Raw genomic sequence first — 57,671 nt, 5'->3', positions numbered from 1 at the left:
TTTTATTGTCCGTTGTTAGCTCTCTCCAAATAAATACTGCAATACCTACTACACCAATGATAAGTGATATCACAACCTCTGCACTAGTCCAGCTATTATTTCCCGCTTCACTAAATCCATACAATAAGCTACCTAGTCCAATACTTGAACTAATAACACCGAATACATCTAGCTTTGTGTTAGATACCGGCTGAGCTAGTGTAAAGAATTTTAAAGATAGGAAAGTAATAATTAAACCAATCACAAACATTCCGTAGAACATTAAGTTCCAGCTATAGTTTTCAATTACCCATCCTGTTACAGTTGGTCCGATAGCTGGTGCTAAAATCATCGCTACCCCTAGTAATCCCATAGCTGCTCCTCGCTTATGAGGCGGGAATAATGTCATGAAAATATTCATACCAACCGGCATTAAAATACCCGCTCCAACCGCTTGAATCACTCGGCCCGTCATCATCATTGTAAAGTTTCCTGAAGTAGCACAAATGATAGATCCTACCGTGAAGAATAACATTGCCGCTACGAACAATTTACGATACGTAAATCGTGAAACTAAAAAGGCACTAATCGGTACTAAAATACCATTTACAAGCATGAAGCCTGTAATTAACCATTGTGCTGTTGAAGTTGATACATTAAATTCATTCATTAACGGAGGCAATGCAACGTTAATGATCGTTTGGTTTAAAATAGAAACGAACATCCCGAGAATTAATACTGTCACAACTGCTTTTACGTTCACATTCTCTATAGGCATAGACGTTTGTTTTTTCGGCATTTCTTTTTCTTGTTTTACTTCTTCTTGCTTACCTGTTTCTAACTCAACTACATTAGAAATTTCTGTTTCTTGCTTTCGTTCAATTTCTTTTTCTTCTGTTTCTACCTTACTTACTTCTATTTTACTTACGGCTGGGACTTGTTCTTCTCCCACGTTCGTTTTTTTCTTTCGTAAAAGACGATTTACAAGGAAGAAGACGATTATACAAAATAGTGCATATCCTGCAATTGCAATTGAGGACATCTCATCTCCCCCTTACTTATGAATACGAACTGTCACATTCATGCCAGGAACAATATTTACTGATTTACTATGATCTAAAGAAATTTTAACTGGTACCACTTGTGTTACTTTCGTATAGTTCGCTGTTGCGTTGCTTGATGGTAACATAGAGAATGTATTCGCTGTTGTTAATCCAACTTGCTCTACTTTTCCTGATAACGTCGTGTCTGGGTATGCATCTACATACACGTCTACATCTTGACCTTTTTGCACATCGTCAACATCTGTTTCTTCAATGTTTGCTGTTACCCATAAATTGTTCATATCAAATGCATAAGCAATTGGGCTACCAGCTCCAACGAAAGCATTTGTCGTTGCGTTTGATTGTACAACTGTCGCGTTTTGCGGAATTGTTACGTCTACTGTTTGCTCCCCATTTGCTCCAGCTACAGTGACAGCACCTAATTTATCGTTCTCATTGTAGTTTTTTCCTACTTCAGCTTTCCAGTCAGTCAATTTACCTGCTGCTGGTGAAGCAATTGGAATTACCTTTCCATCAATTTTTGCATTTTCTGTTTTTAAATAGTTTTCCGCTTGATTGTAATAGTAATAACCGCCAATGCCGCCGCCAACTAGTACAATTAATGTGATAATGTTGATAATCACCATTCTTCGAAACTGATTCATTGCATTCCTCTCCTTATATCGCATATAATTTTTTTCTAAACTATTTACATCCTTATTGTTTATACTGTTTAATTGTTAATTATATTAACCTTTAAACAAAAAAAGCACACCTTCAGCAGCATAAACCGGATTTCGTCTACCTGCGAGTGGTGCTGATTTCTAAAGGACTATCGTTTATAATTATAAATAATTATTTCGAATCTACAACCGACAATTTAAGTATGAAATGTCGCTTAAACAACAATATAATACCGATTTGTTGTTTAAGTGTATAAAATGAAACGAGGAGAAGTAAAATGTCTATTAAAAATACAAATGATCCACGTGTAAAGCGGACGAGACAACTCATACAGGATGCTTTTGTCGCTTTAGTAGGCGAAAAAGGGTTTGAAAATGTAACTGTTCAACATATCGCAGAACGCGCTCCTGTAAATCGCGCTACATTTTATAGCCATTACCATGATAAATACGACTTATTAGACAAAAGCATTGAAGAAATGTTAGAGAAGCTAGCAGAAGTAATCAAACCGAAAAATAAAAATAAAGAGGATTTTCAACTTACATTCGATTCACCACATCCAACATTTTTGGCTCTGTTCGAACACATCGCAGAAAACGTGAACTTCTATAATGTTATGCTCGGGGATAAAGCTGCAGGAAACTACTCTTATAACATGATGAAAACAATACAAACGCATTTAACATTAAGCTTATCAATTTCACAACCAGATGATAAAGATCTTATGGTTCCTCGTGATATTCTAATTAGTTATGTGACAGGGGCTCACATCGGGATGATTATGTCATGGTTAAAAAGAGGGATGATATATACCCCGCATTTTATGGCCATGCAATTAACTCGTTTAATTATTTTAGGGGCCCATACTGCCGCAGGATTAGAAAGACCTTTTTAACACATAAAAAAGCGAAGGAGATCCTCCTTCGCTTTTTTCTATTAATTAAATGTAATGTTATGTACAGCCTCTTTATCAAGACGTTTAATAACTTCTACAATTAACTTCACTGCATTTTCATAATCATCACGGTGTAACATTGCCGCATGCGAATGGATGTAGCGTGTCGCAATCGTAATTGCCATAGACGGAATACCATTTACAGAAATGTGAATCGCACCTGCATCTGTTCCCCCGCCAGCTACTGAATCATATTGGTATGGAATTTGTAGTTCGTCAGCAACATCAACTACGAAATCACGTAAACCTGTATGTCCAATAACAGAAGCATCATATAAAATAATCTGCGGTCCATCGCCCATTTTACTTTGCGCTTCTTTTGACGTTACACCCGGTGTATCTCCAGCGATACCAACATCTACTGCGAACGCGATATCTGGTTTGATATAATTCGCAGATGTTTTTGCACCACGAAGACCAACCTCTTCTTGTACAGTTCCAACGCCGTATACAACGTTTGGATGTTTTTCATCTTTTAATTGTTTTAATACGTCAATTGCAATCGCACAACCGATTCGGTTATCCCATGCTTTTGCAAGTAACATTTTTTCATTCTTCATCACTTGGAATTCAAAGTAAGGTACAACTTGATCTCCTGGTCGTACGCCCCACTCCATTGCCTCTTCTTGGCTAGAAGCACCAATATCGATAAACATGTCTTTAATATCAACTGGCTTTTTACGAGCTTCTGGAGGTAAAATGTGTGGTGGTTTTGAACCAATTACACCTGTTACATCTCCTTTACGCGTTACAATTGTCACGCGCTGTGCAAGCATAACTTGTGACCACCAGCCACCAACTGTTTGAAAACGAAGGAAGCCTTTGTCATCAATTTGCGTAATCATAAAGCCAACTTCATCTAAATGACCTGCAACCATAATTTTCGGGCCGTTTTCTTCCCCAACTTTTTTCGCGACTAAACTTCCTAAATTATCAGTAGAAAGTTCGTCCGCAAACGGCTCAATATATTTCTTCATTACTTCACGTGGTTCACGCTCGTTACCAGCAATACCACGTGCATCTGTTAACTCTTTTAGCATTGTCAATGTCGCGTCTAATTTTGTCATTGCCAACACCCTCCTTTTTCTTCAGTCACCTTATTATACAAAAGGAAATTGAAATATTCAAAAATTAAATTAGTATCCTTGTGTTTGACGCTGATGATTTACTTCATTTTTATCTAAATACGCTTTTTCAATTTCTTCTTGTCCAAATTCAAGTGCTTGTCCAAGTCGAAGATAGCTTGTAAATAATTCAATATAGTTCGTGATAGATGGTTGATCTGTAAAACGAATTACTTTCGCATATGTGTCTAAGAAAATTTCCACTTGTGTTTTATTCGTTTGTGCACATTTATAGAATAGGAAGTTTTTATCAATACCTAAATCGATTCCGATTGATAAAATAAAATGCAAACCATCTACGTATTCTTCTAATATTACTTCACGTTCTGATGCTGGTTTATTGCTCCAATATTTAAAACAGCGTGTTTCATTTGCAAGTTCTCCAATTTCTACAAGAAGAGCTAGCATTTTTTCTTTTAACAACTTTTTCGGTTGTAAGTCATGTTCTTTTGCAATACGGTCATCTAATTCTTTTTGTAATTTAAATAGTTGTAGTAAGTCCATTCTATTGTCCTCCTCCAACATCGCATTTTATGCAACAATGTTGTTTCATCTCAAAGTTCATTATTATGTTTCAGTTCTTATGAATAAGTCAGCTATCTACCTCTTTATAAAATAGCTTGTCCTTAATTTACAAATACGTTTCAGTCATCGCTCGTATATTGTTCATCTGATGAAAGTTCCATATCATCTTTCCATTATAGCAGTGTCGTTTCGGCTAGGAAAGATACTCTTCTTTCCAAACGAGCATAATTGAAAAAAGCCAGGAGAATTCTCCTGACTTCATATGCATATTCTTCTATATCGCTATAGTTTTTATGTTGATTTTGTCATATCGATAACGATGCGTCCATAAATCTTTAGAGCTTCATTCACTTCAAACTTCTCTTTGAAAACAAACAAAAAACCTTAGAAGAAAATTCTTCTAAGGTTTCAACTAATTAATTAGTTAATGTTGTTTTTTGCAACTGTTGCTAATTCAGCGAAAGCTTTTTCGTCATGAACAGCTAAGTCAGCAAGCATCTTGCGGTTAACTTCGATGCCAGCATTTTTTAAACCGTGCATTAAGCGGCTGTAAGAAAGACCATTCATACGAGCTGCTGCGTTGATACGTGTGATCCATAATTTACGGAAGTCACGTTTCTTTTGACGACGGTCACGGAATGCATACATTAAAGATTTCATAACCTGTTGGTTAGCAACCTTGAATAATGTATTTTTAGAACCGTAGTAACCTTTTGCTAATTTTATAACTTTTTTACGACGTTGACGAGTAACTGTACCACCTTTTACTCTTGGCATAATATTACCTCCTAATTGTTCTATATATCAGCCGAACTTATTTTAAGTTGTCAAGCATTTGACGAATGCGTTTGAAGTCACCAGCGCTTACTACACCAGCTTTACGTAGTTTACGTTTAGCTTTTGTAGATTTGTTAGCGAATAAATGGCTTGTGTAAGCGTGAGAACGTTTCAGTTTACCTGATCCAGTCTTTTTGAAACGCTTTGCAGCGCCGCGATGAGTTTTTTGTTTAGGCATAGGTATTTCCTCCTCTATCTATTACTTATCGTTTTTCGGTGCTAAAACTAAGAACATACTACGTCCTTCCATTTTAGGCTTAGATTCAATTGTACTAACTTCAGCACAAGCTTCTGAGAAGCGATCTAAAACACGTTGACCGATTTCTTTATGAGTAATGGCACGTCCTTTAAAGCGAATTGACGCTTTAACCTTGTCGCCTTTCTCTAAAAACTTGATAGCATTACGAAGTTTTGTGTTAAAGTCGTGTTCATCAATTGTTGGACTTAAACGAACTTCCTTCATGCTAATTACTTTTTGATTTTTGCGCTGTTCTTTTTCTTTCTTCTGTTGCTCAAAGCGGAATTTACCGTAGTCCATAATGCGGCATACTGGCGGTTTCGCATTTGGAGCAACTAATACTAAATCAAGATTAAGATTTGCAGCTAAGTCTAAAGCGTCATTACGAGACTTGATTCCAAGTTGATCGCCATTTGCGCCAACTAAACGTACTTCACGTGCACGAATTTGCTCGTTAATCATCATATCCTTGCTAATAGTAAGCCACCTCCAAGGTTTTCTCAGAACATATTTTGTAGTCATAGAACCCGACAAAAAAAGTGCGGGCATACGACACCCACACTTGTAAAATCTTAAGTAAGAAATACATTTACCTGCTAACTGCGAATGCGTCCATCAGGTGAGAAGCGGGTGCTTCTACTTGTTCCACAAAACAATATTCTATTATCCTTGATGAGTTTATCATAGGACATGACGTCTGTCAAGAAGACGCGATGTGTTTTACTAACAACAAGAAATATTGTAACAAACAACTAGCATACATGCAATACTTTTTTATGATAAGAGTTACATGGTTATTTTTTCTAGTTTTTCTCTTTTATATTAAAAAGAAAAGCCGCGATATACCGCGGCTCTTTCTTATCGTTTTCCTTCTACTTTAATCATGTCAACAAAAGCATCTAATGCGATTGTTTCTGATTTTTGTTCACCATATTTACGTACGTTTACGCCATTTTCAGTTACTTCATTGTCACCTACTACAAGCATGTACGGAATTTTTTGCATTTGTGCTTCACGAATTTTGTAACCAATTTTCTCTTCGCGAGTATCTAATTCAACACGAATACCAGCACGGCGCAATTCATCTTGTACTTTCTTCGCATAGTCTAAATGCACTTGCGGAGAAACTGGAATTACTTGCGCTTGAACTGGAGCTAACCAAGTTGGGAATGCACCTTTGTATTCTTCAATTAAGAATGCTACGAAACGTTCCATAGTTGATACAACACCACGGTGAATTACAACTGGACGATGTTGTTTTCCATCTTCACCAACGTAAGCTAATTCAAAGCGTTCTGGAAGTAAGAAGTCTAATTGTACAGTTGAAAGTGTTTCGTCTTTTCCAAGAGCAGTACGAACTTGAACGTCAAGTTTTGGACCGTAGAACGCCGCTTCACCTTCAGCTTCGTAGTAATCAAGACCCATTTCATCCATAGCTTCTTTTAACATACCTTGTGCTTTTTCCCACATCTCATCATCAGCATAGTACTTTTTAGTATCTGCTGGGTCACGATAAGATAGACGGAATGAATAGTTCTCTAAACCGAAATCTTTGTACACTTCTAGAGTTAAGTTTACAACACGTTTTAACTCTTCTTTAATTTGATCTGGGCGTACGAAAATGTGCGCATCGTTTAAAGTCATTCCGCGTACACGTTGTAATCCAGATAACGCACCTGACATTTCATAGCGGTGCATTGTTCCAAGTTCCGCAATACGGATTGGTAATTCACGGTAGCTGTGAATATCGTTTTTATAAACCATCATGTGGTGAGGGCAGTTCATTGGACGAAGAACTAACTCTTCATTATCCATTTCCATTGATGGGAACATACCATCACGGTAGTGATTCCAGTGACCAGAAGTTTCATATAGCTCTCTGCTTCCTAGTACTGGAGTGTATACGTGATCATAGCCTAAGCTTGCTTCTTTATCAACAATGTAACGCTCGATAATACGACGGATCGTTGCACCTTTTGGTAACCAAAGTGGTAAACCTTGTCCTACTTTTTGGCTATTAGTAAATAATTTTAATTCTTTACCTAATTTACGGTGATCGCGCTCTTTCGCTTCTTCAAGCATACGTAAATGCTCATCTAATTCTGCTTTCTTAACAAATGCAGTACCGTAAATACGTTGTAGCATTTTATTATTGCTATCGCCGCGCCAGTAAGCACCTGCAACGCTTAATAATTTAAACACTTTAATTTTTCCTGTAGATGGAAGGTGAACACCGCGGCAAAGGTCGAAGAATTCGCCTTGCTCATAGATTGAAATAACTGCATCTTCTGGAAGATCGTTAATTAAATCTAATTTTAACTCATCGCCGATTTCTTCAAAACGACGAAGTGCTTCTGCACGTGGTACTTCATGACGAACGATTTCTAAGTTCTCGTTCACAATTTTTTGCATTTCTTTTTCGATTTTCTTGAAGTCTTCAACTGTAATTGCTTCTTCCATATCAATATCGTAGTAGAAGCCATTTTCAATTACTGGACCAATGCCAAGCTCAAGCTTAGCATCTTTATATAAACGTTTTAACGCTTGTGCTAAAAGGTGGGCTGTTGAATGGCGTAAAATGTATAAGCCATCTTCTGAATCTAATGTAATAATAGAAACTGCACCATCTTCTTCGATTGGTGTAACAAGATCGATCATCTCATCGTTTAATTTTCCAGCTACAGCTTTTTTCTTTAAGCCTGGGCTAATAGAAGCTGCGATTTCTTCAGTTGTTACGCCTTTTGGAAACTCCTTCACAGCTCCATCAGGGAAAGTAATTTTAACTACATCTGCCATCACTGGTCACTCCTCTTTTTCTCAAAATAAAAAACACTCATCCCGTAAAAAGGGACGAGTGTTGAATTCGTGGTTCCACCCTTGTTCCAATTAACATGATTGTTAATTGCTCAAGTTCAACATAACGGTGTTGTCCGTTAGCAATTACTAAAAAAATCGTTCACTGCTAAAGTTTAGAGGTGGTAAGTAATAATCCCGTACTAGGAAGCTCACACCCTAAGGCTTCCCTCTCTGAAAATCGTAGAAAACTACTCATGTCCTCATCATGACATTTCAATATATTTCATTTATGTAGGTAATTATATGCTCAAAAACTTAGAAAATCAAGGGCGTTACCTTTATTTTTTAAATTTTTCACATTGCGTTCAAACTCATGTAATCCGTGTATTTGTATCCGTTCTTGAAATACGTTTCGCAAAGTAATAATCATATTATGGTCTTGTTCTTTCGTATACAAATAGATTTTTTTCGGTGAAATAGAAAGAAGTGGTGCAATTACTTTTGTATCAATATATACATCTTTTTGCTTTAGCAAATCTTCATCTATATATTGGACCAATTTCTCCTGTTTTAAACGCCTACCTTTATCATCATAGAAAATAAAACTTTCATCAAAAATAAGATGCATACAGGACAAACGTGACTTTCGATTACTAACTTGTTGCCGGAGCGTCTCAATGAACATTTGATATTCTTGTTCCATCTTATACTCATCAATTGCCACTTCAGTAAGCTTAGCTACCATTTCCCTATATGTACGAAGACGAAAACGAACATATGATGAAAACGAGAATGAGAGCGGATCACAAAGCCAATTATTTAAAGAAGACTTAATATACGATTCAAATGTGTAACGTGTTAACTCACGAGCAACCCCATTTCTTCTTCCCTTTAAAACTTCTTGTGCTATATGCAATATTTGATGACACTCTTCTTGTTCTTCATAAAAAAACTTTTCTTTTAAAATTGTATAAATCCACTCATTTTGTTTCACATTCACAATGAAATATACCATGACTGGCAATAAAATCTTTTCAATATAGTGTGATTCACATACTGGTATGTGAATTACAACTTTTTGTTCCTGTAAATACACACTCGTTTCTTTATATAACACTTCCGCCCTTTTCAGTAGTTGTTTATATACGTACATAGCATCATTTTTTTCTTCGAAGCAAATTTCAATCACTTTTGTCCCCCCTTTTATCCCCGCTCTAAAGGATTGTATCTATACGTTACAAATCCTATAAGAGTTTGGCCCGTGGAAGTTCACTCTTAGTAGAATTGCATTTCCTTTCGTTAGAAAATCCACTCGATATGGCTTGCTAATTTTATATATATTAAGGGAGGGAGAAAAAAATGATACAAGCTACTATGAATTTTCAATAAGAACTGTTCGTTTTACAATTCGACTACGCTGAAAAGCATTCAAAACAAAAAAAGAACAAGCTTCTCAGCTTGCTCTTTACTTATGACGGCGGTTTTTCCCACCGATTGTAATTGGTTTCGCTAAATATTTAATTCGTTCCATAATACGGGCCGCTTTCATTTCTTCTGCTTCACCGCGCTGTGTATACGTTAAGTGATGTTCCAACTGTTTGAAATCAAAATTAGACGTAAAGAACGTTGGTAAGTTTTCTAGCATACGGAATTGTAAGATTGCACCGAGTACATCGTCACGTACGAAACTAGACATCGCTTCCGCTCCGATATCATCTAACATTAAAACTTGTACCCGTTTAACCGCATCAATCTTTTCTCCAATTGAATTATCTTGAATCGAACTTTTAATTTCACGTAAAAATTCTGGGAAGTATACGAGCATGGAACTTATTTTCTTTCGAGCAAGCTCATTCGCAATCGCCCCTAAAAGATATGTTTTCCCTACACCAAATTTACCGTAAAGATATAGTCCCTGTACTTTTTTACCCGGTTCATATGTGCTTAAAAATTCATTCGCTGCACCAATTGCATCAATACGTGCATTTAACTCTGAAGGGTCTAAATTTTCCATAGTCGCCTGTAAAATATCCGTTGGCATATATACACTTTGAACGAGTTTTTCATATTTTTTTCTCTCATCATATGCTACTTTTCTAATGCAACGATCGTATTGAATATCAATCATCTTACCTTGGATAACGAGCTTCGGCTCATATCCTTGCAGCATATTTTTACATGTCCCTAGATCCGGACAATCTGAACAACCTACACATTGTCCAATATATTCATATAACTTCACAAGACTGCGCTCAATCATAGAAGTTGTTACTTCGCCTTTATGCTCGTCTATAAATTCTTTCACACGCGGATGTGCCATCACTTCCGCCTTTAATACTTCATATCTGTTTTTAAAATTTTCATTTTCCATTAATTTTGTAAATGAATTTTGAATATGCTCCATTTTCTCACCTCAAAGAGCGTTCATTCTCTTCTATTAATCACGCTTATATTTTTTCAACACTTCTTCTAGTCGTTTTCGTTCATCTTCTAACGTACTTGTATCTTTTTCCGCACCTACATCATTTTTCACAGTTTCTTTTTCTTTCGGCTCTTCTTTCAACCAATCTGGTACCATTTCTTTTCGTACTGTTTTCTTCGCTGTACGACCTTTTTTCTTCGTCTCAGCCCATTCTTGGTATTGACGGTTTTCTTCTTTTGCTAGCGCCATTGCTTCAGCTACTGTACCGACCTTTTTACGAGCCCAATGCCCAGCAATCTTCTCCACATACGTTTTCGCAAGCTTCATATCTGAGCGTAGCATAACGTAATAAATAAGTACATTCACAACTCCTGGCGTTAATTTTTGATTGATCATAACATCCTCAACAATTTGCAAGTCCGCTTTCGTCGCCTCTGCACCACCAGAAATCTCTTTCAATAGTTGTTTTGGTGAGATTTCTTCTAATTGTTTTATAAGCATCTCTTCTTGCGATGAAGGCTCTTTCTCTTTCATCGTACGTGCAGCGTGTGGCTGTACTCTTTCACTTAATATTGGTAACGCTTGACCATTTTCGAATTGGTACCAATCGCGCGCTCCTTTTCTAAGCCTTTCCATATCAATTGTTTGCATCTCTGTCACCGCACCAAGAACGATATTTTGCATCGATAACACATCCACACCATACACGTAAGCAAGTGTAATGACACATTCTCGCACTTGATCTGTAATCGCCTTTTTAGGAACAAGAGCGGACAATCCGTCTACAAATAAGGAGAAATCAAAGAAATCGTTCCAAACTTTAGGAGCATCTCCCTTTTCATTATTTGGCATCATTGTCGCTTTTGGAATACGGAGTTCTTCTTGCGCATGCTCAAGCTGTCCTGGATTAAACGAATCAAACACCTCATTAAAAGAACGTGTAATATTTTCATAAGAAGCAAAATCAAATTCTTCTTCTAAGAAATATTGTTTTACTTGATTATATTTTGTCCGACTCAATCGATTGTATAAAAAGATACTTAAAACAATATCATCAAAAAACTGCTTTGGAGATAAAGGTGGTTGCAATTCGTATATAAACATTCGAATATCTTTTTCTTTCTTAATATATACCTTTAAAAGCCCAATTGCCTCTAGCTTTACTCGTTCCTCATATATTTCGGGAAGTTGCATTTGCATGGTCACCATAAGGGAATGATGTGTATTCTCTTTTCCAAATACACGATCTTGCTCTAACGCCCCCCATAGCGTCATGTACAAGCTAAAAGCTCTACTACCTATTAACGGCTGATACAACATCGTTAACACTTTTCGGTCGTAATTATGTAGTAGTCCTTTCGTACTTACTTTATAACGATCAATCGGCAATAGCTCCATCCATGACTGTTTTTGCATTCTTGCTTTTCCTTTCTCTCATCCAATCTATCCTCTAATTCATTCGTTCTATCTTCATTATATATTTTATCCCGCTATTTGCGGGCAGTAAGACTCCCACATCAAAATTCGGCGAATGCACGGAAGTTTGGTAGGAGATACCTTCTCGTAAATGCCCGATTGGTGAAGGCTAATAATCATTTCGGGATGAACAAAATCCCCAATGGTTATTAGCGAAAAAGAGCTATTAGCTTACGCTTCTAGCTCTTTTACCTCATTACTTACAGTATGTAAAGAGAATTGAATACAGCTTCTATTCTCTTTCTTTTTGCAGTATATCTTTTAATTCTTCAATAAATACATTTAAATCTTTAAATTGACGATATACAGAAGCAAAGCGTACGTAAGCAACATCATCGATATCACGAAGTTCTTCCATAACAATTTCACCAATCATATCACTTTTCACTTCTGATATACCTAAATTACGAAGTTCACGTTCCACACTTTGTGTTACTTCCTCTAATTGTCTTAAAGATACTGGTCTTTTCTCACATGCTTTAATTAAACCGCGTAAAATCTTTTCTTTATTAAACTCTTCTCGTGTGCCTTCTTTTTTAACAACGATAAGAGGTGACTCTTCTACTCTTTCAAATGTCGTAAAGCGACTTAAACAACTTTCACACTCTCTCCTTCTTCGAATAGAGCGCCCTTCGTCTACCGGACGCGAATCTAACACTCTTGTGCCATTATGAGAACAGGATGGACAACGCAATTCATTCACTCCCTTACAATTTAATTTTTATTTTTCTCTACTTCATTCACGTAAAAATATATATACAATATTATATAACTCATTCTAATGCTCTTACCACTCTAAGTTTAAATACATGATTTCATCATCTATTTTCCCAACAAAATAAGATGGTAGATGTAGCACTAACTTATGTGTGAGAGCTCCATTTAACTAACTAATGAACACGTTATGTTTTTCCTTTTTTATAAACTAAAAAAGAGGTGCATTATACACCTCTTTACATTTTAAATCAATTATGTTCTTTTTTAAAGAGCTTTTGTTTCTCTCTGCTTAATTTCGAAGCTACCAGTGCCTCGAGGAAGCTCGATGCTCTCACGCGTTTTCGCGTTTAAACCTTCTGCAATATATTCTGCAGCAACATTTGGATCAATACGATCCCCACAAGTATAAACATCAATACTTGCGTAACCGTGCTCCGGAAAGCTATGAATTGTTAAATGTGATTCCGAGATAATTACTACTCCACTTACACCTTGTGGTGCAAATTTATGGAAAGCAACCTCACGCACTTCAGCACCAGCTCTTAGTGCTGCATCCACAAATAATTGTTCAATATACGGCATGTCATTAAGCTTGTCGAAATCGCAATCCCAAAGTTCAGCAATCACGTGACGACCCATCGTATCCATAGTATCCATTCTACAGTTCCCCCTTGTAAATTTATTCTAACTGTTCGAATTGAAAACTAATTTGCAATTTGGCTTGCTCCACTACCACGGGGGAAAGTTAGTCCAGAGAGGTCCTAACCCTTTAAGTAGTGACTACGTACCTCAGCTCTTAAGTTTACGAGTGTTAGTATACTTTGTTTATTTTCATTTTGCAACAACAGTTTTTTCGATTTTCTGTCATATTTTCCTCTTTACTTTTCCCTAAAAAAAAGAAATGATTCACAAATACAGTAATAACAACGCTTCGTGGTATGTCCACTTTCCAAAATATACTCATATAATTTTTTTCCTTTTCAGAAAAAAATAAAAAAAGAGAGGGCAATATTCACTTGCCCTCTCCCTTATTCGCTTAAATATGTTGCACATTTTTTTGTTTCGCTAATTCGTCAACAACTAACGTTACAAGATCTACAACACGACGAGAGTAGCCCCACTCGTTATCATACCAAGCAAGTACTTTTACTTTACGATCACCCATTACCATTGTAGATAAGCCATCAATGATAGCTGAGTGTGTATTTGTATTAAAGTCAATAGATACTAAAGGCTCTTCGCTAAATTCTACAATACCTTTTAACGCACCGTTTGCAACCGTTTTGAATGCATCGTTAATAGCTTCAACTGTCACATCACGTTTTACATCTACTACTAAGTCAACAAGGGACACGTTTGGTGTTGGTACACGAAGTGCCATACCATGAAGTTTTCCGTTTAAATGCGGAAGAACTTTTGCTAGCGCTTTCGCAGCACCTGTCGTTGTCGGAATGATTGATTGTCCGCAAGCACGTGCTCTTCTTAAATCTTTATGTGGGTTATCAATATTTTTTTGGTCATTTGTATAAGCGTGAACAGTCGTCATTAAACCGTTTTCAATTCCAAACTGCTCATCTAACACCTTCACAACAGGCGCTAAACAGTTTGTTGTACAAGATGCATTTGAAATAACGGTATGTTTTGTAATATCTAATTGGTCTTCGTTCACACCAACTACAATTGTTACATCTTCATTTTTACCAGGCGCTGTTAAAATAACTTTTTTCGCTCCAGCTTCAACGTGAAGAATTGCTTTTTCTTTTGAATTAAATTTACCAGTTGCTTCAATTACAACTTCAACACCTAGATCTGTCCAAGGCAATTCCTTTGGATCGCGGTTGTTTAAAAGGCGAATCATTTTCCCATCAACTAATAAGTGATCTTCAAATGCTTCTACTGTTCCGTCAAACTTGCCGTGAACTGTATCATATTTAATTAAATGTGCTAACGTTTCAGATGGATAGCTTGCATTGATTGCTACAATTTCGAATGCGCTTTCTTTTATTGCCTGACGAAATACCATTCTCCCAATACGTCCAAATCCATTAATTGCCACACGAGTCATAATATGTTATCCCCCTTGAATGCGTTATACTATTTATCTCCAATCCCAATAATAGTATAACACAAAAAGGGGATATGTCACTAAGCATTTTCATTAATTTCACAATTTTTTAGTCAATAATGTTCCATTTCTTTAAAATTCCCTGTAATTGTGTTTTCGTTCCTATAATTGTGCCATCATTATTTATTACTTCATCCGCATGCTTCACTTTTTCTTCTAACGGCATTTGCGATTGTATACGTGCTTTTGCTTCTTCTTCCGAAAAATTATTTCGCTCCATTAAACGTTTTAATTGCGTATCAGGCGTGACAGCTACAACTAAAACGCGGTCAACGAGACTTGTTAATTTACTTTCAAACAAAAGAGGGATATCTAACACAACCGCTTGCATACTTTCTTTTATGTACATTTCCTTTTGTGCATTCATTTCCTCACGTACTGCAGGATGAACAATTTTATTTAACTGCAATCGTTTTTCTTCATTATAGAAAACAACATTTCCTAATTTCGGCCGATCCAGTTCTCCATCTTTTTGTAACACTTCCGTTCCAAATACTTCTACTATTTTGTTATATGCTGGTTTTCCTCGTTCTACAACTTCTCTTGCAATAACATCTGCGTCAATAACCGGTATACTTAGCCCACGAAACATTTCTGATACCGTACTTTTTCCGCTTGCAATTCCTCCCGTTAATCCAATTACCACTGTCATAATACTTCTCCTCCTCATAATAAAAGGCGCGAAACTAATGTTCCACGCCCATACTTACATTTTCCAAATTCCAATAATAATGAGTAATACCCCAGGCAGGAATGTAAATTTTTGTAACCATTTCATATTCGATAAAACTGTACCCAGCTTCATTCCAATAAACAAAAATAAAGAACTCATAACTGCAACTAATATTGCCATCATAGCGGGTGCATAACCTAATAAAGATGCACCAATTCCAGCACCAAACGAATCCACGGAAAGTGCGATACCAAGAAGTAGCGCTTCTCCTGCAGAAATAGTTCCCGATTTATCAAAATCTGCAACAGTCGGTTTCCGTAAAATTTGAATTACTAACCCAAGTGAAGCAATTTCTAGTTTCCAAACCTTCTCTTCTTGCTTCGGTTCTTCCTTTTTATCACTCCGAAAAAATTGATATAATACCCAAATCCCTATTCCAATAAGAACAAGCCCACCGATACGCGTTGCGATAACAGGTGAAAATATTTTCGCAATCATATGTCCAATTCCCATTGAAACAAGCATAACAGCCGCTGAACAGATTCCGATAATTATAATTGATCTTAGTGGAATTCTTACGCTTCTCAAACCATATGTCAGCCCTACACTACAGCTATCTAAGCTTAATGTAAAAGCTAATAAAATAAGAGATAAATAAAGGTACATCGGTAAGCTCCTCCCTTATACATAGCTCTGCTGTATGTATATGACAAATGCCTATCCGATGTTATCTCTTTTCTATATTCTAGGCTGACAAATTGGGCAATAATGCGTCCCTCTTCCGCCAACAACTGTTTTTTCTAATATCGTGCCACAAGTTACACATGGTTCTCCCTTTTTCCCATATACATTTAAAAGTTCTTGGAATGAACCAATTTGCCCTTGCGAATTCATATACGTTCTAATTGTGCTTCCGCCTCGCTTCACTGCTTCGCCTAGCGTTGTAACAATTGCTTCGTAAATTCTTTCGATTTCTTCTTGCGTTAAAGATGCAGCTTCTCGCTCTGGATGGATATGAGAACGGAATAAAACTTCATCTACATATATATTTCCAAGCCCTACTAAAAGACGCTGATCTAATAATACGACTTTTATTTTACGATTTGTCTTTTGCAATTTTTCTTGTAAATACTGTGGTGTCAATTCAGCATCAAATGGCTCTGGACCTAAGTCAACAAGAGGCATTTGATTTAACTCTTCACCTTTTTTAAAGAGATGCATCGTACCAAACTTTCTCACATCTTTATAATGTAATTCAGTTCCATCTGTAAATAAGAAACGGACGTGCGTATGCTTATCAATTGGCTCATCCTCTTGATGCAGTAAAAACTTTCCTTCCATACGCAAATGTGAAACGATAACATAATTCGTTACATATAAAAGCAAAAACTTACCTCTTCGCTTTATCGTTTCAATTTTCTCGCCTCTGAGCATTTCTTTAAAGATTTCCGCATCATCTGGTCGTTTTACTATTTTTGGATACGTAACAATAACATCTTCAATCGTTTTTCCTGTTACAAGATTTTCGAGTGTCCGTCTGACGTTTTCAACCTCTGGTAATTCAGGCATTTCATCACTTCCTTATTTTGCGTCGTACCAAGTTGGACCGTAAGAATAATCAACTTTCAGTGGAACTGCGAGTTCAATTGCATGCTCCATTACTTCTGGTACAAGCTTCTCTAATTTTTCAATTTCTTCTTTTGGTGCTTCAAAGATTAATTCATCGTGTACTTGCAGAAGAAGACGCGCTTGTAATCCTTCTTCTTCTAAACGATCTGCCATAATAATCATAGCTATCTTTATAATATCTGCAGCACTACCCTGAATTGGTGTATTCATAGCTGTACGCTCAGCAAAGCTACGTAAATTGAAATTACGACTCGTAATTTCCGGAATGTAACGGCGACGATTTAATAAGGTAGCCACATACCCTTTTTGTTTCGCATCTTTTACGATGTCATCCATGTATTCTTGTACACCAGGGAAACTTTCTAAATACTTTTCAATAAATTCCGCTGCTGCTTTTCTTGTAATTCCTAAGTTTTGTGAAAGACCGTAATCACTAATACCATACACAATTCCGAAGTTAACAGCTTTCGCTTGTCGTCTCATATTCGAAGTTACTTCATCTTTTCCAACATCGAATACGTCCATAGCTGTTTTCGTATGAATATCCATATCATGTTGGAACGCTTCAACTAGCCCTTTATCATTTGCAATATGAGCTAATACACGAAGTTCAATTTGTGAATAATCGGCCGCATACATAATCCATCCTTCTTCTGATGGAACAAATGCCTGACGAATCTTTCTTCCTTCTTCTAATCGAATCGGTATATTTTGCAAGTTCGGATCTGTTGAACTTAATCGACCTGTTTGTGTTAAAACTTGATTAAAGCGAGTATGAATTTTCGATGAATCTTCATGCACAACTTTTAGTAAACCTTCAATGTAAGTTGAATTTAATTTCCCTAACTGACGATAATGTAAAATGTTTGGAATAATTTCATGATGATTCATAAGTTTATCTAGTACATCAGCTGACGTAGAATAACCTGTTTTCGTCTTTTTAACAACTGGTAAGTTTAAATTCTCAAACAGAATAACCCCAAGTTGCTTCGGTGAATTAATATTAAATTCTGTTCCCGCAAGCTTATAAATTTCCTGTTCCATTTCCTTTAATCTACCTGCAAGTTCTTCTCCCATATTACGAAGGCGCTCCGTATCAACTTTTACACCTTTTACTTCCATATCAGCTAGTACACGTGCAAGTGGTAATTCTAACTCTGTAAACAATTCATATTGCTCGTTCTTTTTTAATTCTTCTAAGAACGTTTGCTTTACATCATATAATACATGCACTTTTCGAGCTACATGCTCCGCTACTACTTCTAGCTCTGGAACAGCACGCTTCGCACCTTTTCCATAAACTTCTTCATCCGATTTCACGGCATGCGTTTCTTTCATTTTCGCTACAGTACGGAAATCTTTATCCGTATCAGCTGGATCAAGTAAATAAGCAGCAATTAATAAATCAAAGTCGATTCCTTGAATATCTATACCCTTCCATTTGAGTGCAACGATAGCTCGCTTCGCATCAAATGTATGCTTTCTCATTTCTCCATTTGCAAGCCATGCTTTGAAAGCCTCGGATGCAAGAGCTATGTCCGTCTGAATAAAGTAGCAACCATTTTCATTTTGAATACCAAAACCTTGAATGTCCGCTTTATGATAGTTATCTTCTTGTACTTCTACAATAAGTGCACTATCTTGCTGAAGCATTTCTTCTGTAACTTCTTCCACAATATCAAATGTAATATCATCTAATTCAGCTGGAGCTGTTTCTTCTGGCGTAACACCTAATTTATTCAAAAGAGATGTAAATCCTAAATTCTCGAACATTGGAATCACATCACTTGCTTCATATCCTTTATACTCCATATCATCCACATGCACTGTAATCGGCGCATCTGTAATAATAGTTGCAAGATCTTTACTCATAAGAGCTTGTTCTTTATTCGCTTCTAGTTTTTCTTTTAATTTCTTCCCGCTTACTTGATCGATATTTTCATACACTGCTTCAACCGTTTCAAATTGCGTTAACAATTTAATTGCAGTTTTTTCACCAACTCCTGGTACACCCGGAATATTATCTGACTGGTCCCCCATTAAACCTTTCATATCGATAATTTGCTTTGGTGATAAACTGTATTTCTCAAATAAAGCTTCTTTCGTATATTCATCTACTTCTGTAATCCCTTTTCGAGGTATACATACAAGCGTATTATCAGAAACAAGTTGAAGTAAATCTTTATCTCCTGAAATAACCTTAACATGAAACCCTTGCTCACTCGCTTCTTTCGCTAACGTCCCCATAATGTCATCCGCTTCATAATTTTCTAGTTCATAACGCGGTACATTAAATGCATCAAGCATCTCACGAATAAACGGGAATTGTTCTGATAACTCAGGTGGAGTCTTTTGACGTCCTCCTTTATACTCGCTATACGTTTTATGACGGAATGTCGTTTTTCCTGCATCAAACGCAACAAGCATATGCGTTGGCTTTTCTTCCTCTAATATTCTCATTAACATCATTGTAAAACCGTAAATTGCGTTCGTATGTATACCTTTGTCGTTATTTAAAAGCGGTAGTGCAAAGAAAGCACGATACGCGATATTATTACCATCTACTAATACGACTTTTTTTTCCACAATAGAAACCTCCCCATACAAATTTGAAACGATTTTCACATAGAAAAAAAACCGTTCCTTTCCTCTCTCTATATTAACATGACTAATAGAGAGAAGAAAAATAACGGTTTTTTTCTTTCATATATATCAAACTTATATTGGCATAAAGGGAAGTGACGAGAACAGCATAACTATTCTCGTCCAAAATTACTCCTTGGATGAAGGGGTTTTCATGTATTATATTAACAGAGCTTTATTAATATTTAATTAAGCCATTGTTAATATATTGTAAATATCCTTCATCCTATTTTTCAGTTGCCGATTTCGGTAAAACAACTGTAAATGTTGTCCCTTCCCCAACTTCACTATCCACAGTAATTGTACCGTGATGTGCCTCAACTAAATGCTTTACAATCGATAATCCAAGACCTGTACCACCAGTATTTCTACTTCTCGCTTTATCCACTCGGTAAAAACGTTCAAAAATACGTGGGATTTCATCTTTACTAATACCAATTCCAGTATCAGATACTTTTATATAAGCATTGTATTTATCTTCTGCTAATTCAACAGAAACAACGCCTCCAGCCGGTGTGTATACGATTGCATTATTAATTAAATTAATAAAGATTTGTTTCAAACGACCAGGATCTCCAATGACAGAGACACGTTTTAATACATTCACTTGTAAAGAGATTTCTTTTTCGCCTGCTTTATTGTCAAGCACCATATGAATATCTTCAAGAAGTCCCTTCATATCAACGGTTTCCATATTTAATTTAAACCCTTGTTGCTCGATCTTTGACAAATCTAATAAATCTTCAATTAACCCTTGCATGCGTTCACTTTCTTTTAAAATAATGTGTAAGAAATGTTCGCAGAATTTCTTATTATCCATCGCTCCATCCAAGAGCGTTTCTGAAAAACCTTTAATAGAAGTAATTGGCGTCTTTAGTTCATGAGAAACATTGGCTAAAAAGTCTTTTCTCATTTGTTCTAATCTCTTTAACTCTGTTATGTCATGGAATACGAGAACAATCCCTTTCCATTCATGGTTCGTCCCGATAATCGGCGCTCCATATACTTCGAAATGCTTTCGCTCAATTCCAAGTGGCAATAGCATTTGTTTACGCACTTTCACTTCTGTCATAAAGATTTCTTCCACAAGCTCAATAATTTCTGTATGATGGAACGATTCATAATATAAGCGATCTAAATACTCTTCATCTGTTACGTGGAAAGTCTCTTTATAAGAACGGTTTACAAGGTTTATATAACCGCGGCTATCAATTAAAATCATTCCACTTCCCATATTTTCGATTAACGTATGCAGACGATCTTGTTGCATTTCTTGTTCGAGTGTCATCTCTTGTAAATTACGAGCTAAAATATTAATCGCTTTACTCAGCATTCCTGTTTCATCCGAATGACTTTCATAAGCACGTGCTTTATAATTTCCCTTCGCTAATTCAATCGCAACTTTCGTAACTGATTCAATTGGCCTAATATATTGCCCTGTAATTTTCATACCTAAAAACACGACTACAAGACAAGCGATAACAAATCCGATAATTAATAATCCCCACGTTTTTTGATGAACATCTTTCAAAGGCTCAATTGTACTTTTCACCAAAATGTATCCTTGTTTCCCTGTTACATCTTGAACGAACACCGCATGATAAAATTCATTCTTCTGATCCGTTTCTTTCGTAATGACTTTATTTCGTTGTTTCGCTGTTTCGGCAGAAAGTTCTTTAATCATCTCTTGACTAAATGCAGATTGTTGCCCTTTGCCATATTGAACTTTCTTTTTTTCATCTACAAATATAATAGAAGCTGGTATTTTTTCTTCTAACTTTTCAAATACATACGGCCTTTTTAAAACATCCTCAAAACCTTGTTCTTCTGCTAATACCGCAACATATCCTGTTTCTTTTACCATTCTCTCTTTCGCATGATCTATATAATAGTTTTCAAACACGGTTTCTAACAGTAAACCTAGTCCAACTAAAATAAACACAATAAGAGAAACAAATGTAAAAAGAAGCCTGGAACGAAATTTATTCATCCCCTTTTGGCTCCTCTAATTTATATCCTAAACCACGTATCGTTTTAATGTACGTCGGTTTTTTCGTATTTTTTTCAATTTTATCGCGCAAGTGGCTAATATGAACATCAACAATTCGTGTATCACCAGCAAAATCATAATTCCATACAGCACTTAATAATTGATCACGCGTCAACACGCGACTTTTATTTTTCGCAAGATAAACAAGTAGTTCAAATTCTTTTGGGGTTAATTCAAGCTTTCTTCCTTGGAAATAAGCCTCATAAAACTCCGGTAAAATTTTAAGGTCTGCAATTAGGATGCTATCTTCATCTGGCGCTTCTGCAACTTGCTCTTCTTGCTGTAATTTCGTACGACGTAAAATCGCCTTCACACGAGCAACAACTTCCCTTGGACTAAATGGCTTCGTCATATAATCATCCGCCCCAAGTTCAAGACCTAGCACCTTATCAAATTCATCATCTTTTGCTGTTAACATTAAAATCGGTGTCATAACACGCTGCAATCGTAATTCTTTACAAACTTCCATACCATCCATTTTTGGAAGCATTAAATCTAATATAATTAAATCCGGACGTTCTGTTGTCGCTTTTTGAAGCGCCATTTCTCCGTCCATCGCTGTTATAACTTCAAAACCAGCTTGTTGTAAATTAAATTCAATTAAAGTTAAGATAAATTCCTCATCATCAACTACTAAAATACGATTGTTCATTCTTTTCCTCCAAGTTATAGACTTGAAACCTTCTTCATCCTAGTATTTTCCCCGTTATTCTCATCATACTAGAAAACAGGTCCCCCCTCAATATAATTGTCTATTCATGGATTCAGATTATGCTCTCGTTATCTCTAAAAACAATTACACTCGGCTCAATTAACGTGTTACTATCCACACTTTATACAATTCTATATTCTCATTACATTCTACTTCCGTATGAACATTGAATTCTCGATTTTGTGCTAAGAAAAAAGATAGAACATACGCTATTTTATAGTCCGGTGTTTCATATCCATCAAATACCCTTCCGTATATTTCATTCGCGATCCCGTCTGCCCACACTTCAGCTTCTCTTATCGTTTCAAAAATAACGTCTTCCCTTTTCCATCTCACTTAAAAAATCCCTCCTTCAATTGACTTCAGTTATTAAAGTATGTGATAATTTCATATGGTAATTAATATATATGAATGTTATATATACGGAGGTTCTATTATGCGACTAGTACTACCTATTCTAACTTTAGTAGTAACATGTATTCTTACTTTTAACGCTCCAAGCTGGGATACGATTAAAACGGGTTGTTCAGATTTTGCTGCAGGGTTCGCTGAAGGATTCTTCAACTAAAAATAGCGCTAGCTCCCTTATTAAAGGTATGCTAGCGCTATTCATATTTTCATGTTTTAAAAATTATCTAATGCTTTTTCCATAATGGAAACAGATTTAAAAGGTGGCGTTACCGTTAATGAACCTTTAACAACCGTTTCTCCTTTTTCATCATGAGCAGATACAAGCATATCAATTGTATGTGCCTCCTCAGAAACAGCCACAACTTCAAAGTGGATTTGTAACGTTTCATAATGGTGAACATGCTTCACGAACGTAAGGTCCTTCCTAATAATATGACTACCTGGACCTGGTAAATATTTCGTAACCGCCGTTGTAATCATTCCCGTTAGCATAATGCTTGGTACAATCGGCTTTTCATACGGAGTTTGGGATGCGTAATCATGCTGAATATATAATGGATTGGCATCATTCGTTAGCCCTAAATACAATAACAAATCTTTATCCTCAATTTTTTCAGTGATAGATAGTTTCTCTCCTACTGTAATTTCATCCATTTTACGACCAATTTGAACTTTTTTCTTTAACATGTTACAACCCCCTCCGATTTTTTCACCTTATTATCCTACTAAAAGCGATACCTTATCCGAAATTTACTATGATGAGGGCAATGTATAGTATAAATCTACAGTTTCATTATAGGATACTACAAATGATAGCGTTTTCATATTATTTCAAAAAAACATTTCATTAAATAGTAGAAAAAGATTCGGGGCCCCGAATCTTTTTCCGCTTATATTTAATTATTAAACAAGAACTTTCATAACGTTACGTACAGATTCTACAGAGCGATCTAACGCTTCTTTTTCCTCTGCAAGAAGTTCTAATTCAATAATTTTTTCAATTCCGTTACCACCTAGAATTACTGGTACCCCTAAGTAAAGGTCACTATAACCATATTCACCTTCAAGATACGCAATAGCCGGTAATACACGGCGTTGATCTTTTAAGATTGCTTCTGTCATTTCAACTAAAGAAGCCGCTGGTGCGTAATATGCACTACCGTTTCCTAATAAGCCTACAATCTCTCCGCCACCCTTACGTGTACGTTCTACAATTGCCTCTAAACGCTCTTTCGGAATTAACGTTTCTAACGGAATGCCACCCGCATAGGAATAACGTACAAGAGGTACCATGTCGTCACCGTGTCCACCAAGAACAAATCCTGTAATGTCTTTCACAGAAAAATTTAATTCTTGTGCAATGAATGTACGGAAACGAGCTGTATCTAATACGCCCGATTGCCCGATAACACGCTCTTTCGGGAATCCTGCTTCTTTAAATACAGAATATGTCATTGCATCAACTGGATTTGTTAATACAACAATAATCGCATTTGGTGAATGTTTTGCAATGTCGCGCGTAATACTTTTCATAATTTTAGAGTTTGTTGCTACTAAGTCATCACGGCTCATACCAGGCTTACGTGCAATACCTGCTGTAATAACGACAACGTCAGAATCAGCAGTATCTGCGTAATCAGATGTTCCAATAATGTTAGCATCAAAACCTTGTACTGGGCTCGCTTCTAACATATCTAACGCTTTCCCTTTTGTTGGATTTTCCAGTTGTGGAATGTCCACTAATACAACATCTGCAAGTTCTTTTTGTGCTAATAAGAATGCTGTTGTTGCTCCTGTAAATCCTGCACCGATGACTGAAACTTTCTTGCGTTTGATTGTCATAATTTACCCCCCACTTTAATTATGCGTTTTTGATTATCGCTACATCCATGTTTTTAATAAGCTCATTAGCAAATTCAGAACATTTCACTTCTGTTGCGCCTTCCATTAGACGAGCGAAGTCGTATGTTACTACTTTTGATGCAATTGTTTTCTCAACTGAATCAGTTACTAATTTCGCAGCTTCATTCCATCCTAAATGTTCTAGTAATAGTACACCAGAAAGAAGAACAGAAGATGGGTTTACTTTGTCTAAACCTGCATATTTTGGAGCTGTACCATGTGTAGCTTCAAAGATAGCATGTCCAGTCACATAGTTAATGTTTGCACCAGGTGCAATACCAATTCCACCTACTTGTGCAGCAAGTGCATCAGAGATATAGTCACCATTTAAGTTCATTGTTGCAACAACATCGAACTCACGTGGACGAGTTAATATTTGTTGTAAGAAGATATCTGCAATAGAATCTTTTACGATGATTTTTCCAGCCACTTCTGCGTCTGCCATCGCTTTATTCGCTGCATCTTTGCCATCTTTTTCAACGATGCGATCATATTCAGCCCAAGTAAATACTTTATCGCCAAATTCTTGTTCCGCCACTTCATAACCCCAGTTTTTGAAAGCACCTTCTGTAAATTTCATAATGTTTCCTTTATGAACTAATGTAACAGAAGAGCGTTTTTCGTTAATTGCATATTGAATTGCAGCACGAACAAGACGCTTTGTCCCTTCTTCTGAAATTGGTTTAATACCAATACCAGATGTTTCTGGGAAGCGGATTTTATTAACACCCATTGCTTCTTTTAAGAAAGCAAGAACTTTTTCTGCTTCTGGAGATCCTTGTGCATATTCAATTCCAGCATAAATGTCTTCTGTATTTTCACGGAAAATAACCATATCAGTATCTTCCGGACGTTTTACAGGTGAAGGAACACCTTCAAAATAACGAACTGGACGTAGACATACGTATAAATCTAATTCTTGACGAAGCGCTACGTTTAGAGAACGAATACCACCGCCAACTGGAGTTGTAAGTGGACCTTTAATTGCGATTAAATATTCACGGATTAAATTTAAAGTCTCTTCTGGTAACCACTCGCCTGTTTGGTTGAATGCTTTTTCCCCTGCAAGCACTTCTTTCCAAACGATTTTCTTCTCACCATCATAAGCTTTTTCTACTGCTGCTTCTAGTACGCGAGATGCAGCTTCCCAAATATCAGGACCAATTCCATCTCCTTCGATAAATGGAATAATCGGATTGTTTGGTACATTCATAACACCATTAGTTACAGTAATTTTTTCACCTGTCGTCAATGTGATAACCCCCATGTTTGAAATTTCATATGTATGAAACTGAGGGAATAACCCCTCAGTTCAAACCGTTAGTCAAATTAAAATATTCTAATCATTACATCTTCCCAAAAAAATCAGACTTTTGAAAGCGTATTTTTACTATCGAAATAGTGTTTTTCGCTTATCGTTGTGCAATTGGAACATATACTTGATGTGTTGGTCCATTATAATCAGCACGCGGACGGATTAAACGGTTGTTTTCATATTGTTCTAGAATATGAGCTAACCAGCCTGACATACGGCTAATTGCAAAAATAGGCGTAAATAAGTCATGGTCAATTCCTAAACAATGGTATACAGAAGCTGAATAGAAATCAACATTTGGTGGAAGACCTTTTTCTTTTGTTACAATGTCTTCAATTTTGATAGACATATTATACCATTTCTCTTCTCCTAAAAGCACGCATAATCTCTTAGACATTTCACGTAAATGTTTTGCACGTGGATCACCTTGCTCATACACACGATGACCAAAGCCCATGATTTTCACCTTATTTTGAAGAGCATTATGAATATATGATTCTACATTTTCTTCTTCGCCAATTTCAGTTAACATCTTCATTACATTTTCATTTGCCCCGCCGTGAAGAGGACCTTTTAACGCACCGATTGCTGCAGTAATACCAGAATATACATCTGAAAGTGTAGCTACGCAAACACGTGCAGTAAATGTAGAAGCGTTTAACTCATGATCTGCATGAAGTACAAGCGCCTTATCAAAAGCTTCAATTTCAACTTCATTTGGCTCACGATCATTTAACATGTACAAGAAGTTTGCAGCTAATGATAAATCTTTTCTCGGTTCAACAATATCTAAACCTTTACGGATTCTTGCATAAGCGGCAATTAAAGTTCCCACTTGAGCTTGTAATTTAACCGCTTTCAAATAATTGGACTTTTCATCCATAATTTCAGCGCTCTCATCGTATAATGATAGCATGGAAATTGCAGTTCGTAAAACAGACATAGGATGTGCGATCTTTAAATCTACTTGTTTCAAATATGTTAAAATTTCACCTGGCACTTTATAGTATTCTGATACAGTTTCATTAAATTCCGCTAGCTCTTGTTCGTTAGGAAGCTTGCGGTGCCATAATAAGTACACTACTTCTTCAAATGTAGCATTCTCAGCTAAATCATCAATATTATACCCAACATAAGTTAATGTATCATCAATAATAGAGCTCACAGATGATGTTGTTGCTACTACCCCTTCTAAACCTCGAATAACAGTCATGACATTCTCTCCTTTTCCTGAAAAATTCTCCCAACCTTGCTCCTTATATCTATTTGCTCCCCTTATGAATTATGAACGCCCGTTCACTCTTTAGGCAAGCAAAATGCACGATCATGCACATTTGTTGCGATGTTCCCCTCTTAATGTCCATTGCTTACATGGAAAGCATGAGCGTGAATGTCTCCCCGAATCCTCACGCTCAGAACAACAAGTTAGTGAGGAAAATGAATTCCGAAGAGTTTTATGATAAAAACAACATAAAACAATATCATTATAAAATTGTTTTATGTTGTTTTTATTTTATCTGGTGTAAAGTCTCTGCTGTTATGTAACTTTTCAAAGTTTCTAATTCTATTATAAACAATTATCTGACTTTTGTGAACAGAAAGAATTCAAAAATTTTATATTACTATAAAATTCCTTATTTAAACATTTGTATAATACTCATAACTGCATAGGCAATTCCAGCCCCAATTAACGGGCCTACAGCCACCCCATTAAATAAGGCAACCGCTATAATCGTCCCAAAAACAAGCGCAGTTGTAATATGAGGGTCCGTCGTCAATAATTGTACGCCGCCTTTCGCTAACAAAGCGACCGCCACACCTGAGGCTAAAGCAATCCATGCATAATATGATTTCGCTGCTTCTCCGAGTTGTTTAAAGCCTATTTCCCCTGTCGCAATCGGTACGAGCACTGCTATTGTAATGACTGTTACACCAAGGTTAATCCCTTTTGTTTGTAAATAAGGAAAGATTTTATCTCCTAAAAACGTAAACTTCAATAAGAATAACACTCCAATGGCTACAGTAAGCGATTGGTTTTTAGCAATAAGTCCTATAATAAGTAGTATGAATAAAAATAACGTTGACTGACTAATCATGTTTGCACTTCCTTTCTGAAAATAATGAACTCGCTTCCAAACAAAAATACCTTTAAACCTATCGTTATACATGTCATATCGATGTCTATTTGCCAATGAGAATAAGCCAACAATTTCATTTTTGTATGCATTTTTAACTTACAAAACGAGACTGTAACCAAAAAAATCAAAGCATATATACATTTTTGAAAACGATGGTCTCTCCTTTCTTTTCTAACAAGAAACAGGTAAAATAAAAAGAAGAGAAAATGAAGTTTTTACCATATAGTAGAAGCATCATCAACAAGCTTTTACAGTCGTTCATGTACTGAAAAAGCAGGGAAAATCCATCATTCCACTATAACATAAAAGTGAAACTTTAATCAGTGAATGCTACTCGTTATAAGTTGAACGAATTAGGCTAATACAAATTGGAATGGGAGGTATACATCTTTGAACCGAAACTTACTATATATGATATTGCGACTCATATTTGTCATTGTAGCAACGGTAGCTGGGTTCTATGTATTACTATACATGTCAGGACTTATCTATCCTTTTATTATCGCTTTTGCATTTGCTTATTTGATTAATCCTGTCGTCAATTTCCTTAATCAAAAACTACAATTCCCTCGCGCACTAGCAGTACTCGTTAGCTTAATTCTCGTATTCGGAGCTATCGTCGGGCTTGTTACATACCTTGTAACAGAAGCAATATCTGCCACAACATACTTACTACAACTTGTTACAGTAAAGTTTCCGGATATCGTTAAATTCGCAGAGCAATTTGCACTTAATCATATTATGCCTCTCTATGACGATTTAATTTCTAAATTTAATCATCTTGGAGAACCGCAGCGTTATACAATTACACAAAACATCCAAAACTTAGGAACTGAAGCAACAACACAAATGAAAGAACTTTTAACAGCTATTATAAGTGGATTAACAAATTTCATTAGTGCATTACCAACAACTCTAACTGTTCTTGTATTCATTTTATTAGCCACTTTCTTCATTAGTTACGATTGGCACCGTCTTGCTCAAAAAGCAAGAAAACTTCTACCGAATCGTGTACATGGCTACGGAAAAACTATTTTTGTCGATTTAAGAAAAGCTTTGTTCGGTTTTGTTAAAGCGCAACTTACACTCGTATCTATGACAACCGTTATTGTACTAATCGGACTTTTAATATTACGCGTACCATACGCTATTACTATCGCGATTATTACAGGTGTTGTAGATTTACTCCCATACTTAGGGACAGGAGCCGTCTTCGTCCCTTGGGTTATATACGTGTTTTTCACTGGCGACACTGCATTCGCCATCGGTCTTCTTATTCTATACATCGTCGTGATTGTCCAAAGGCAAATTATGGAACCTAAAGTGCTTTCATCTAATATTGGCCTGGATCCATTAGCGACACTAGTCGCTCTATTTATCGGCTTTAAGCTCTTCGGTTTCTTAGGATTAATCATCGGTCCAGTCACATTAGTACTACTTAATACATTACACAAAGCTCATGTCTTCCATGACTTGTGGAAATACATTAAAGGTTCACCCTCTTCAAAACAATAATTTCTAATTCACACAAAAAACTTAAGGGATAATGAGTGCAATTTCCCACTCATTATTCCTTGTACTTCTTTTTCATACTAACTACATGCAAAAAGAGAATTGCCCCAAAAAAGGATAATTCTCTTGTTTTTTTGCATATAAAAACGAATTTTTTAACCAAAAATACATTTTTATTCTATTTACTTTATAATTATTACTTACTTTTATTACTTTTTATGTAAATGAATAAATATACAAATTAGTATAAGATAAGGCTTCAACTAACGATTTTCCTGCTTTTATCAGATTTCATTACGTTCCTCGATCCTTCATACACAAAAATAAAACTTCAATATAGCGGATTTTTTCTACATCCTATTCATTAAGAACAAATAGTATCCAATTTACATGTTCAATCAGAAATATATATCCTACACAATAAAGTGAAACTTTAATCAATCCGGTTTTGTTCATCCCCCATTAATTATTAACCCGCACCAATCAGGCTTTTTGCAGAATAAAAAAAGTAGTGCTTAGATCGCTATAATCTAAGCACTACTTCTGAATAATAATAGTAGATCTCTTTCTAAACTTCCATTCCATCCACTTCATAACAAGCGGCTTCAATAAAGCCCTAGTAAAAGGGACAACAAAAATAAACCCCATTACATCCGTCACATATCCAGGAAGCACTAAAAGAATACCTCCTACAAATACAAAAATACCATCTAGTACTGCCTCGCCTGGCATTTCTCCTCTATTCAACTTAGATTGAATCTCTCTAAGCACTTTAAACCCTTGCCTTTTCGCCAAATATACACCTACAACACCAGTAAATACAATCATGGCGAACGTAGACCATAACCCTATTACATGACTCGACCCAATTAATACCGTAATCTCAACCGCCGGTATTAAAATCAACAAGAATAACAACCATTTCACAGTTCTGCACTCCTTTCACAAATCGCTTTAAAGACCCCTAAAACGCTCATATAGACTAAACAGAAGTAAGACATCCATTCACATTAAACTTCATAACAAGCAGCTTGTAAAAGCAAATTTAGACGTTTTAAAATAGTTCTATCATGTTTTTGTGTAAAAAAAAGAGAAGGACTCCGCTCCTTCTCTCCGTATTACTTCTTATAGCACTTCCGCATGTCCATTATAAACAATTCCGCGTGCCGCATCAACTGTTACTTCTTGGCCATTTTTTAAAGTTGCTGTTACGCCGTTTACACCAACGATAACAGGAATACCGATTGATACGCCTACAACAGCTGCATGGCTAGTTAAGCCACCTTCTTCTACAACTAAAGCAGCAGCTTTTTCGATTGCAGAAATCATATCTTTATCAGTGCTTGTTGTAACAAGGATATCACCTTCGTTTACGTTCGCTACAGCTTCAGCAGCTGTTTTTGCTACAACTACTTTACCTTTTGCAGCTTTACGACCGATTCCTTGTCCTTTAGCAACTTCTTCACCAACAACATGGATTTTCATTAAGTTTGTTGTACCAGTTTCAGCAACCGGAACACCCGCAGTGATTACTACAGTGTCTCCAAGTCCGATTAGACCTGCATCCATACCTGTGTGAATCGCAGTATCTAGCATTTCGTCAGTAGACGCTGCACGTTTCCCAGCCATAAATGCTTGTACACCCCAAACAAGTGCAAGACGACGTCCTACTTGCTCGTCAGATGTTACAGCTACGATTGGAGATTTCGGACGGTATTTAGAGATCATTTTCGCAGTATGTCCACTTTCTGTTGGAGCTACGATCGCAGCTACATCAAGAGCAAGTGCTGTATGCGCAACAGATTGGCTAATTGCATCTGTAATTGTTGGAGTGAACTCTTTAATACGTTTTTTGAACATATCTTCGTATTGTAATGATTTTTCAACACGTACTGCAATGTTAGCCATCATTGTTACCGCTTCTACTGGATATTGACCAGCAGCAGTTTCACCTGAAAGCATGATTGCATCCGTACCATCGAAGATTGCGTTAGCTACGTCACTTGCTTCCGCACGAGTTGGACGTGGGTTACGTTGCATAGAATCTAACATTTGCGTTGCAGTAATAACCGGTTTACCTAATACGTTACATTTTTTGATTAGACGTTTTTGTACTAAAGGTACTTCTTCTGGTGGAATTTCCACACCCATATCACCACGAGCTACCATTAAACCGTCAGAAACTTCTAAGATTGAATCGATATTGTCGATACCTTCTTGGTTTTCGATTTTTGGTACGATTTGGATGTATTGAGCATTACGCTCTTCTAATAATTCACGAATTTCTAATACGTCAGATGCTTTACGAACGAAAGATGCTGCGATGAAATCAACTTTTTGCTCGATACCAAAGATGATATCTTTTACGTCTTTTTCAGTGATACCAGGAAGCTTAATGCTTACGTTTGGTACGTTAACACCTTTTTTATTTTTTACAGTTCCACTGTTTAAAACTTTTGTACGGATATTTCCGTCAGCTTTTTCGATTACTTCTAGCTCGATAAGACCGTCATCGATTAGAATGCGAGAACCTGGGTCTACATCATCATAAAGACCAGCATAAGATACAGAGAACTTCTCTGCAGTACCTAATACTTGCTCAGTAGAAAGAACTACTTCTGCACCTGTTACAAGTTCAGCTTGTCCGTCTACGAAGTCGTGAGTACGGATTTCTGGACCTTTTGTATCAAGTAAGATACCAACTGTTTTACCAGTTTTCTTTGAAGCTTCACGAATGTTTTTAATACGAGCGCCGTGCTCTTCATGGCTACCATGAGAGAAGTTTAAACGAGCAACGTTCATACCCGCTTCCATTAATTGTTCTAATTTCTCAATACTTTCACTAGCAGGACCTATTGTACATACAATTTTAGTTTTACGCATATTGCACCTCCGAAAATTATGAAACCGTTCCCAAATATCCGACATTACGCCGATTAGATGGATAATTCTTTAGATAATTGATACATATCTTTATCGATTGTATGCTTTTGAGCTAACGCCTCGATAATGTCATGATCAACAAGTTTATTATCTTGAATACCTACACAGCGTCCACCTTTACCAGCAATTAACAACTCAACTGCTCTTGCGCCAAGACGACTTGCTAATACACGGTCTTGTGCACTTGGTGATCCACCACGTTGTACGTGACCTAATACAGTTACACGAGTATCAAAGTTTGTTGCTTCTTCAATATGCTTACCGATGTCAATTGCACTTCCAACACCTTCAGCTACAATGATAATACTGTGTTTTTTCCCACGTTCGCTACCGCGTTTTAGACGAGCGATTACATCATCCATGTCATACTCTTCTTCTGGAATTAAGATCGTTTCTGCACCATCAGCTAAACCAGCCCATAATGCGATGTCTCCAGCATGACGTCCCATTACTTCGATAACATATGTACGTTCATGAGATGTAGCTGTGTCACGGATTTTATCAATTGCATCAATAACAGTATTTAAAGCTGTATCGAAACCAATTGTGAAGTCTGTTCCAGGAATATCATTGTCGATTGTACCTGGTACACCAACACATGGGAATCCTTGTTCAGTTAATTTTTTAGCACCTTGGTAAGAGCCATCTCCACCAATAACAACAAGTCCTTCGATACCGTGTTTCTTTAATTGCTCGATACCTTTTAGTCGTACTTCTGGGTCTTTAAACTCAGGACATCTTGCTGTATATAATTTCGTACCACCGCGGTGGATAATATCGCCAACAGAACCAAGTTCTAATTTTTCAATGTGACCAGAAATTAATCCAGCGTATCCATGGTAAATACCATATACTTCAATATCATGGAAAATCGCTTTACGAACAACTGCACGAATGGCAGCATTCATACCAGGTGAATCTCCACCACTTGTTAATACACCAATACGTTTCATTTGTACTCACCTCATAAAGATTATTTGCCTTATAATAAAATAACACGAAAAAATATAAAAACACAATGGAGAAGATGTGTCTTTTCATAATAAAAACGTGCATTCGCGAAGAGGAACGCACGCTTTTCTTATTTTATCCCAATGGAAGCGTTTGAAAACGAAACTTGCCCAATTTTCATATATTTTTCATAACGTTTTTCGATTAATTCATCTTTCGAAATTCCGTTTAATTGTTCAAAAGTTTTTCTAATCATTAAGTCTATATTTTCTGACTGTTTTAAAAGATTACGGTGAGCTCCACCTTTTGCCTCTGGAATAATTTCATCAATTACACCTAATTCTTTCAAATCTGCTGCTGTAATTTTCATTGCTTCTGCAGCTTCCTTCGCTTTTCCTGCATCTTTCCAAAGAATTGCCGCTGCACCCTCTGGTGTAATAACAGAATAAGTGGAATTTTCTAGCATATGAATGTAATCTCCTACTCCAAGACCTAGCGCACCACCACTACCGCCTTCACCGATAACGATACAAATAACCGGTACCGTTAAACCTGCCATCTCAAATAGATTGCGGGCAATAGCTTCACTTTGTCCACGTTCTTCAGCTGCTTTACCAGGATAAGCTCCCTTCGTATCGATGAAACAAATAATAGGACGATTAAACTTTTCTGCTTGTTTCATGAGACGCAGTGCTTTTCGATATCCTTCTGGATGAGGCATCCCAAAATTACGACGAATATTTTCTTTCGTATCTTTTCCGCGCTGATGCCCAATTACAGTTACAGGCATCCCCTTATATTTCGCAATGCCGCCGACAATCGCTGCATCATCGCCAAATAGGCGATCTCCATGACATTCAAAAAAATCAGTAAATAAGTGCTCAATATAATCGAGCGTTGTCGGTCGTTCTGCATGACGAGCAATTTGCACACGGTCCCATACTTTCATATTGCCGTATATATCTTCCTCTAAATTTTCTAGCTTGTCTTCCAAAATACGAATCTCCTCACTGAAGTCCATCTGGCTGTTTTTCGTATAGTCTTTCAGTTCACGGATCTTATTTCTTAGCTCAACAACTGGTTTTTCAAATTCTAGCTCTGCCATACAGCCATTTCCCCTCCTTGATGAACTTCTAAAATCTTACGAAGTGATTCTTTCATATCATCACGATGCACAACCGCATCTAATTGACCATGGTCTAGTAAAAATTCTGCCGTTTGGAAATCTTCTGGTAGTTTCTCACGCACTGTTTGTTCAATTACACGTCTACCAGCAAATCCGATAAGTGCACCTGGCTCCGCAAGATTATAATCACCAAGTGAAGCAAAACTCGCTGAAACCCCGCCCGTCGTTGGGTGAGTCATAACAGAAATAAATAACCCTCCTGCATTACTATGCTTTTTCAAAGCTACGCTTGTTTTTGCCATTTGCATTAAACTTAATATACCTTCTTGCATACGGGCACCACCCGAAGCAGTAAAGATAATAAATGGAACTTGTAAGTCGTATGCCTTTTCAACCGCACGGGCAATTTTTTCTCCTACAACAGAGCCCATGCTCCCCATTCGAAAACGAGAATCCATTACTGCAACAACAACAAGCATGTCATCAATTGTTCCTTCACCAGTTACAACCGCTTCATTCAATTCAGTCTTCTTACGATCGTTCTCTAATTTCTCTTCATATCCCGGAAACTCGAGTGGATTTAATGAAACCATTTCTTTGTCATACTCACGGAATGACCCTTCGTCCAATATACTATCAAGGCGCTCCCATGCATTCATAGGATGATGATATCCACAGTTCACACATACTTTTAAATTTTTCAGAAGTTCTTTCGTATACATGATTTTTTTACATTTCGGACATTTTGTCATAACGCCATCTGGTACATCTTTTCGTACTTGTTCTGAAGGTATTGCAGCATACTTTTTCTTTTTCACGAATAAATCTCTTAGCACAATTTGACCCCCTTCGTTGAGAGCTAAGGTTAGCGTAAGAAGAAAATGGGGCTAACACCAATGTTTGATGTTAGCCTTATCTTCTCAATCTGTCTAATAACCTCTCTCTTTACGTTTAACTTTAACCGCTATGCGGTAGAATGTTTGTCATAACGTGTCATGGTCATTTCGACAAATTTTATACATTACGAGTGAAACTGTATATTCTCTACTAATTCATCGTAAATTTTTAGTGCATCATTTTCTTGTTTTTCTTCCAAAGTAGCATAAAGCTTTCTATACATATCGATAGAATCTCCTGAAACTTTACAAGAAAGAGTTGCTACGTAATCATTTACGATCATCCAAATGCGATATAGTAAATAATTATCGACTTGTTCAATTAGTGTTTTAAAGAACGTTTGGTGAAGCATTGGAATCGAACTTTCATTTTCTTCAAGCACTTTCTGTAATCTACTTAGCACTTTAGAAAATGTTTCTTTCGGTAAATTACATACAATTCGAATCATATCTTTCTCAAGCAATCGTTTTGTTTGTAATAAATCACGAATTGTTTTCTCATCTTGCAATAGAAACGGAGCAATTAGTTGTACAAGACCGTTATCGTAAAAGTTTCGAATAAACGTCCCTTCACCCCGTCTCGTTTCAATTAACCCTACCAGTTCTAAAGCACGCAATGCTTCTCTTACAGATGAGCGTCCTACGTTTAAGCGTGAACTTAGCTCCCGCTCAGACGGCAAACGATCCCCTGCTACCAATCCATCCTCTTCCATAATGGAACGGATTTTTTTTACAATTTCGAGATATACTTTTGTATTTGATGATGTCAATGGAAATTCCTCGCTTATTCTTTACCAATCAGCGCTAATTGTTTTGTTTTCTCAGCAACTTCATTTGGATCTACTTGACGACGAGCTACTCCTGTCTCCATTGCTGCTTTCGCAACGTAAGCTGCCACTCGAGGCGCTACACGCGCGTCAAACGGTGCCGGAATGATATAGTCTGCATTCAACTCATCTTCTGCTACAAGCTCAGCAATAGCCTGTACAGCTGCCATCTTCATTTCTTCGTTAATTTGTGTCGCATGTACGTCAAGTGCACCGCGGAAAATACCAGGGAACGCTAGTACATTATTCACTTGGTTCGGGAAGTCAGAACGACCTGTTCCAACAACAGCTGCGCCCGCTGCTTTTGCCAATTCTGGCATAATTTCCGGAACCGGATTCGCCATTGCAAAAATAATCGCATTGTCATTCATAGTACGAACCATCTCTTCTGTTAATGCACCTTCTGCAGATACACCAATGAATACGTCCGCACCTTGTACAACATCAGCTAAAGAACCTTCTATACGATTCTTATTTGTATATTTTGCAACTTCATCTTTCACTGGATTCATACCAGTAGGACGACCATCATAGATTGCACCTTTACGGTCACACATAATAATGTCGCGTACTCCATAGCGATATAAAAGTTTAATAATTGCAATACCTGCTGCACCTGCGCCATTTGCGACAACTTTAATGTCAGACATTTTCTTTCCAACTAATTTCAGCGCATTCACAAGGCCCGCTACTGTTACGATAGCTGTTCCGTGTTGATCATCATGGAAGATAGGAATATTTGTTTCTTTCTTCAAACGTTCTTCAATAATGAAGCAGTTTGGTGCTGCGATATCTTCTAAGTTAACGCCGCCAAAAGTTGGCTCCATTAATTTTACAGTTTCAACAATTTTATCTACATCGTTTGTATTTAAGGCGATTGGGAATGCATCTACACCAGCAAAGCTCTTGAATAATACAGCTTTACCTTCCATTACTGGAAGAGATGCTTCAGGTCCAATGTTACCAAGACCAAGTACAGCCGTTCCATCCGTCACAACTGCTACCATATTTCCCTTCATCGTATATTCATATACCTTACTTTTATCGTCATAAATTTCTTTACAAGGCTCTGCAACCCCTGGAGAATATGCAAGACTTAAATCTTTTGCATTTTCTACTTTTACTTTTGATACAGTTTCTAATTTTCCTTGATGCACTTTATGCATGTGAAGTGCTTCTTCACGAAGTGTTGACAAACTATCCACTCTCCTCAAATTATTCTAGCTGGTATCAATTTCTCCAAGTGGTCTGACCACGAACACTACTACTATAATAATCGAAGTGTAGGGAAATTGTCCATTATATTTTCACAACTACATTCTCTTCCCCGACAATTTCACGAAGTGTTCCTAAGCATTTTTCACTTGGATGAATCGATAAACTTCGAGATAATTGTACCATTTTATGTTCCTTTTCATAATAAATTAGTACTTTCGCAAAACCCGAATAGTCAAACAATATTTTTGTAACCTGATTCAAAAGCTTTTTTTCATACTGAGACGGCAATTTCACGTAAACAGATGCATCTTTCTTTTCTTCATAAACATCCATTTCCTCTAACGGATATAGTCCGTTTACAATCCATTGCAGCTTATGATTTCTTAGCTCAATCGTACCGTCAACTAAAACAATTGCCCCTTCTTGTAACTTGTCTGAGAAATGTATATACGTGTCCGGGAAAACAACCGCTTCCATTTCATCATTTTGATCACAGAATGTAATAAACGCCATCTTTTGCAATTTTTTCGTACGAATGACTCTCACACTTGTTATATACACGATAGCCCTTTGTACTTTTTTCTTATTTCGCATCGCCTGAGCGAGAGATGGAATTTCTAATTCTTTTGCTAACTTCACATACTGCGCTGTCGGATAGCTGGATAAATAAAAGCCAAGTGCTTCCTTCTCTTTATTTAACTGTTCAATAAAAGAGAGCTCTTCTCCTTGTACATATTTTGATTTTGGAACAGCATCCCCTAAATCACGGGCAAGATTTGCGTACTCTAACGCTCCTTTAAGGCTTTTCCATAAATTCGTTCTCGAAATACCAAAATCGTCAAAACATCCCGACCAGACGAACGCCTCTAAATTTCGTTCTGTTACAAACTTCGCTGGCATACGAAGACAAAATTCAAATAAATCCTCAAACATTTTGCTCTCTCGTTCTTCTAACAATGCCGTCACTGTGGCCATTCCGATATTTCGAATTGAAAGTAAGCTGTAACGTATCGCATTCCCTTCTATTTGGAAGTTGTAACCACTCTTCTGAAGTGACGGTGGCAAAACGTGGAAACCTTTCCGCTTCGTTTCTCGTATATACTGCACAATCTTATCTTCATTTCCAATTGCACTTGATAATAATGCTGTCATAAATTCCAACGTATAATTCGCTTTTAAGTAGGCAAGTTGATATCCGATCATACTGTAAGCTACAGCGTGACTTCGGTTAAAACCATAATTCGCAAATCTTACAATTAAATCGTAAATTTTCTCTGCTGATGTCTCATCGTATCCGTTTCGCAAACAACCCTGCACGAAATGCTGACGTTCCTGATCTAAAATATCACGATTTTTTTTACTCACTGCTCGGCGTAATAAATCTGCTTCTCCGAGCGAAAATCCTGCTAACTTCGATGCAATTTGCATAATTTGTTCTTGGTATACAATTACACCGTATGTTCTTTCTAAAATCGGCTTTAAATCCGGATGTAAATATTCAATTTTTCTTTTTCCGTGCTTCGATTCAATAAAGGTTGGGATTTGTTCCATCGGTCCTGGTCTGTATAACGAGTTAACAGCGACAATGTCTTCAAACTCATTCGGTTTTAATCCGCGAAGTACATTTCGCATACCACCTGATTCAAGCTGGAATACTCCCGTTGTATCCCCTCTCCCTAGCAATTGGAACGTCTTTTCATCTTGGAGAGGTAAATTCCTTATATCAATTTCTTTCCCCGTTTTTTTCACAATAAACTTTATAATATTTTCAAGTAACGTTAAATTACGTAAGCCTAAAAAGTCCATCTTGAGCAACCCGAGTTCTTCTAATGCATCAGCAGGATATTGCGTAACATAAACATCGTTATGTCCTTCTTGAATTGCTACACTACCTGTTAACGGTTCTTGACTCATAATAACGCCAGCGGCATGAATAGACGTATGACGAGGTAAGCCTTCTACACGTTTTGCAATTTCAAACACACGCTCATGAAGAAGATTGCCTTGTATAAACTCACGGAGTGATTGTGATTCTTCATATGCATCTTTTAACGTTATACCAAGCTTTGATGGAATAAGCTTTGAAAATATGTCAATGTCTCGCGGCGGAAGCCCCATTACACGAGCAATATCTCTAATTGCTGCTTTCGCTGCAAGCGTCCCAAATGTTACAATTTGCGCCACGCGGAGCTGACCATACTTATCTTTCACATATCGGATCATCTCATCACGTCTTATATCTGGAAAATCGATATCAATGTCCGGAAGGGTCACACGTTCGGGATTTAAAAATCTTTCAAATAACAAATCGTATTCAATCGGATCAATATCTGTAATTTCTAATACGTACGAAACGAGTGAGCCAGCTGCCGATCCACGGCCTGGTCCTGTTAAAATATGATTTTCATGTGCATACTTCATAAAGTCCCATACGATGAGAAAATAATCACTAAATCCCATACTAGAAATGACGTTTAGTTCATGATCCAAACGCTTTATATGCACTTCTTTTGGCGTACCATAACGTTTATGCAAGCCTTCTTCACAAACACGGCGTAAGTAAGTATCATTCGTCTCGTTAGATGGAACAGGAAATTTCGGTAATTGATTTACATGAAACGGTATTTCTACTTTACAACGTTCTGCAATTTTTACAGTGTTGTAAATTGCCTCTTCCGTGTGAGAAAATAGTGCTTCCATTTCATCCGATGACTTTAAATAATATTGATCTGTTTTGAGCCTCGGCCTATCTGGATCAGTCATTTTCGTTCCACTTTCAACAGATAGTAAACATTCGTGAACGAGCGCGTCACTTTGATTGATATAGCGCACATCGTTTGTTGCAACGACTGGAATATTAACCCTACTAATAAATTCAGGTAGTTTCTCTTGTAAAAGCAACTCATCTTGAATCGCATGATGCTGCAAACTCATATAAAAATGGCCGAACATATTTTGATATGTGCGAGCTACTTCTTCAGCCTGACTCTCATTGTCTTCTAGTAATAATTGCTCAATTTCGCCATCTTTACCTGGTGAAATAGCAATTAATCCTTTCGCATAATGCGCAAGCCACTTCTTAGGAATGCCTTCTTTGGACTTTGTCATAATACTGCTAGAAATCTTTAATAAATTTTGGTAGCCTATTTCATTCTCAGCAAGTAATACAAGCGGATAAGACCTTTCTTCTTCTTCACTAAAAATAGAAGCGGTTAATCCAATAACAGGCTGTATACCATGTTTCTTACATGCTTTATAAAACGGAATAACGCCATACATAACATTTTCATCCGTAATAGCCAGCGATGAAAAACCAAGCTCTTTCGCCCTGACTACAAGCTCATCAATTTTACAAGCACTTTTTAATAAACTAAAAACGGTTTGACATTGTAAATGCACAAACTTCACTGTTGTACCCTCTCTTTACCTATTTGACTACTTTCATTATAGGTGATGAGGAAAGCGGAAATCAAAACATACTTCTCATACTTTGTCCATATATATGAAGAAGAAAGGGGAATGACGATGGATGTAAGAGAACATACTTTTTTCTCTCTGCTTATTATTAGTTATTTTATTGCCTTTGGGGTTATACTTGGCGGTTCATTAATTGGTGGATTTGGTGCGTTTCTTATCGGAAAACCAGCTCTAACTTACATTAATCAATTCGCCCAAAATTTAAGAATTTGGGCACTCGTTGCAGCAATCGGCGGAACATTTGATACCTTTTATAGCTTTGAAAGAAGCTTCTTTGGCGGAGATATGAAAGATATCGTAAAACAAATTCTCCTTATTTTTTTCGCAACTGGCGGTATGCAAACAGGTCTTATTATTATTAAATGGCTAACGCAGGAACATGTATGAGAGTGCCAAGTGCCAATACAGCAAAAAGATGGTACTTAGTTTTAGCTGGTGCTGCTGTTGGAGGCGTGTTGAGCTGGTTTATTTTTTTGTACATATACGGTGTTTTTCAAGAAGAACAAGCTAGTAAAATAGCAGAACAAAGAGAAATTATAGAAAAACAAGAAGCAAAGCTCCACGTCCTTCTCGAAGATCAAGAAAAGTTGAACACAGAAAATAAACGTCTCTTAACAATTCAAGAGATTAAAATAAAAATAATAAATCGAGAAAAATATGATTTAGACAATCTAACACTCGAAAATATGACCACTTCTATCCATAATGACCTCCAGCATCTTTTAACGAAAAACATTCAAAGTATCGCAAAAAATAAAGACCTACTCAAAAAAGCAATCGAAAACAAAACGTACAAACATTACGATCGTATATACCGCTTTAAAGTCGATACAATTTCTTTTGATACTGTACTTGAAATTAGTATTGATATAGAGAAAGAAAAATAAAGAAGGAGGGCTTAAGCGCTGCTCCTTCTTTTCGTTTTAACATATACTCTCTTATTTACAAATATCACGTAAATCAGCAAACAGACGATCCGCTTCTTCCCAAGAAGATGCTTTTGCACCAGAAGCCATCGGATGTCCTCCGCCGTTATATTGCATTGCTAATTTATTTATAACTGGTCCTTTTGAACGAAGGCGAACACGAATTACATCGTCTTCCTCTAAAAATAGAACCCATGCCTTTAATCCGTCAATATTACCAAGAGCTCCAACAACACCAGATGCTTCAGAAGGAAGTACATCAAATTCTTCTAATACTTCTTTCGTTAATTTAATGTAAGCTGCTCCTTCTTCTACCATCGTAAAGTTTTGTAAAATATAGCCATTTAAACGAGCGATTTTTTCTTTTGTCTTATACATTTCATTGTATAAATCTGTGAATTTCACACCCATATCAACAAGCTCACTTACGTAAAGGAGTGTTTTTGCTGTTGTATTCGGGAATAAGAAACGACCTGTATCTCCAACAATCCCTGCTAAAATAAGGCGAGCTGCTTCTTTTGTTATTTTTAATCCTTTATCTTTTCCATAGTTATAAAACTCATAAATCATTTCACTTGTAGAACTTGCTGTCGTATCTACCCACGTAATATCTCCGTACGGATCTTCATTTGGATGATGATCAATTTTGATTAACATCTTCCCTTTTGTATAGCGTTGATCGTCAACACGTTCTTGGTTCGCAGTATCACAAACAATAACAAGTGCATTTTCGTATACGCTATCTTCAATATTATCCATTACTCGTAAGTATGCTAGTGACGGTTCATTGTATCCAACCGTATAAATATTTTTCTCTGGAAACGATTCTTGCAAAATCGTACCAAGACCGCCTTGTGAACCTAACGCATCTGGATCCGGACGCACATGACGATGAATAATAATTGTCTCAAATTCTTTAATTGCTCCTAAAATTTGCTCATGCATATGTATAATCTCCTTTTTATTCAACTTCTTCACTTTATCCTCCATTATAACGGAAAGTATTTCATACATGCGAACAATTGCTTTATAATAAAAATTAGAAAGTTTAGATATTTCTTTTTTCTTCACTATAATTTTTCACAAAGCGATGGGAGTGTGCATTATGCCAGTATTAGTCTTCTGTATTATCGTCTCATTTATGTTGTACCTCTTCTACAAAACAAAATACTTTCGTACAAACCGCCCAATGGAAAAAGGTTGGCTCTCAGGAAAATCCGCAATGGCACTCGGTTCATTCGTCTTATTCTTCGGGATAAACCAATTCTTTTTAGAACTTTCAACCGCTCGTATGATCGTCGGTGTTTTATTCGTTCTATTTGGTAGTGCGAGTGCATTTAATGGATTTCGCCAATATAAACATTTCTTTCCATTAGCAGTTAAAGAAGCAGAAGCTTATGAAGCAACGTAAAAAAGCATCACCATTGTGATGCTTTTTTACGTCCTCTACTTTTTAAAATCATATATGCAACAAACGCAGAAGGTATATTAAATAGGTTGCCTTGCACATGAAAATGTAATTGTTCCTCTTCAAAAGACATTTTTTCATATAGTTCTCGCTGAGATAATCCTGTACGTTTCCTTTTTTCATGTAAACCTTGTAAATATAAATATTGGATCGGTATCATTACAAGAAAGTAAAATAGTGCGATACCACCAAAGAAGATTATTTCTGATGACATATTGCATACCGCCTCCTCAAAATCCATTTTCTTACAATATAATTGTAACATAGTCTACCATCTAAACAAATTAATATTCTGTCATTTAACATTATATAAATCACTCTCTACATAAAAAAAGATGGAACAAATCAAAACGATTTGTTCCATCTTTTTATTTATCAATCAATTGCACCATAAGTAATGCTTTTCCAACAACATTACCTTCATGGTGTACTTCTACATCAACCTTACCAAATTTACGCCCAATCTCTAATACTTTCGGATGAACCGATACAACATTATCAATCTGAACCGGCTTTACAAAATAAATTGTTAAGTTCTCAACAATTGAATCACTCTTCTTCTGAGCACGAATGACACGGTTTGTTGCTTCTGTCACAATTGTTGTAAATACACCGTAAGATAACGTTCCGATTGAATTCGTCATTTGTGGTGTCACTGAAAATTGATACAAATGCTCATTTTTTGCTTCTTTCGGCGTCATAAATTGATTCGTTACAATATCATCAATCGTTTCACCAACTTGTGGTTGACGCTGAATCATCTGTAATGCCTGAAGTACATCTTGACGACTAATGATACCTTGCAATTTATTTCCATCTTCCACAACAGGAAGTAATTCAATACCTTCCCATACCATCATACGCGCTGCAGCTGCGACAGACATCTTTCCATTTACCGTAATAGGGTGTTTCGTCATCACTTTATCAATTGGTGTATCTTTCGCAACACCAATCATATCTTTCGAAGTTACGATACCTAACACCTTTTTATTTTCATCCACAATTGGATAACGTCCATGCATCGTCTCTTCATTGTACTCATGCCATTTCTGCACGATATCACTAGGCTTTAAATATAGTGTTTCTTCAATCGGTGTTAAAATATCTTCAACGAGTACAATTTCTTTCTTAATAAGTTGATCATAAATTGCGCGGTTAATTAACGTTGCGACCGTAAATGTATCATAGCTACTCGAAATAATTGGCAACTTCAATTCGTCTGCTAACTTTTTCACATGCTCTTCTGTATCAAATCCACCTGTAATTAATACAGCAGCCCCTGTTTCTAATGCTAATTGATGTGCATTCGTACGGTTCCCGATGATAAGCAAGTTCCCCGCTTCTGTATAGCGCATCATCGCTTCTAATTTCATAGCCCCGATTACGAATTTATTTAATGTTTTATGTAGTCCTTCTCTGCCTCCAAGTACTTGACCATCGACAATGTTAACGACTTCTGCATATGTTAGTTTTTCGATATTCTCTTTCTTCTTTTGTTCAATTCGAATTGTTCCGACACGTTCAATTGTACTAACATATCCTTTATTTTCTGCGTCTTTAATCGCACGGTAAGCTGTCCCTTCACTTACACTCAAATCTTTCGCAATTTGCCTTACAGAAATTTTATGCCCTACCGGTAGGCTATTAATATGTTCTAAAATTTGATTATGTTTGGTAGCCAAATGGTTTCACCATACTTTCTTTTCCCTAAATTCTTCATGTGTTGTATTCCCAGTATACTATATTTTCAAAACTGTTACACTCTCTCTTTGTATATCTGTACTATTTTTTTTATAACAAAATGACCCTTACATTCCAATAGTCATTCCATTACAACAATGTAATGCTATTGTCATCTCGTTCGATAGTTCGTCCACACACTTCCATATACAATTAAGACAAGAAATGAAACAAAGGAGCGAATACATGATGAAAAAAATTTTAGAGGTTATAGGCGCAGTATTTTTAGCTTGTGTAGATGGGAAAAAAGTTGCAATGGATTTGAATGAAACTCCTGAACAGCCACGTTCAAAAAGAGAAGAGTCAACTAAACAAATACAGACTTTAAAAGCTGTACTACACGCATAAAAAGCCCTTCACTTGTCTTTTCAAATGAAGGGTATCTGTTTTATAGCGTAATACTTTCTCCAGCTTCTAATACTTTCCCTGTACAATTTTGTAGTTTTTCTACAAATTGATATGGATCCTGTTCAATAACTGGGAACGTATTGTAATGCATCGGTACAACAGTTTTCGCATGAATCCATTTTGCTGCTAAAACAGCATCTTCTGGTCCCATTGTGAAATTATCACCAATTGGTAAAAACGCTATATCTATATCATTCAGTTCCCCAATTAACTTCATATCAGAGAATAGAGCCGTATCCCCTGCATGGTAAACCGTTTTCTCTTCTGCTGTAAATAAAATACCCGCTGGCATACCTGTATATGTAATCGTCTTATTTTCTTCATCAATATAACTAGAGCCGTGGAATGCTTGTGTAAACTTCACTTTTCCGAAGTCAAATTCATGTGAACCACCAATATGCATCGGATGTGTTTCTACACCTTGCCAACTTAAAAATGTCGCTAGTTCAAATGGCGCCACAACAACTGCATTATTTTTCTTCGCAAGCTCTACTGTATCTCCAACATGATCACCATGACCGTGCGATAAAAGAATTGCATCTACTTTTACATCTTCAGCCTTTAAATCTGTTTTCGGATTTCCCGTTAAAAATGGATCAATTAAAATCACTTTTCCATTCGTTTCAATCTTTACAACTGAATGCCCATGATAAGATACTTTCATTATTACATTCCTCCCCTATTCACATTCTCACTTTTTATTCTACATGATTTTTCAATTCCCTGTCTTTTCTAACATCTATTTACTTGTCATAACGCTTTCTTCCGAGGTAAAGTTATATTTGTAATTAAATATCTCGGGGGTGCCAATCGATGAATGCTAGATTAGAAAATTTAATGCAATGGCTAAAAGAAAAAAACGTAGAAGCCGCGTTCTTAACTTCTACACCAAACGTTTTCTACATGACAAACTTCCACTGTGAACCACACGAAAGACTACTTGGTATGTTTGTATTCCAAGAAAAAGAGCCTATTTTAATTTGCCCTAAAATGGAAGAAGGCCAAGCACGTAACGCTGGATGGGCACATGAAATTATCGGATTCACTGATACTGACAGACCATGGGATATGATTGCAAAAGCAATTAAAGACCGTGGCATCAATGCAAATGCAGTTGCAATTGAAAAAGAACATTTAAACGTAGAACGTTACGAAGAATTAACAAAATTATTCCCAAATGCAGCTTTCAAATCAGCAGAGGAAAAAGTTCGCGAGCTTCGTTTAATTAAGGATGAAAAAGAACTTTCTATTTTACGTGAAGCAGCTAAAATGGCAGACTATGCTGTTGAAGTTGGGGTAAATGCAATTAAAGAAAACCGTAGCGAACTAGAAGTATTAGCAATTATTGAACACGAATTAAAAACAAAAGGCATACATAAAATGTCATTTGATACGATGGTATTAGCAGGCGCTAACTCTGCTCTTCCACACGGTATTCCAGGTGCTAACAAAATGAAGCGCGGCGATTTCGTACTATTTGATTTAGGCGTAATTATTGACGGTTATTGCTCTGATATTACACGTACAGTAGCATTCGGTGAACTTTCTGAAGAACAAACTCGCATTTACAACACTGTACTTGCTGGACAACTACAAGCAGTTGAAGCATGTAAACCAGGCGTTACACTTGGCGCAATTGATAATGCTGCTCGTTCTGTTATCGCGGATGCAGGTTACGGAGACTTCTTCCCGCACCGACTTGGTCACGGACTTGGAATTAGCGTTCACGAATATCCAGATGTAAAAGAAGGCAACGATTCTCTATTAAAAGAAGGTATGGTCTTCACAATCGAACCAGGTATTTACGTACCAAACGTAGGTGGCGTTCGTATTGAAGATGATATTTACATCACAAAAGACGGATCAGAAATTTTAACGAAATTCCCGAAAGAATTACAATTTGTAAAATAAGAAAAAGGCAGCTTAATTGCTGCCTTTTTCTATTTTTCTACTACTTTAAATTTCTCTACAATCATTTGTCCTGGGTAACTTTCAAGTATGTGAGAAGACCATACTTTTATTTTATCTCCTGTTTTTAATTGATTATATGCGTTTTTCTCCTTAAAGCTCAACACTATATCTGATGGATGTTCTTTATTCATTTGTTGTTCTATATAATGTTGCAACTCTACTTTTGTATTAAACGTTTTATCACCGACAAAAAATACCGCATCATTTCTTACTATGACATACCCTTCTTCAGGTACTTTTTTTACCTCTACTTGTTTTGTAGTACACGCTGATAATATGATTAGAAATACACTAAAAAATATATACATAGAAACTCTCATATTCCTACTCATTTTTATCCCTCACTCTATGTTTGCTATTGCCGCTTTAAAACCATCTTCTCTTCATACTTATCATCCCATTTAATCACAATCTCTATCGGTTCATCTTTAGATAGAGGCGCACAACTTACACAAGAAGATTTCATTTCAATCCTTGCTCCTTTATGAACTTCTGACGTTTCTGTCATTGTACTAAAGGTCCCATGAATAGAAATCTCCAAATTTTTAAATTCTGTATTTCCATCTCCGCCCTTATACTGAAACGTAAATATTCCATCTTCACTGTCATCCTTAATATGCCCTTTATATTGCCCCGTCCAACTTTTGCTCTCGCTAGAAAAAGTAACATACGAAATCGAACAACTTCCTAAAAAGAAAATACTTATAAAAAAGAATAATGCTCTCTTCATAATGTCCTCCATTCAAAAGCACTTATTTATCCCGCAGTAACGGGCAGTAAGACCCCAACCTCAAAATTCGGTGAAAGCAAAGAAGTTAGTTCGGGGATGAACCCCCCACTGATTAAAGCTTCACTTTATTGTCTATTTCTTCCTTTTATTATATTATTAAAATGCAGAATTTTCTAAAATAGGAGGTTTATATGTTACAACAACAGTTAGAAGAAATTCGTAATAATAATTACATACTAGACAACACAATTCATATCAATTCTTTAAGTTCCAATATGCTTGAACATATCGGTGTTACTGATAGTTATTTAAGGGATAAACTTATTTACTCTACTTTTTATCATCTCATCAAGAAGGGCTATATTTCACACTCACACTTGCAGAAACTATTATTAGAAAGCATCAGTGATAAATATTTATTGTATAAGATTCATTCGGATGACGAAGATGCGGTATTTACCCGTGCATTTACGACATTATTAATTGCGCTCATTATTGATGCGGATACAAATCATAATTTCTTATCACAGACTGATATATTAAATGTAAAAGATCAATTAATTTTATATATGAACAAAGAGCACGACTTACGAGGCTATGTCCAAGAACGTGGCTGGGCGCATAGTGTCGCTCATGCTTCCGATACATTTGAAGCGCTTGTGAATAGTCCTAAACTGGAAAATTTATATTACGAAGAAATATTACAAACTTTATTAAACAAAGTTTGTGTTCATTCCATCTATTACAAATACGAAGAAGATGAGCGTCTCGTTTATCCAATTGTCGCAATGCTGCAAAATGGCCTAAAGGAAGAAGTACTCATATTAGCCCTTCGTGATTTAGCAACTCAATTACAAGTTCAAAAATCAACGCTACATATTGAATCATACGAATTTCTATACGGAAATATAAAAGCTTTCTTACGTAGCTTATTTTTCAGATTACGTACAATATCTATATGTAAGGAAACTGAATACGAAATTGAAAAATTACTACAAGGACTTCGCCAATATTACTAAAAAAGAAGGCCCTTTAAAAAGTGCCTTCTTCTATTTCACTAATATTTAATTGAAATTTTACGATCCAAACTGAGAAAAGGTGGACAAGAAGCGCAAACGCCATACATGCTCCGCTTAAAAAAGTTAGTATAGGATGCGAATACACGTGCCCCAATCCATAGGATATCGCCACGAAAAACATTGTTATGTAAATATAAATTGCTCCATGTATTTGCCTCATATAAACCTCCTTTTCCCATATTATAACATAAATTTTCTGATTATTCACATTAATTACTTGTAATCAATATTTCTCAACTGTTACACCTCTAACAGCAGCCTTAATATACGGTAACCCTTGTAAACTTTGTAAATCCTCTGTTTTTCCTGTTACGACTACACCGTATATTGGTAGGTCTTTTCATTATAGTTTGTCCTAAAATGCTCTTGAAATCCCCCTTTATTTTCACTTAAAAATATCCAAATACAGCTTTTCTTTTTTAAAATTTTGCATAATAAAAAGCACATCTATTTTAATGTGCTTCTCCAAAAAACACTATTCTATTATTTCATCGCTTCCTTCACAACATCTTGAATCATAACAACTTCTGTTTTCATATCAACAGACGGTGCTTCTTCATCAATACACTCATACCAAAACGCTACATGCTTTTTATCAATTTCATGATGAGAATTTTCGACAAGAGCCCCGCCTTCTCCTTGCACAGAATACCAATATAAGTATTCTTCTCCATCCCTTATTTCCCGGAAAATTGTCTCTACGTACATTTTCTCGTCGTTTAGTGTCAACAGCACTTCTTTCATATTGTCATTAAGAAGCTGCATCCATTCATCTACACGATGACTTTTACCTTTTTTCACTTTAAATCTCGTTAACTCCACATTCATTTTCATTCCCCCATTCTCTTACGTACAAACAAACCATATTCTATTGGATGATGAAAACTTAATTTACTAGCTAATTTTTGCGAAGGAATATTGTCTACATAACAATCCCAACACGGTGTAATATCATTTTGTATACAATGTTCAATGAAACGTGTCGCGACAGCTTGAGCTAACCCTTTCCCTTGATACGCTTCATGCGTCACGATATCAATTTCAGCAAATCCATTCCCACTAAATATCGAAACACATTCCGCTACAGTCATCCCATTTTGTTCTATACAAAATCCAAAACCATCATTCAAAAATGCTTCATTTGATCCCCAATATTCTTTATAATACGCCTGTGTAAACTCATTACTTCGTTCTATATCTCTTCTATCAATACGCTTCACTTCATATGTATTTTTGTTACAATCTCGCTTTCTCTCTTCAAAGGTTACTCTTTGAAATTTCATTCGCGGAATTTTCCGAAGCACATTACTAAAACGCTCTTCTAACATCATTTCCCATTCTTCACTCGAAGTGAACAATGTAAATCTCTTCTCTGTTTTTTCAATGGCCGTTTTTATATACGAAAATACATCTTCGTTATAACTTTTCTCTTGCGTATTACCAAATAAATAATAAATGCCATTAGCTGTGATAATTAGTCCTGCTGTTAACTCCTCGTTTGCAAAAACCCTACCATCTATCGTTTGATCACATACTGCATAAGCAAAAGTTGTGGTTCTTGTATTACTTTCTAAAATCGAAAGTATTTTTCTATACTGGGCTACAGATAATTCCCTCATAATTGCTCCACTATAATCGTATCAGCCTCTATATTTTCAAAACAAAGATTTACAGTTCTCTTGAATGCTCTCGTTCTATGAATCGTACATGCTGGAATTAAGATAGAATCATTCGGCTTTAAAACCGCTGTTTCTCCGTCTTGAAAATCGATAAGTAATTCTCCCTCTAAAACAATAAATAACTCATCCGAATTAGAATGATAGTGCCAATCATATTCACCAGTAAATACAGCGATTCGTAAGCAATGACTATTTACATTTGAAACGACGAAGTTTTTATGTTGATCTTGAATGCCCTTTGTTAATTCGATTAAATTCACAGTTTCCATCTTTCGTCTCATCCTTTCATTAGTCGTTCTTCTGAAAAAACAACTTAGTCTCCTCCACCTCCGCAATCTCCTCCACCATCACTTGAGCTGCTACAATCGTTGCTACTGTAGTCACCAAATCCACTTGATGAACTTGAAGCGTATGAAGATTTCTTTCTCTTTTTTCTTTTCCTATCTCTCTGACTTTCATGACTAGGCCATACTGCATCAAAGAATATAACGAATAAAACTAATTCTATTACGGCAAGTATAACCTCTAAAATACTCTCAATAATATTCGGGGTTATCCCAAAACTGTAAAGCACCCCAAATGAACCCATACACAAAATCACATACAGAACCATACAAACATACCGAAACGTTTTTTCTATCATAATGACTATTTTTTTTGAAGTTGGAATGTTCTGTTCCTGTTTTTTCTTTATATATTTTTGTCTCTTAGCTTGCTTTTTCTTCTTATTTTTTCTCCCCATTGAACCCCCTCTTTTTATTTTATAATTCTAAATTATCACAACTAATATCTATTAACATCAATAAGTAACAATTTTTTACATATTATTCCCTAAAAAAAGACCCTCCTCATAAGAGGAAGGTCTCTAATGTATCTCTATTATGATAAAGCAGGAGCTTTTTCAAGAAGCTTTTTTGCATCAGCGTATTGTAAGCCGTGTGCTTCTGCAACTGCTTCGAATGTTACATATCCATCTAATGTGTTAATACCTTTTAGTAATGCAGAATTGCCTAAGCAAGCGTCTTTATAGCCTTTGTTAGCAATTTGTACTGCATATGGTACTGTTACGTTTGTTAATGCAAGAGTTGATGTACGTGGAACCGCACCTGGCATATTTGCAACTGCATAATGAACAACGCCATGTTTTTCGTAAGTTGGGTTGTCATGAGTTGTAATACGGTCAGTTGTTTCGAAAATACCACCTTGGTCAATCGCAATATCTACAACGACAGAACCTGGTTCCATTGATTGAATCATTTCTTCTGTTACAAGTTTTGGCGCTTTTGCACCTGGAATTAATACCGCACCAATAACAAGATCAGATTCTCTTACTGCTTCTGCAATGTTATAAGGATTAGACATTAACGTTTTTACTCGGTTACCGAAAATGTCATCTAATTGACGAAGACGTTCTGCACTTAAGTCGATGATTGTTACATCTGCACCTAAACCTACTGCAATCTTCGCTGCGTTTGTACCAGCTTGACCACCACCGATAACTGTTACTTTTCCGCGTTTCACCCCTGGAACGCCTGCAAGTAAAATACCTTTACCACCTTTGTTTTTCTCAAGGAACTGTGCACCGATTTGTGCAGACATACGACCAGCTACTTCACTCATAGGTGCAAGTAATGGTAAAGAACGATTGTCTAATTGTACTGTTTCGTATGCAATTGATACCACTTTGTTATCAATTAATGCTTTCGTTAATTCTGGTTCTGGAGCTAAGTGTAAGTATGTGAATAAAATTAAACCTTCGCGGAAATTACCGTATTCACTTGCAACTGGCTCTTTTACCTTCATAACCATATCTTGGTTCCATGCTTCTTCAGCAGTTTCAACAAGTTTCGCACCAGCTTGTACGTATTCTTCATCTGTAAAGCCAGATCCTAAACCTGCTCCTTTTTGAACAAAAACTTCATGACCATTTTGTACTAAATGTACTGCTCCCGCTGGCGTCATTGCCACACGGTTTTCATTGTTTTTAATTTCTGTTGGAATACCGATACGCATTATTAGTTCCCCCTTGAGTTATGAAATGACCCCTGAATCATTTTTTAAAGCGCTTTCTACGCCCTTATATTCTAACATAATATCTCAATATTTGACAAAAAAATAACACAAGTTTTCCGATAGATTTAATATTACATGAAAGGACAGTATTATCCGCATCTCTTAGTATGAAGGATAAACTGTCCAATTATTTAAAACTCCATTTTATTTTGTTCTATCGATGTCTATGAATAACATCCACTGCACCAGTCACTTCAATAATTGTACCGGTAATCATATCGGAATCGTCCTCACATAAAAACGAAATCGTTCTTGCGATATCTTCACCTGTTCCAGATCTACCAATTGGTGTGTTATGACTTGGTGTGTTATGACTTTTCAGCTGGCGCGCTTCTTGAATTGTCGCCTCTTTCATTTCACCAATAATATCACCAGGACATACCATGTTTGCAGTAATACCGTATTCCGCTTCTTCGTAAGCAACTGTTTTCGTTAATGAAACAAGTCCTACTTTTGCTGCCGCGAAAGCTGAGCGATAAATCCATCCCGGTGCACTATCTGCCCCTTGAAATCCGTAATTAATAATACGGCCAAAGTTCTGTTTTCTCATGACCGGAACGACAAGTTTTAATAAATGAAATACCGCTGTTAAATTGCCCTGAATCATTTCATTCCATTCTTCTTCTTCATAATCGACTAACTTTTTCCGTTCAAATACATATGGACCAGCATTATTAATTAAAAAGTCAATTTTGCCAAAACGGCTCATCGCTTCTTCTACTATTTTATGTAAATCTTCCTTTTTCGTGACATCCGCTTGCACGAATTGTAGACGCTCTTCCATATTTTTATATGTTTCTTTCATCGTTTCCATAGCCGTTATATCGCTATGATATGTTACTGTTACTGAATAGCCTTTAGCCAATAATTTTTCTGTTACTTGCTTTCCTAAACCTTTCGTACCGGCTGTAATGAGCGCATGTCTCACAAAACTGCCCCCTTTTAAATTGCTATAGTTCATATGTAACAAGTTCTCGCACCAATTACAACTAAAATGAATTAAAACAAAGTTTTCAAAATTCTGTAACGTTTCCGACAAGCACATTACCAAAATTTGTTTTATAATAAAGTTGTAAAAGGTAATAAAAATGATTGGGAGGAATTTACTATGAATAATACATATACAAATATTTTAATCGCGGTGGACGGTTCTAAAGAAGCAGAAAAAGCCTTTAAAAAGGCAATTCAAGTCGCAAAACGAAACAATGCAAAATTAACAATTGCTCATATCGTTGATGTAAAAGCATACTCAGCAGTAGAAGCTTATAGCCGCGCAATTGCTGAACGTGCAAATCTATTTGCAGAAGACTTATTAGAAGACTACAAAAAAACTGCGCTTGAAGCTGGCCTTGAAAAAATTGAAACTGTATTAGAATTTGGTAATCCTAAATCTAAAATTTCAAAAGAAATCGCTCCAAACCATAAAGTAGATTTAATTATGTGTGGTGCAACTGGTTTAAATGCTGTTGAACGTTTCCTAATTGGTAGCGTCTCTGAACATATTATTCGCTATGCGAAATGCGATGTCCTTGTTGTTCGTGGTGATGAGGAGCAAGGTGATCTTTAATTCATAAATAAAACACCGAGTCCACATGTTTTACCGAAGGATACGGAAAATTAAGTTCGAGGCCCGAATGAACAATAAATACATGTTGTTAAACAATGATAATAAACGAAAAAGGAGTGGGTAATCCACTCCTTTTTTTCACGACATGCCTTTATTCATAGGAATAAGTCTGCTCTGTTTTTTCTCTATTCTTGCATGGATTTTAAAATCCTCATTTTTTAATTGATTGTTTAATCAAGTTTACACTGTATTCTACTTAATTCTTTGAGCAATTGGATGGGCGTCTTTTAGTTGCAACAAATCCCATAAATTCCCGTATAAATCCTTGAATACTGCAACTATTCCATATTCTTGCTCTTTCGGCTCTCTTACAAATTCTATTCCTCTTGAAATCATTTCATTATAATCTCTCCAAAAATCGTCAGTATTTAAGAAAAGAAAAACTCTGCCGCCTGACTGGTTACCAATAAAAGAATCTTGCTCCGGTTTAGATGCTCTAGCCAGTAATATTGTGGTGCCGACTGAACCAGGAGGTGATACCACTACCCATCTCTTGTTTTGCTCTGGCTGATATATATCTTGGACTAGTGTGAAATTTAGTTTCTTTGTATAGAACTCTATTGCCTCATCGTAGTCTTTTACTACTAATGCGATATGAACTATTGATTGAACCATTATTATCCCTCCTATTATTACTGAATAAGCAAATTATAGTATAACATTTCTTACTTTAATCTATCTGTTAGTTTAATAACACAGGCTCTTGTTTTTCTTCATTTCACATACTTCACTATAAATACAAGACAAACAACCACTACAACAGCTACTGCCAACACATATGGCGGTAGGAACTTCAAAGACCATAGCGCCATCATGATCGTCGCAACCGTTAAGTATGTTTGCTTTGCATCTTCTGTCATTTTTTTACGAAGTAAGAAAACATATACATAACCGATTGGTGGTGTAATGAAGCAAAGAACATATATGATTTTAGATTTCAAATACCATTTTTGTTCTCCAAGTTTCTTTATATCTTCTTCTATTCTTTCATGCTCTTGCTCTCTCGCTTCTTCTACAAGCGGATCTTCCTCTTCTCCTCGCTTTTCTTTCATATAAGGAAGGAAGTGCATGAAAAAATAATATGCAAATACGAACGCTCCAAAACCAATATTTAATCTTTCTAATGGAATATGCTCACTAAAAAAAGCAGCAGTAAGCACTAAAGATAAACAGTACGTCATCATCCAAAATGAACGTTTTCTCTTTTTCCGTTCCATTTCTTTTTTACCTTGTATACCTTTTCTTTTCGAAAGCCATATAGAAATAAAGCAATCTACTACAAATAGAGCAAAAATAAATATCGCAACGTGTACTGTTTCTACATCCTCAAATGAAAAGATATTTGGGAATGCAACATGTAATACAATTAATGTGTACAAAATTAGCCCTATAAAATAAATACGTCTCATTTTCCATTCCTTTCTTATTTCCTAACTTTAGGTTAACATACATTTTTTAGAAATAGACGGACAAAATATATATATAAAAGGAGGATGCTACATGGATGATTCTGAACGTATTATTTTAGATGTGAATGGGAAAGAAATCGAAATGTTAGATACGATTCGTACACATTTTAAAGAGACACATGGAATTGAACTAAGTAACGGTGCATTACTGCGAGATTTGATGGATATTGAGTATATTCGAATTACGGAAGATCGACATAAGTATGATTAAACGATGAAATTTTAAGCCTAGAACAGACTGTTCTAGGCTTAATTACATTCCCACTAAAAATGTTATAATTAGGAAAAATACGTGTGGAGGATACCAAAATATGAAATCTGAAAATATCTCAAAGCATTTTCATACGTTACATGTACAAAGAAGCCAGTTCCTTCCTCACCTCCATTCACTATCTCAAGAACAACTGTGGTATCAGCAAAAGAATGGAAAATGGTCTATTGGAGAGCATTTTTATCACCTATATTTAATTGCAAAAATGCTAAAAGTAGCGATTAAATTCTCTTTCACTCTTATCCCTTATGCCAAACTCAGAAGAAACACCCCATTTGCAACTGACATACATGACATTTATGCCGAATATAAAGAAAAGCATGGCAAAGGAATGAAAGCACCTTGGATTTTAATCCCTTCAAAAAAAGTCTATCAATCTATGAATGTAACTCAATTAGAAGAATTACTTACACGTGAAACAAATGAAATAAAAAAACTCGTTCAAAATATAGAAGAAAATATTGCAGGGCATATCGTATTTTTAGATCCAATTGCTCACTATCCTAATTTGATTCAATCTATTCAACTATTAGCGATACATGAGAAACATCATTTTATGATTATGAAATGATAAATACTCCTGTAAAAATCTAAATACAAAAAGGTAAGGTACTTTCTATAAAAAGCACCTTACCTTCTATCTCATACATCATTTAATTCCTACAAATTCTCCGACTAACCCTTTCGCCTTCTCCAAAGCTTTTTCAATTTGCTCAAACCCAGTCCCGCCAGCACTATTACGGCGCTTTACAGCGGCATACGGCGAAAGAACTTTATATAAATCTTCTTCAAATAACGAACTCATTTCTTTATACGTTTCAAATGGTACATCTAATAAATAAATTCTTTTTTGTGTGCAATGTAGAACTAACTTCCCAACAATTTC

The 57,671-nt window shown here is 36.3% G+C and carries 62 protein-coding genes, 1 pseudogene and 2 other annotated features (2 of these 65 cut by a window edge); of the genes and pseudogenes, 12 read left to right on the top strand and 51 right to left on the bottom strand.

The genetic code is table 11. The features are described 5' to 3' along the window. Together ACS2MN_RS17480 and ACS2MN_RS17475 are read right to left on the bottom strand one after the other, a co-directional pair. A protein-coding gene (locus ACS2MN_RS17480) for a DHA2 family efflux MFS transporter permease subunit (protein ID WP_000094770.1) crosses the window boundary here: on the bottom strand, positions 1 to 1,021 show its 5' portion. 779 nt of this gene lie to the left of the window's left edge; only the first 1,021 of its 1,800 coding nucleotides appear in the window; it begins with the start codon at positions 1,019 to 1,021; the stop codon falls past the left edge of the window. 12 nt (positions 1,022 to 1,033) lie between these two features. Next, a complete protein-coding gene (locus ACS2MN_RS17475) occupies positions 1,034 to 1,687 on the bottom strand; it encodes an HlyD family secretion protein (RefSeq protein WP_001071409.1) in 654 nt (217 codons plus the stop codon). A 296-nt stretch (positions 1,688 to 1,983) separates the two neighbouring features. On the opposite strand from ACS2MN_RS17475, the gene ACS2MN_RS17470 reads away from it, so the two are divergent. Beyond that, positions 1,984 to 2,601: a TetR/AcrR family transcriptional regulator gene (locus tag ACS2MN_RS17470; RefSeq protein WP_000023659.1), complete on the top strand. Its 618-nt coding sequence runs from the start codon at positions 1,984 to 1,986 to the stop codon at positions 2,599 to 2,601. Between the two features lie 41 nt (positions 2,602 to 2,642). On the opposite strand, the gene ACS2MN_RS17465 is transcribed toward ACS2MN_RS17470, so the two are convergent. The 19 genes from ACS2MN_RS17465 to ACS2MN_RS17375 all read right to left on the bottom strand — a co-directional run bounded on the left by ACS2MN_RS17465 (position 2,643) and on the right by ACS2MN_RS17375 (position 22,964). Continuing rightward, the gene (locus ACS2MN_RS17465; RefSeq protein ID WP_000163548.1) at positions 2,643 to 3,728 is read right to left on the bottom strand and encodes a M42 family metallopeptidase; all 1,086 of its coding nucleotides are present in this window, start codon (positions 3,726 to 3,728) and stop codon (positions 2,643 to 2,645) included. Between the two features lie 69 nt (positions 3,729 to 3,797). Further along, positions 3,798 to 4,289: a dUTP diphosphatase gene (locus ACS2MN_RS17460; protein WP_000365051.1), complete on the bottom strand. Its 492-nt coding sequence runs from the start codon at positions 4,287 to 4,289 to the stop codon at positions 3,798 to 3,800. A 441-nt stretch (positions 4,290 to 4,730) separates the two neighbouring features. Beyond that, a complete protein-coding gene (gene rplT, locus ACS2MN_RS17455; protein WP_001138362.1) occupies positions 4,731 to 5,087 on the bottom strand; it encodes a 50S ribosomal protein L20 in 357 nt (118 codons plus the stop codon). A gap of 37 nt (positions 5,088 to 5,124) precedes the next feature. Beyond that, on the bottom strand, positions 5,125 to 5,325 hold the full coding sequence (gene rpmI / locus ACS2MN_RS17450) for a 50S ribosomal protein L35 (RefSeq protein WP_001125945.1): 201 nt from the start codon (positions 5,323 to 5,325) through the stop codon (positions 5,125 to 5,127). Between the two features lie 21 nt (positions 5,326 to 5,346). After that, positions 5,347 to 5,850: a translation initiation factor IF-3 gene (infC, locus tag ACS2MN_RS17445; RefSeq protein ID WP_000973214.1), complete on the bottom strand. Its 504-nt coding sequence runs from the start codon at positions 5,848 to 5,850 to the stop codon at positions 5,347 to 5,349. Positions 5,851 to 5,912: 62 nt separating this feature from the next. After that, positions 5,913 to 6,033: a sequence feature (ribosomal protein L20 leader region), on the bottom strand. Positions 6,034 to 6,243: 210 nt separating this feature from the next. Beyond that, positions 6,244 to 8,181: a threonine--tRNA ligase gene (gene thrS, locus ACS2MN_RS17440; RefSeq protein WP_000786073.1), complete on the bottom strand. Its 1,938-nt coding sequence runs from the start codon at positions 8,179 to 8,181 to the stop codon at positions 6,244 to 6,246. Positions 8,182 to 8,228: 47 nt separating this feature from the next. Next, positions 8,229 to 8,457, bottom strand: a binding site (T-box leader). A gap of 31 nt (positions 8,458 to 8,488) precedes the next feature. Continuing rightward, positions 8,489 to 9,370: a putative sporulation protein YtxC gene (gene ytxC, locus ACS2MN_RS17435; protein WP_000569634.1), complete on the bottom strand. Its 882-nt coding sequence runs from the start codon at positions 9,368 to 9,370 to the stop codon at positions 8,489 to 8,491. Between the two features lie 276 nt (positions 9,371 to 9,646). Further along, a complete protein-coding gene (dnaI, locus tag ACS2MN_RS17430) occupies positions 9,647 to 10,585 on the bottom strand; it encodes a primosomal protein DnaI (protein ID WP_000400118.1) in 939 nt (312 codons plus the stop codon). Positions 10,586 to 10,618: 33 nt separating this feature from the next. Next, positions 10,619 to 12,019: a replication initiation and membrane attachment family protein gene (locus ACS2MN_RS17425; protein WP_001171837.1), complete on the bottom strand. Its 1,401-nt coding sequence runs from the start codon at positions 12,017 to 12,019 to the stop codon at positions 10,619 to 10,621. A gap of 292 nt (positions 12,020 to 12,311) precedes the next feature. Continuing rightward, entirely contained in the window at positions 12,312 to 12,773 is a 462-nt protein-coding gene (gene nrdR, locus ACS2MN_RS17420) for a transcriptional regulator NrdR (protein WP_001203687.1), read from the bottom strand. Between the two features lie 287 nt (positions 12,774 to 13,060). Beyond that, a complete protein-coding gene (gene speD, locus ACS2MN_RS17415) occupies positions 13,061 to 13,444 on the bottom strand; it encodes an adenosylmethionine decarboxylase (protein ID WP_002003660.1) in 384 nt (127 codons plus the stop codon). Between the two features lie 388 nt (positions 13,445 to 13,832). Then, positions 13,833 to 14,861, bottom strand: coding sequence for a glyceraldehyde-3-phosphate dehydrogenase (locus ACS2MN_RS17410; protein WP_000198973.1), 1,029 nt, complete (start codon positions 14,859 to 14,861; stop codon positions 13,833 to 13,835). Positions 14,862 to 14,970: 109 nt separating this feature from the next. Next, on the bottom strand, positions 14,971 to 15,573 hold the full coding sequence (coaE, locus tag ACS2MN_RS17405) for a dephospho-CoA kinase (protein ID WP_346994406.1): 603 nt from the start codon (positions 15,571 to 15,573) through the stop codon (positions 14,971 to 14,973). 54 nt (positions 15,574 to 15,627) lie between these two features. After that, positions 15,628 to 16,260 carry a sporulation membrane protein YtaF gene (gene ytaF, locus ACS2MN_RS17400; protein ID WP_000281731.1) on the bottom strand — a complete coding sequence of 211 codons (633 nt, stop codon included), beginning with the start codon at positions 16,258 to 16,260 and terminating at the stop codon, positions 15,628 to 15,630. A gap of 72 nt (positions 16,261 to 16,332) precedes the next feature. Next, entirely contained in the window at positions 16,333 to 17,163 is an 831-nt protein-coding gene (gene mutM / locus ACS2MN_RS17395; protein ID WP_001114492.1) for a DNA-formamidopyrimidine glycosylase, read from the bottom strand. A gap of 12 nt (positions 17,164 to 17,175) precedes the next feature. Beyond that, positions 17,176 to 19,809, bottom strand: a complete 2,634-nt coding sequence (polA, locus tag ACS2MN_RS17390) for a DNA polymerase I (protein ID WP_000412839.1) — start codon at positions 19,807 to 19,809, stop codon at positions 17,176 to 17,178. A 283-nt stretch (positions 19,810 to 20,092) separates the two neighbouring features. Then, positions 20,093 to 21,856 carry a sensory box histidine kinase PhoR gene (gene phoR / locus ACS2MN_RS17385; RefSeq protein ID WP_001032138.1) on the bottom strand — a complete coding sequence of 588 codons (1,764 nt, stop codon included), beginning with the start codon at positions 21,854 to 21,856 and terminating at the stop codon, positions 20,093 to 20,095. Beyond that, positions 21,849 to 22,568 carry a two-component system response regulator PhoP gene (phoP, locus tag ACS2MN_RS17380; RefSeq protein ID WP_001065218.1) on the bottom strand — a complete coding sequence of 240 codons (720 nt, stop codon included), beginning with the start codon at positions 22,566 to 22,568 and terminating at the stop codon, positions 21,849 to 21,851. Before phoP ends, phoR begins: the two co-directional genes overlap by 8 nt. A gap of 159 nt (positions 22,569 to 22,727) precedes the next feature. Beyond that, entirely contained in the window at positions 22,728 to 22,964 is a 237-nt protein-coding gene (locus ACS2MN_RS17375) for a hypothetical protein (RefSeq protein WP_001267375.1), read from the bottom strand. Positions 22,965 to 23,064: 100 nt separating this feature from the next. On the opposite strand from ACS2MN_RS17375, the gene ACS2MN_RS17370 reads away from it, so the two are divergent. Further along, positions 23,065 to 23,196 (top strand): hypothetical protein, encoded by a 132-nt coding sequence (locus tag ACS2MN_RS17370; RefSeq protein WP_001241584.1) that lies wholly within the window; start codon positions 23,065 to 23,067, stop codon positions 23,194 to 23,196. 56 nt (positions 23,197 to 23,252) lie between these two features. Here ACS2MN_RS17370 and ACS2MN_RS17365 read toward each other — a convergent pair whose 3' ends face one another. The 5 genes from ACS2MN_RS17365 to ACS2MN_RS17345 form a co-directional block, all read right to left on the bottom strand. Continuing rightward, positions 23,253 to 23,726, bottom strand: coding sequence for a MaoC family dehydratase (locus ACS2MN_RS17365; protein ID WP_000914174.1), 474 nt, complete (start codon positions 23,724 to 23,726; stop codon positions 23,253 to 23,255). Positions 23,727 to 23,942: 216 nt separating this feature from the next. Continuing rightward, complete coding sequence (gene mdh, locus ACS2MN_RS17360; RefSeq protein WP_000153227.1) at positions 23,943 to 24,881, bottom strand: malate dehydrogenase; 939 nt, start codon at positions 24,879 to 24,881, stop codon at positions 23,943 to 23,945. A 19-nt stretch (positions 24,882 to 24,900) separates the two neighbouring features. Further along, a complete protein-coding gene (icd, locus tag ACS2MN_RS17355; protein ID WP_000206907.1) occupies positions 24,901 to 26,193 on the bottom strand; it encodes an NADP-dependent isocitrate dehydrogenase in 1,293 nt (430 codons plus the stop codon). A gap of 160 nt (positions 26,194 to 26,353) precedes the next feature. Then, positions 26,354 to 27,469, bottom strand: coding sequence for a citrate synthase (citZ, locus tag ACS2MN_RS17350; RefSeq protein ID WP_000216095.1), 1,116 nt, complete (start codon positions 27,467 to 27,469; stop codon positions 26,354 to 26,356). A gap of 421 nt (positions 27,470 to 27,890) precedes the next feature. Beyond that, a complete protein-coding gene (locus ACS2MN_RS17345) occupies positions 27,891 to 28,352 on the bottom strand; it encodes a DUF441 domain-containing protein (RefSeq protein WP_346994408.1) in 462 nt (153 codons plus the stop codon). A gap of 432 nt (positions 28,353 to 28,784) precedes the next feature. Here ACS2MN_RS17345 and ytvI point away from each other — a divergent pair, with 432 nt between their 5' ends. Further along, a complete protein-coding gene (gene ytvI, locus ACS2MN_RS17340) occupies positions 28,785 to 29,909 on the top strand; it encodes a sporulation integral membrane protein YtvI (protein WP_001081386.1) in 1,125 nt (374 codons plus the stop codon). Between the two features lie 534 nt (positions 29,910 to 30,443). On the opposite strand, the gene ACS2MN_RS17335 is transcribed toward ytvI, so the two are convergent. The 8 genes from ACS2MN_RS17335 to dnaE all read right to left on the bottom strand — a co-directional run bounded on the left by ACS2MN_RS17335 (position 30,444) and on the right by dnaE (position 41,275). Beyond that, complete coding sequence (locus tag ACS2MN_RS17335; protein WP_000871649.1) at positions 30,444 to 30,833, bottom strand: FxsA family protein; 390 nt, start codon at positions 30,831 to 30,833, stop codon at positions 30,444 to 30,446. A 198-nt stretch (positions 30,834 to 31,031) separates the two neighbouring features. Continuing rightward, positions 31,032 to 32,789: a pyruvate kinase gene (pyk, locus tag ACS2MN_RS17330; RefSeq protein ID WP_001232684.1), complete on the bottom strand. Its 1,758-nt coding sequence runs from the start codon at positions 32,787 to 32,789 to the stop codon at positions 31,032 to 31,034. A gap of 53 nt (positions 32,790 to 32,842) precedes the next feature. Beyond that, positions 32,843 to 33,802, bottom strand: a complete 960-nt coding sequence (gene pfkA, locus ACS2MN_RS17325; protein WP_000821156.1) for a 6-phosphofructokinase — start codon at positions 33,800 to 33,802, stop codon at positions 32,843 to 32,845. 128 nt (positions 33,803 to 33,930) lie between these two features. Beyond that, positions 33,931 to 34,905, bottom strand: coding sequence for an acetyl-CoA carboxylase carboxyl transferase subunit alpha (gene accA / locus ACS2MN_RS17320; RefSeq protein WP_000818790.1), 975 nt, complete (start codon positions 34,903 to 34,905; stop codon positions 33,931 to 33,933). Next, a complete protein-coding gene (gene accD / locus ACS2MN_RS17315; protein WP_000942864.1) occupies positions 34,893 to 35,762 on the bottom strand; it encodes an acetyl-CoA carboxylase, carboxyltransferase subunit beta in 870 nt (289 codons plus the stop codon). The genes accA and accD overlap by 13 nt, the downstream gene beginning before the upstream one ends. Before the next feature lie 185 nt (positions 35,763 to 35,947). Beyond that, positions 35,948 to 36,592, bottom strand: coding sequence for a FadR/GntR family transcriptional regulator (locus tag ACS2MN_RS17310; protein WP_000204451.1), 645 nt, complete (start codon positions 36,590 to 36,592; stop codon positions 35,948 to 35,950). A 14-nt stretch (positions 36,593 to 36,606) separates the two neighbouring features. Continuing rightward, the gene (locus tag ACS2MN_RS17305; RefSeq protein ID WP_162148121.1) at positions 36,607 to 37,815 is read right to left on the bottom strand and encodes an NAD(P)-dependent malic enzyme; all 1,209 of its coding nucleotides are present in this window, start codon (positions 37,813 to 37,815) and stop codon (positions 36,607 to 36,609) included. Positions 37,816 to 37,948: 133 nt separating this feature from the next. Then, a complete protein-coding gene (dnaE, locus tag ACS2MN_RS17300; RefSeq protein ID WP_000673735.1) occupies positions 37,949 to 41,275 on the bottom strand; it encodes a DNA polymerase III subunit alpha in 3,327 nt (1,108 codons plus the stop codon). 42 nt (positions 41,276 to 41,317) lie between these two features. Between dnaE and ACS2MN_RS17295 the strand changes: the two genes are divergently transcribed. Continuing rightward, a complete protein-coding gene (locus ACS2MN_RS17295; protein WP_002034291.1) occupies positions 41,318 to 41,731 on the top strand; it encodes a YtrH family sporulation protein in 414 nt (137 codons plus the stop codon). Beyond that, positions 41,728 to 42,231 (top strand): sporulation membrane protein YtrI, encoded by a 504-nt coding sequence (gene ytrI / locus ACS2MN_RS17290; protein WP_001265733.1) that lies wholly within the window; start codon positions 41,728 to 41,730, stop codon positions 42,229 to 42,231. Before ACS2MN_RS17295 ends, ytrI begins: the two co-directional genes overlap by 4 nt. Positions 42,232 to 42,282: 51 nt before the next feature. On the opposite strand, the gene ACS2MN_RS17285 is transcribed toward ytrI, so the two are convergent. After that, the gene (locus ACS2MN_RS17285; protein ID WP_000545153.1) at positions 42,283 to 43,215 is read right to left on the bottom strand and encodes a DHH family phosphoesterase; all 933 of its coding nucleotides are present in this window, start codon (positions 43,213 to 43,215) and stop codon (positions 42,283 to 42,285) included. A 160-nt stretch (positions 43,216 to 43,375) separates the two neighbouring features. On the opposite strand from ACS2MN_RS17285, the gene ACS2MN_RS17280 reads away from it, so the two are divergent. Then, entirely contained in the window at positions 43,376 to 43,681 is a 306-nt protein-coding gene (locus ACS2MN_RS17280) for a YtpI family protein (protein WP_001144779.1), read from the top strand. A gap of 7 nt (positions 43,682 to 43,688) precedes the next feature. Here the strand turns inward: ACS2MN_RS17280 and ACS2MN_RS17275 are convergent, their stop codons facing one another. Together ACS2MN_RS17275 and ACS2MN_RS17270 are read right to left on the bottom strand one after the other, a co-directional pair. Further along, positions 43,689 to 43,952: a DUF3949 domain-containing protein gene (locus ACS2MN_RS17275; RefSeq protein ID WP_000093555.1), complete on the bottom strand. Its 264-nt coding sequence runs from the start codon at positions 43,950 to 43,952 to the stop codon at positions 43,689 to 43,691. Positions 43,953 to 44,106: 154 nt separating this feature from the next. After that, complete coding sequence (locus ACS2MN_RS17270) at positions 44,107 to 45,420, bottom strand: DRTGG domain-containing protein (RefSeq protein ID WP_000201581.1); 1,314 nt, start codon at positions 45,418 to 45,420, stop codon at positions 44,107 to 44,109. A gap of 244 nt (positions 45,421 to 45,664) precedes the next feature. Here ACS2MN_RS17270 and ACS2MN_RS17265 point away from each other — a divergent pair, with 244 nt between their 5' ends. After that, positions 45,665 to 45,826 carry a hypothetical protein gene (locus ACS2MN_RS17265; protein WP_000976100.1) on the top strand — a complete coding sequence of 54 codons (162 nt, stop codon included), beginning with the start codon at positions 45,665 to 45,667 and terminating at the stop codon, positions 45,824 to 45,826. A gap of 40 nt (positions 45,827 to 45,866) precedes the next feature. Here ACS2MN_RS17265 and ACS2MN_RS17260 read toward each other — a convergent pair whose 3' ends face one another. Next, complete coding sequence (locus tag ACS2MN_RS17260; RefSeq protein WP_000868934.1) at positions 45,867 to 46,550, bottom strand: metal-dependent hydrolase; 684 nt, start codon at positions 46,548 to 46,550, stop codon at positions 45,867 to 45,869. Positions 46,551 to 46,699: 149 nt separating this feature from the next. Between ACS2MN_RS17260 and pepQ the strand changes: the two genes are divergently transcribed. Then, a complete protein-coding gene (gene pepQ, locus ACS2MN_RS17255; RefSeq protein ID WP_000994035.1) occupies positions 46,700 to 47,797 on the top strand; it encodes a Xaa-Pro dipeptidase in 1,098 nt (365 codons plus the stop codon). Between the two features lie 29 nt (positions 47,798 to 47,826). Here the strand turns inward: pepQ and ACS2MN_RS17250 are convergent, their stop codons facing one another. Then, entirely contained in the window at positions 47,827 to 48,189 is a 363-nt protein-coding gene (locus ACS2MN_RS17250) for a DUF3221 domain-containing protein (RefSeq protein WP_000089307.1), read from the bottom strand. Between the two features lie 23 nt (positions 48,190 to 48,212). Next, positions 48,213 to 48,587, bottom strand: coding sequence for a hypothetical protein (locus ACS2MN_RS17245; RefSeq protein ID WP_000816706.1), 375 nt, complete (start codon positions 48,585 to 48,587; stop codon positions 48,213 to 48,215). Positions 48,588 to 48,778: 191 nt separating this feature from the next. Here ACS2MN_RS17245 and ACS2MN_RS17240 point away from each other — a divergent pair, with 191 nt between their 5' ends. Next, the gene (locus ACS2MN_RS17240) at positions 48,779 to 49,606 is read left to right on the top strand and encodes a DUF2785 domain-containing protein (protein WP_000941467.1); all 828 of its coding nucleotides are present in this window, start codon (positions 48,779 to 48,781) and stop codon (positions 49,604 to 49,606) included. A gap of 13 nt (positions 49,607 to 49,619) precedes the next feature. On the opposite strand, the gene ACS2MN_RS17235 is transcribed toward ACS2MN_RS17240, so the two are convergent. From ACS2MN_RS17235 to ACS2MN_RS17200, 8 genes and pseudogenes are all read right to left on the bottom strand, one after another. Continuing rightward, positions 49,620 to 49,826 (bottom strand): hypothetical protein, encoded by a 207-nt coding sequence (locus ACS2MN_RS17235; RefSeq protein ID WP_001248905.1) that lies wholly within the window; start codon positions 49,824 to 49,826, stop codon positions 49,620 to 49,622. A 63-nt stretch (positions 49,827 to 49,889) separates the two neighbouring features. Beyond that, a pseudogene (locus ACS2MN_RS17230) lies at positions 49,890 to 50,006 on the bottom strand (anti sigma factor C-terminal domain-containing protein); the annotation flags it as partial. A gap of 143 nt (positions 50,007 to 50,149) precedes the next feature. Next, positions 50,150 to 50,494, bottom strand: coding sequence for a DUF6176 family protein (locus ACS2MN_RS17225; RefSeq protein ID WP_002060104.1), 345 nt, complete (start codon positions 50,492 to 50,494; stop codon positions 50,150 to 50,152). Positions 50,495 to 50,496: 2 nt separating this feature from the next. Next, complete coding sequence (locus ACS2MN_RS17220) at positions 50,497 to 51,285, bottom strand: GNAT family N-acetyltransferase (RefSeq protein ID WP_001208749.1); 789 nt, start codon at positions 51,283 to 51,285, stop codon at positions 50,497 to 50,499. Then, a complete protein-coding gene (locus ACS2MN_RS17215) occupies positions 51,282 to 51,614 on the bottom strand; it encodes a cupin domain-containing protein (protein WP_000450949.1) in 333 nt (110 codons plus the stop codon). Before ACS2MN_RS17215 ends, ACS2MN_RS17220 begins: the two co-directional genes overlap by 4 nt. A 44-nt stretch (positions 51,615 to 51,658) precedes the next feature. After that, a complete protein-coding gene (locus ACS2MN_RS17210; protein ID WP_346994412.1) occupies positions 51,659 to 52,087 on the bottom strand; it encodes a hypothetical protein in 429 nt (142 codons plus the stop codon). A gap of 137 nt (positions 52,088 to 52,224) precedes the next feature. Beyond that, entirely contained in the window at positions 52,225 to 53,358 is a 1,134-nt protein-coding gene (gene ald, locus ACS2MN_RS17205) for an alanine dehydrogenase (protein WP_346994413.1), read from the bottom strand. Between the two features lie 214 nt (positions 53,359 to 53,572). Then, entirely contained in the window at positions 53,573 to 54,379 is an 807-nt protein-coding gene (locus ACS2MN_RS17200) for an SDR family oxidoreductase (RefSeq protein ID WP_346994414.1), read from the bottom strand. Between the two features lie 147 nt (positions 54,380 to 54,526). On the opposite strand from ACS2MN_RS17200, the gene ACS2MN_RS17195 reads away from it, so the two are divergent. Continuing rightward, on the top strand, positions 54,527 to 54,985 hold the full coding sequence (locus ACS2MN_RS17195) for a universal stress protein (protein WP_001066671.1): 459 nt from the start codon (positions 54,527 to 54,529) through the stop codon (positions 54,983 to 54,985). A 252-nt stretch (positions 54,986 to 55,237) separates the two neighbouring features. Here the strand turns inward: ACS2MN_RS17195 and ACS2MN_RS17190 are convergent, their stop codons facing one another. Continuing rightward, positions 55,238 to 55,660, bottom strand: a complete 423-nt coding sequence (locus tag ACS2MN_RS17190) for a VOC family protein (protein ID WP_000250788.1) — start codon at positions 55,658 to 55,660, stop codon at positions 55,238 to 55,240. Between the two features lie 98 nt (positions 55,661 to 55,758). Beyond that, positions 55,759 to 56,454 (bottom strand): hypothetical protein, encoded by a 696-nt coding sequence (locus ACS2MN_RS17185; RefSeq protein ID WP_098137414.1) that lies wholly within the window; start codon positions 56,452 to 56,454, stop codon positions 55,759 to 55,761. A 91-nt stretch (positions 56,455 to 56,545) separates the two neighbouring features. Here ACS2MN_RS17185 and ACS2MN_RS17180 point away from each other — a divergent pair, with 91 nt between their 5' ends. Both ACS2MN_RS17180 and ACS2MN_RS17175 read left to right on the top strand, forming a co-directional pair. Next, positions 56,546 to 56,725, top strand: coding sequence for a hypothetical protein (locus ACS2MN_RS17180; RefSeq protein WP_000342762.1), 180 nt, complete (start codon positions 56,546 to 56,548; stop codon positions 56,723 to 56,725). A gap of 100 nt (positions 56,726 to 56,825) precedes the next feature. Further along, positions 56,826 to 57,356 carry a DinB family protein gene (locus ACS2MN_RS17175; protein ID WP_000834359.1) on the top strand — a complete coding sequence of 177 codons (531 nt, stop codon included), beginning with the start codon at positions 56,826 to 56,828 and terminating at the stop codon, positions 57,354 to 57,356. 78 nt (positions 57,357 to 57,434) lie between these two features. Here ACS2MN_RS17175 and argH read toward each other — a convergent pair whose 3' ends face one another. Continuing rightward, positions 57,435 to 57,671: the final stretch of an argininosuccinate lyase gene (argH, locus tag ACS2MN_RS17170; RefSeq protein WP_346994415.1), read on the bottom strand. It continues 1,155 nt past the right edge of the window; 237 of the gene's 1,392 nt are visible here — the last part of the coding sequence; its start codon lies beyond the right edge, outside the window; the stop codon is at positions 57,435 to 57,437.

The organism is Bacillus cereus group sp. BceL062, from assembly GCF_051780025.1.
GTDB lineage: Bacteria > Bacillota > Bacilli > Bacillales > Bacillaceae_G > Bacillus_A > Bacillus_A toyonensis.
The sequence above is the reverse complement of the archived record's forward strand: the minus strand, read 5'-3'. Positions and strand labels throughout refer to the sequence as shown.

What these genes read in the sequence shown, in the direction of transcription:
- ACS2MN_RS17475 (WP_001071409.1), bottom strand. Translation starts at nt 1,687, where the DNA reads ATGAATCAGTTTCGAAGAATGGTGATTATCAACATTATCACATTAATT.
- ACS2MN_RS17470 (WP_000023659.1), top strand. Translation starts at nt 1,984, where the DNA reads ATGTCTATTAAAAATACAAATGATCCACGTGTAAAGCGGACGAGACAA.
- ACS2MN_RS17465 (WP_000163548.1), bottom strand. Translation starts at nt 3,728, where the DNA reads ATGACAAAATTAGACGCGACATTGACAATGCTAAAAGAGTTAACAGAT.
- ACS2MN_RS17460 (WP_000365051.1), bottom strand. Translation starts at nt 4,289, where the DNA reads ATGGACTTACTACAACTATTTAAATTACAAAAAGAATTAGATGACCGT.
- rplT (WP_001138362.1), bottom strand. Translation starts at nt 5,087, where the DNA reads ATGCCAAGAGTAAAAGGTGGTACAGTTACTCGTCAACGTCGTAAAAAA.
- rpmI (WP_001125945.1), bottom strand. Translation starts at nt 5,325, where the DNA reads ATGCCTAAACAAAAAACTCATCGCGGCGCTGCAAAGCGTTTCAAAAAG.
- infC (WP_000973214.1), bottom strand. Translation starts at nt 5,850, where the DNA reads ATGATGATTAACGAGCAAATTCGTGCACGTGAAGTACGTTTAGTTGGC.
- thrS (WP_000786073.1), bottom strand. Translation starts at nt 8,181, where the DNA reads ATGGCAGATGTAGTTAAAATTACTTTCCCTGATGGAGCTGTGAAGGAG.
- dnaI (WP_000400118.1), bottom strand. Translation starts at nt 10,585, where the DNA reads ATGGAGCATATTCAAAATTCATTTACAAAATTAATGGAAAATGAAAAT.
- ACS2MN_RS17425 (WP_001171837.1), bottom strand. Translation starts at nt 12,019, where the DNA reads ATGCAAAAACAGTCATGGATGGAGCTATTGCCGATTGATCGTTATAAA.
- speD (WP_002003660.1), bottom strand. Translation starts at nt 13,444, where the DNA reads ATGGATACGATGGGTCGTCACGTGATTGCTGAACTTTGGGATTGCGAT.
- ACS2MN_RS17410 (WP_000198973.1), bottom strand. Translation starts at nt 14,861, where the DNA reads ATGACTCGTGTGGCAATTAATGGATTTGGACGTATTGGGAGAATGGTA.
- coaE (WP_346994406.1), bottom strand. Translation starts at nt 15,573, where the DNA reads ATGACAGTGGTAATTGGATTAACGGGAGGAATTGCAAGCGGAAAAAGT.
- ytaF (WP_000281731.1), bottom strand. Translation starts at nt 16,260, where the DNA reads ATGTACCTTTATTTATCTCTTATTTTATTAGCTTTTACATTAAGCTTA.
- mutM (WP_001114492.1), bottom strand. Translation starts at nt 17,163, where the DNA reads ATGCCTGAATTACCAGAGGTTGAAAACGTCAGACGGACACTCGAAAAT.
- phoR (WP_001032138.1), bottom strand. Translation starts at nt 21,856, where the DNA reads ATGAATAAATTTCGTTCCAGGCTTCTTTTTACATTTGTTTCTCTTATT.
- phoP (WP_001065218.1), bottom strand. Translation starts at nt 22,568, where the DNA reads ATGAACAATCGTATTTTAGTAGTTGATGATGAGGAATTTATCTTAACT.
- ACS2MN_RS17370 (WP_001241584.1), top strand. Translation starts at nt 23,065, where the DNA reads ATGCGACTAGTACTACCTATTCTAACTTTAGTAGTAACATGTATTCTT.
- ACS2MN_RS17365 (WP_000914174.1), bottom strand. Translation starts at nt 23,726, where the DNA reads ATGTTAAAGAAAAAAGTTCAAATTGGTCGTAAAATGGATGAAATTACA.
- mdh (WP_000153227.1), bottom strand. Translation starts at nt 24,881, where the DNA reads ATGACAATCAAACGCAAGAAAGTTTCAGTCATCGGTGCAGGATTTACA.
- citZ (WP_000216095.1), bottom strand. Translation starts at nt 27,469, where the DNA reads ATGACTGTTATTCGAGGTTTAGAAGGGGTAGTAGCAACAACATCATCT.
- ACS2MN_RS17345 (WP_346994408.1), bottom strand. Translation starts at nt 28,352, where the DNA reads ATGATTAGTCAGTCAACGTTATTTTTATTCATACTACTTATTATAGGA.
- pyk (WP_001232684.1), bottom strand. Translation starts at nt 32,789, where the DNA reads ATGCGTAAAACTAAAATTGTATGTACAATAGGTCCTGCTAGTGAAAGT.
- pfkA (WP_000821156.1), bottom strand. Translation starts at nt 33,802, where the DNA reads ATGAAACGTATTGGTGTATTAACAAGTGGTGGAGATTCACCTGGTATG.
- accA (WP_000818790.1), bottom strand. Translation starts at nt 34,905, where the DNA reads ATGGCAGAGCTAGAATTTGAAAAACCAGTTGTTGAGCTAAGAAATAAG.
- ACS2MN_RS17305 (WP_162148121.1), bottom strand. Translation starts at nt 37,815, where the DNA reads ATGCATAAAGTGCATCAAGGAAAATTAGAAACTGTATCAAAAGTAAAA.
- ytrI (WP_001265733.1), top strand. Translation starts at nt 41,728, where the DNA reads ATGAGAGTGCCAAGTGCCAATACAGCAAAAAGATGGTACTTAGTTTTA.
- ACS2MN_RS17285 (WP_000545153.1), bottom strand. Translation starts at nt 43,215, where the DNA reads ATGCATGAGCAAATTTTAGGAGCAATTAAAGAATTTGAGACAATTATT.
- ACS2MN_RS17280 (WP_001144779.1), top strand. Translation starts at nt 43,376, where the DNA reads ATGCCAGTATTAGTCTTCTGTATTATCGTCTCATTTATGTTGTACCTC.
- ACS2MN_RS17275 (WP_000093555.1), bottom strand. Translation starts at nt 43,952, where the DNA reads ATGTCATCAGAAATAATCTTCTTTGGTGGTATCGCACTATTTTACTTT.
- ACS2MN_RS17265 (WP_000976100.1), top strand. Translation starts at nt 45,665, where the DNA reads ATGATGAAAAAAATTTTAGAGGTTATAGGCGCAGTATTTTTAGCTTGT.
- ACS2MN_RS17260 (WP_000868934.1), bottom strand. Translation starts at nt 46,550, where the DNA reads ATGAAAGTATCTTATCATGGGCATTCAGTTGTAAAGATTGAAACGAAT.
- pepQ (WP_000994035.1), top strand. Translation starts at nt 46,700, where the DNA reads ATGAATGCTAGATTAGAAAATTTAATGCAATGGCTAAAAGAAAAAAAC.
- ACS2MN_RS17250 (WP_000089307.1), bottom strand. Translation starts at nt 48,189, where the DNA reads ATGAGTAGGAATATGAGAGTTTCTATGTATATATTTTTTAGTGTATTT.
- ACS2MN_RS17245 (WP_000816706.1), bottom strand. Translation starts at nt 48,587, where the DNA reads ATGAAGAGAGCATTATTCTTTTTTATAAGTATTTTCTTTTTAGGAAGT.
- ACS2MN_RS17240 (WP_000941467.1), top strand. Translation starts at nt 48,779, where the DNA reads ATGTTACAACAACAGTTAGAAGAAATTCGTAATAATAATTACATACTA.
- ACS2MN_RS17235 (WP_001248905.1), bottom strand. Translation starts at nt 49,826, where the DNA reads ATGAGGCAAATACATGGAGCAATTTATATTTACATAACAATGTTTTTC.
- ACS2MN_RS17225 (WP_002060104.1), bottom strand. Translation starts at nt 50,494, where the DNA reads ATGAATGTGGAGTTAACGAGATTTAAAGTGAAAAAAGGTAAAAGTCAT.
- ACS2MN_RS17220 (WP_001208749.1), bottom strand. Translation starts at nt 51,285, where the DNA reads ATGAGGGAATTATCTGTAGCCCAGTATAGAAAAATACTTTCGATTTTA.
- ACS2MN_RS17215 (WP_000450949.1), bottom strand. Translation starts at nt 51,614, where the DNA reads ATGGAAACTGTGAATTTAATCGAATTAACAAAGGGCATTCAAGATCAA.
- ACS2MN_RS17210 (WP_346994412.1), bottom strand. Translation starts at nt 52,087, where the DNA reads ATGGGGAGAAAAAATAAGAAGAAAAAGCAAGCTAAGAGACAAAAATAT.
- ald (WP_346994413.1), bottom strand. Translation starts at nt 53,358, where the DNA reads ATGCGTATCGGTATTCCAACAGAAATTAAAAACAATGAAAACCGTGTG.
- ACS2MN_RS17200 (WP_346994414.1), bottom strand. Translation starts at nt 54,379, where the DNA reads ATGAACTATAGCAATTTAAAAGGGGGCAGTTTTGTGAGACATGCGCTC.
- ACS2MN_RS17195 (WP_001066671.1), top strand. Translation starts at nt 54,527, where the DNA reads ATGAATAATACATATACAAATATTTTAATCGCGGTGGACGGTTCTAAA.
- ACS2MN_RS17190 (WP_000250788.1), bottom strand. Translation starts at nt 55,660, where the DNA reads ATGGTTCAATCAATAGTTCATATCGCATTAGTAGTAAAAGACTACGAT.
- ACS2MN_RS17185 (WP_098137414.1), bottom strand. Translation starts at nt 56,454, where the DNA reads ATGAGACGTATTTATTTTATAGGGCTAATTTTGTACACATTAATTGTA.
- ACS2MN_RS17180 (WP_000342762.1), top strand. Translation starts at nt 56,546, where the DNA reads ATGGATGATTCTGAACGTATTATTTTAGATGTGAATGGGAAAGAAATC.
- ACS2MN_RS17175 (WP_000834359.1), top strand. Translation starts at nt 56,826, where the DNA reads ATGAAATCTGAAAATATCTCAAAGCATTTTCATACGTTACATGTACAA.